Here is a 57,537-nt window from a genome sequence, read left to right as displayed (position 1 = left end):
GACGCGAAGCGCCTCGCACCGAGACGACTTCCCAAAGGGGGCACCCGCACAGGGTGTCCCCTTTCTTCATGACCACTGGCGGTTCCGCATGACCACCGTCGGCCCGCCTCGGCACCTCGTCCTCTGGGGCGTGCTCTTCTTCGAGTCAACGGGCTTCCAGTGAGTCTCTCACCTCGGACTGGCAGGGGACGGTGTAGCTGACTCCACCTTCGAGCGGGGTGATCATGTCACCGCACCAGCTCGTTGACCTGCCTACCGTTTCCGAGCGTGACGAACAGGAACGAATTGCGAACACCCCCCGGATACCAGCGGGACGATCCGCGCAGCCGAGCGGTCAAGGAGTTGTGGTACTTCGTGCCGGCGGCCTACATCGGTGCTTGGCTGGTGGCAACACCGTTGTGGCTGACGGGATTTCGGCGCGAAGCGCCGTCGCAGCACGCGGGACCGTTGGTGGCGGCCTGCCTGTTCACCATGATGGTCGTTCCCGCCGCGGTCTCGATCCTGCTGACCCGATGGCGTCATCCGTGGCGTGACGTGCCGCGAATTCTATCGCTGGGACTGCCCCGCCCGCGGCGGCGTGTAGTAGCCCAATGCCTTTGGGCGAGTATCGTTTTCGTTGCAATCACCCTGGTGGGATTGATACCCGCGGCGCTGTCCGGCGTGTATCGGCCGGCATGGCCGCAGTCGGCGTGGTCGCTGCTGACTCTGCCGTTGTCGGCGATTGTCTCGCTGCCCCTCTATCTCGGCGAAGAGATCGGCTGGCAGGGATACATGATGCCGCGGTTGACACTTCGCTTCGGTACCGTCACGGGCATCTGCGTTGGCGGCGTGCTCTGGGGTCTGTGGCATTTGCCTATGACCGCGCTGGGCGGAAGCTACCCCGGCCACCCGCTCTACGTCGCGATCCCCACTGCCGTCGCGGTAGCTGTCGCCGCGGGCGCAATTATCGCTGTGATCCGGATCCGCACGCACTCGGTCTGGCCCGCAGTCGCAGCCCACCTCGGGTTGAACGAGTTCGCACTGCCGCTGCCGCAGCTCACCGCCGCGTCGGACCACGCGCCTGATCCACTGTTCGTCGGACCGCTGAGCCTCATCACGTGGCCGATCATGATGGTCGCCGGCGGCATGGCGCTGTACACCATCAGCGGCGCCGGTCATCGGCGTGGACTGCGTGGAACCGGTCGAAAATCAAGGGGCGCGTAAGCCGCCGGGCTGGTCCCGGTCGACGGCCTGGACGGGCGGCCATACCCATGTTCGTGCCTCGATCTGCGATCGATGCTGCACCGCAGTGTATTTCGTGTCGCAAACCGCCCTGTATGCGGAATGAGCGTGCAGTCCGCAAGATCGCCTGCCGCCCAACAACTATGGCGTTCATAATGCACTGCTCGCGGCTACGGCGAGCAGTGCACGCTTGGTCCGACTGGCGGGGGCGTTCCGTGGTTGATGGCGGAGTCAATTGATGGCGGCGATGATTCGTCGTCGTCCGTACTGCCAGAGTTGGGAGACGGTGCGGAACCCGGCTTGTCGCAAGAGGGTCAGGTGCAGTTCGTAGGTGGTGTTGCCGTTTTCGGGGTGTTCCCAGGCTCGGCGTTCCCTTTCTGCCACGGCGTCGACGAGTTCGGGTTCGGCTTTGATCGCGGTCCACCATTCGTCCCAATCCTCGTGATCACCAACGCTTTCGCGTTCGGCGTGACGAGCTCGGATGACTTGGTCGAGCAGGTCGATCTCGGTGTCGCGGGTCGCGATGTCGTCACCGTTGAGCAGGATGCCACCGGGCCGTAGCAGGCGCGCGGTTTGCGTGTAGAGCTGGGCGAGCTGGTCGGTTCGCAGCCAATGCAGGGCGGTGGTGCTGACGATCGCGTCGACGGGGTCGGAGATCGGCAGTGCGGCCAGCCATTGCGGGTCGGTGAGGTTGCGATCGAGGAGTTCGAGACCGTGTGCCGACCGCCCCAGCGCGAGGAGCACCGGATCGGTGTCCACTCCGATGACGCGGGCGCGCGGCAGTCGTTCGAGGATGCGGGCGCCGAGTGAACCGGGGCCGCAGGCCAGATCGATCACGACGGGATCCGGTCGTTGGGTGTGCGCGGCGACCGCATCCGCTATCACCGCGAATACCGTCTCCCGGTCGGGTACGTAGGTCTCTTGTTGATGGTCCCAGCGTCGAACCCAGGTGTCGGCCGTGGTGGTCGTGAGCGACATGATCACCCCTTGTTACTGTCATAATCGTCAATGGCAGTAACAACCTTAGAGAGAGCGAGGTAACTGGTCAAGTGCGATTGGACAGTCACACGGTCCGGGTGGTCGACGACGCCGTCGTGCTCGTCAATGCCGTCGTCCCGGGCGAATGTCGAGGCAGGCCGTACCCGCCCGCTGCCGACCCCGTGCAGTTGCACGAGCGGGTAGAGGGCGTGACGGTCGCGGTGTACGGCCGCCCCGTGGACTCAGGCGAGGCTGCGGGACTGGCCGGTGTGGCCCAGCAACTGCGGCGGGTGTTCGACGCCGTCGCGACCGGCGACGCCGATAGCGCCGCGACACAGATCAATGCCATGATCACCGAATACGAGGCGCGGCCCACGCTGGCGCGAGGAGACGACGGCTCGTGGCATCTGCATTCCCACGCTCCGGACGCCCCGTTTGTCGCGGGGGTCGGTGCGGCGGCTGCGGTCGGGTTGGCCTATGTGTTGGGCAGCGAGCACGCCGACCGGATCGGTATCTGCTCGGCCGACGGCTGCGACCGCGTCTACCTGGATACTTCACGCAACGGTACAAAACGCTTCTGCGGCACCGCTTGTCAGAACCGGACCAAGACCTCCACGTTCCGTGCCCGCCAGGCAGCATCCGACGCAGAGTCCACCATCGGCGACCGCGGCGCTGCGCCGAACTGAGGTAGCAACCCCAGCCAACCGCATGAATCAACATGCCGAGCATGTCCGGAACGCCGTGTAATCGGCAAGAGCGTGCGTTCCACAGACACGCCCAGGTCGCTGGACACGCTCGCCGATGACGTCAGACCGGCGTAGCCACGGGCGCCGTGGGCGCCGGCCGATCGTGGTGTCGGGTTCACGGCGGGCATCGCGAATGCCGAACCCGTCGTCATTGTGGCGACTGTCGGCGCACTGCCCGGGTTTCGGTAGTGCGCCGGCGGAGTTCCGGCTGTGCGAGCGCCGGTGGGACATAGGCAACGTCGACCGGTCCGACGTCGGTTCCAGGCGGCACGATCTCGTCGATCTGGTCGAGCAGGTCGTCGTCCAAGAGCGTGCCGGCTCCGGCAAGGAGGTCGTCGAGCTGCTCGGGCGTGCGCGGACCGATGATCGCCGAGGCGACGGCCGGGTGGGCGGCCACGAACGCCAGTGCGAGGTGGGGCAGCGACAGCCCGGCCTGCTCGGCGATCCGGGCAAGTGCTTCGACGGCGTCAAGCTTGCGTTCGTCGGTCAGGTGCTGCCGCGCCCAGTGCAGGCGCCCGGCCGACGCCGTTTCCGCGCTGCCCTTACGCAGGCGACCGGCAAGCAGGCCCATCGCCAGCGGGCTCCACACCAGGACACCCAGCCCGTAACGCCTGCAGACCGGCAGGATCTCGCGTTCGATCCCGCGGTTGAGAATCGAATAGTGCGGTTGCTCGGAGCGGAAGCGTGCCATCCCGCGCCGTTCGGCCACCCACTGGGCTTCCACGATCTCCGACGCGGGCAGGTTCGAGTGGCCGATTGCACGTATCTTGCCCGCGCGCAGGAGGTCGGTCAGCGCGCTGAGGGTTTCCTCGATGTCGGTTCCGGGTTCAGGGTGGTGGGCCTGGTAGAGGTCGATGTGGTCGACACCCAGGCGGCGTAGCGACCCTTCGACGGCGGAAACGATCCACCGGCGGGAGTTGCCGCGCCGGTTGGGGTCGGAACCCATGGGGCCGTTGAACTTCGTGGCCAGCACGACGTCGTCGCGGCGGCCGCGCAGGGCCTTGCCGAGGATCGTCTCGGAGGTACCGTCGCCGCCGTAGACGTCGGCGGTGTCGATGAAGTTGATGCCGCCGTCGAGGGCGCGATGGACGATGCGCACGCAGTCGTCGGCATCGGGGTTGCCGTATGGCCCGAACATCATCGTGCCCAGGGCATATGCGCTGACCTGGATGCCGGTTCGGCCGAGCGGGCGAGTTTGCATGGATTCTCCTGCGACGGTAAAGGAGTGCGGCCGCGACCGGCCGCACTCCTTGTGGAGATGGTCAGGCCTGGGTGTATTCGGCCGCGACGTCGACGATCCAGGTGACGCCGAAGCGGTCGGCGAGCATCCCGAAGGCGGGCGCCCACTGCGCAGGACCGAACTCCTCGATCACGGTCGCGCCCTTGGCGAGACCCTCCCACACGGGGGTGACCTCGTCGATGCTCTCGCCACGGACGGAGAGGAAGAACGGCTCCTCGGTGATCGTGGCGCCGTTCTCACGACGAGTGGTGGGTGCGTCCGGAGCGGTGGGCGTGTGCTCGCCGGGCACGTCGTAGGCCATGACCTGGAAACCGTTGTCGGCCACGACCTGGCCGAACACGACGTGGGCGGCGCCGGGAAGCTCGGCGGGCATCCCGAAGTCGGCATAGGTGGCGACGGTGAGCTGCCCGCCGAACACCGACTGGTAGAACTCCAGGGCTTCACGGGCCTGGCCGTGAAAGTTCAGGTGGGCGACAGCGTTGAGCGACATGGTGTTCCGGTCCTTCGCGAGTAGTTCCCAGTGCCGGAGGTTTCCGGCGGCAGGAACGACAATGCAGGCAGTACCGGTCAGAGAACGTCCGCTACTCGTGGCAGGGTGGAAACTATGCCGATCGCCTCCTCGACGACAACCTCCAGCCGGCTGCTGTCGCTGCTGTCGCTGCTGCAGGCCCGACGGGACTGGCCGGGCGGCCTGCTCGCCGAGCGGCTCGGCGTCAGCGAGCGGACCGTGCGCCGCGACGTCGACCGGCTGCGCGAGCTGGGTTACCCCGTCCAAGCGGTCAAGGGCCCCGACGGCGGCTACCGGCTCGAAGCGGGCAGTCACATGCCGCCACTGCTGTTCGACGAAGAGCAGGCGGTCGCGCTGGCCGTGGCGCTGCGGATCGCCGTCGGGACGGGCGCGGGCATCGAAGAGGCGGCCGTGCGTGCCCTGGCCACCGTGCGGCAGGTGCTGCCGTCGCGGTTGCGGCAGCGTGTCGACGCCCTCGAGATCAGCTGGGCCGGACACGGTACCGATCCGCAGGTCGACACGGTCATCCTGCTCGACCTGAGCGCCGCGGTCCGAGCGGGCGAGGAACTGCGGTTCGACTACCGCTCACCTGGACGACTCGAGCCCGCCGAGCCGCGCGCGCCCCGCCGGGTGCAGCCCCATCACCTGGTGGTGCGGGCCGGACGCTGGTACGTCGTCGGCTGGGACCCCGACCGCGGCGACTGGCGGACCTTCCGCGCCGACCGGATGACATTGCGGGTACCGAACGGCCCGCGGTTTACGCCCCGGGAAGTGCCGGGCGGCAACGTCGCCACGTTCCTATCGGCCCGGTTCAAAGGTTCCCAACGCACAGACGCCTGGCCCTGCCGCGGCGAAGTGATCCTCGACCTGCCCGCAGCCGAGGTGACCCCGTTCGCCGGCGAGGGCGTCGTAGAGGAACTCGGCACCGCCCGGACCAGGCTGACGATGGGGTCCTGGTCCTGGGCCGCCCTCGCGGCGGCGTTGGCCCGCTTCGACACCGAGATCGAAGTGGTCGGACCGCCCGAGCTGCGAGCGGCGTTCGCGGAGCTTTCCCGGCGCGCCGGACGCGCCGCGGGAACCGGGTAGGGGCGGCTGGCCGAGGATGCCGGACCGATGGAATAGCATCAACTCGGGGATCGGAAAGAGCGGCGTCGGATCATGGCAGAGGACCTGACCGTGACTGGGGTGCTGGTGATACCTGCATCCGAGTTACGCGAGCGGTTCTCACGGTCGTCCGGTCCGGGAGGGCAGCACGTCAACACCACCGACAGCCGGGTAGAGCTGTCGTTCGACCTCGCCAACTCGCCCTCCGTGCCGGAGTGGCTGCGCACCCGGATGCTCGACCGCCTGGCCACCCGCCTGGTCAACGGGGTGCTCACGATCGCTGCATCGGAGCAACGTGCGCAGTTGCAGAACCGTGCGAACGCCCGCGAACGCCTGGCCGCGTTACTGTCTGACGCCGCCGCCCCGCCACCCGTTCGCCGCGCCACCAAGCCCTCGCGCGGAGCAAAGGAACGTCGCATCGCCGCGAAGAAGCGGCGCGGCGTCACCAAACGCAACCGCCGCGTCTCCCCCGACGACTAGCCGACGGACAGCGCCACAGGTTCCGACGGTGCGTCCCACGCCGAATGTTCATGGCAGCAGGCCACGAGAGAGGATATGGAATGACAGTCGGGAATGTGCTGAACCTGTCCGCCGACGAGGTCCTGTCTACCACGCGCTCGGTGCGGAAGCGGCTGGACCTCGAGCGTCCGGTGCCGCGTGAAGTGTTGCTGGAATGCCTCGAATTGGCGCTGCAGGCGCCGACGGGTTCGAATTCACAGGGTTGGCAGTGGGTGTTCGTCGAGGACGCCGAGCGGAAGAGGGCGCTGGCCGACATCTACCGGACCAATGCGACCCCGTACCTCGACGCGCCGAAACCCGCGTTCGGTGACGAGCGCGATCTGCGCAGGCCCCACGTGTTCGACTCGGCCAGGTACCTCAACGATCATCTCCACGAGGTGCCGGTCGTGCTGATCCCGTGCCTCGAGGGTCGAGTGGACAACACGCCGGGGGTATCCAGCGCGGGTTTCTGGGGTTCGCTGTTGCCCGCGGTGTGGAGTTTCATGCTGGCGTTGCGCTCGCGCGGACTGGGTTCGGCATGGACGACACTGCATCTCGTCGGCGGCGGCGAAAGACAGGCCGCCGACCTTCTCGGTATCCCGTTCGACCAGTACAGCCAGGGCGGGCTGTTCCCTATCGGCTACACGAAGGGCACCAACTTCCGGCAGGCGAAACGCCTGCCGGCCGACCAACTCACCCACTGGAATACCTGGTAGGCCGCACACCCAGGCTCGGCCTCAACCTGCCGCCACCGCTCTCCACGCCTTCCTGGAACGTGAGCGGGCCTGCGGGGCGGCGTATTCGATTCGCCGACGCGCCTCGGAGGCACTGATCCGCAGCAGATCACTCAATAGCTCCGCTGTGTCACGGTAGCCGGTGTCGGCGGCGAGACCGCGGCGCTCAGCCTCGGCGACGGCCGCGACCATAGCCGCACCCAGTCGACGTCGGTGGCGTTCGGTTTCGACGAGAGTGCGCAGCAAATCGACATCAGCCAGCTCCGGCCATCTCCGCGCCGGAGCATCCGGGGCCAGTGCAGTCGAATGTGTGTTCACCCGAGCCAGCCTACCCCATTCTCGAACACATGTTCGACAATCCGTCGGTTCGGCGCTCCCTCGTGTTTCGTAGTCAGGCGGCGGCGTTTGCCCAGGCCAGGCGGATGGTGTGGATTTGTTCGGGGGTGGGGTCGCCGGGTAGGTCGGCACAATATCGGGCGGCGATTAGCGTGCGCCGCGCGCGAGCGTGATGGCCACTCATCCGGGCGGCGGTGAGCATGCCGCACACCGTCCGCCGGGTCGGGGCGGCGATCATCCCGATCGTCAGCGTGACGAAGGTGGTGAACGTCGGAGTGGTGAAACACGGCCGAAACGCACCCAATAAGACCGGTGAGGATCGTGTCATCCTGCGCCGGTTCATGAAGGTCAACGCCGCGCACCCGACCTATGAGGCGATGACCGAACTCAGGCGGGCGCAGAAGGCGATCTTCTTGTCCCGCTACCTGCGCGGCCGCGAACTCCAACGGGAAATCAACAGCGGCCTGAACGTGGTCGAAGCCTGGAACGGCGGGAACCAGGTCATCTTCTACGGCAAGAACTCCGAGATCGCCTCGAATCGGCGCGACGAACAGGAAATGCCGCCTGGTGTACGTGAACGTGTTGATGATCCAGGGCATCCTCGTTGACCCCGATTGGGACGGCGAGTTGACCGCCGAGGACGAACGCGGCCTGACCCCGCTGTTCTCGTCACACGTAATCCCGTACGGCGGGGCCGAGCTGAACATGAACAACCGTCTCGCCCCGGGTTAGTTGAGCCGCCCAGGCTTGCCTCCCAACTCCTCGCAAAGGCTCACGCGGCGGTGTCCTCAGGACCTGGCAGAGCGCACACCTCAGCGAACAACTTCCACCGAGAGAACACATCCCGTACCTCGCGGGGCGCATGAGTCAACGCGTCGACATCGGGGTCAGCCGCAGTGACATGGGGGATGTGGACGATGGCATCGTAGGCGTCCAATGGGCTCAGGTCCGAGTAGTACGTGCCGTAACGCTGCCGTGTCACGCTGCCGACAATGGCTGCGTCGGACGGGGACAGGCGTCGGAGGTCGGTCGCGAACAGGCCGTCGTGGCTGGCGGCCATGAGAGCGTCGAGGCTGCCCGGTTCGGGTGCTTCCATATCCGTGAAGAGTTGCCCTGCAAAGAAATCCGCTGAGGGATTGAGGGTACGACCGCTCGTCGTGGTCATGCCGACGACCCGATAGTCACTGCCGAGCCGATCGGCCAGCCGCACGCCCATCGTCGTCACCGGGAGCATGCCGGGTAGCGTGCCGGGCCACCGCTGTACGTGAGCGTTGTGGGCGGCCAGCACGATTCGGTCCGTTCTACGCAGAATCCATTCGACGGTGCCGGCTATCGCGGTGTCGCGGAGCATCATCATCCCATGTCGATCGCCACGGGCCAGCGCCCGGAACATCGCGTCGATGGTGACCGTCAGGCTCAGCGAGTGACATGCCCGCTCATACGTTTCCTCGGTGGTCCGCCGGAGGTAGTCGAGGCGCCGGCTCGGTATGCCGGCCGTGAGATCGGCAAGGCTCGCGGTCAGCGAGTCCCGCGCTGCGGGTGCGAGTTTCCCGTAGGAGGCGAAGGCCGCGGGAATGGAGAACGCGGAGGACGCGGAGAAAGCGGCGGCTGTCTCCCGGATGTCCGGGTCGACGCGGAACTCGGGTTCGGCCTGCGCGAGGTAGCCGAGGACGGCATCCAGTCCGGGCAGCAGCGAGGCATTCGATCCGGACAGATCGATGCCATAGAAGCCGATGGCTCGCGTGCTCGCACGATTGTGGCCGGCCATCCACTCCAACTGTGCGCGCATCGGCTTCCACAGTCCCATCAGCGATGTGATGTCGTTCGCCATGACCTGGCCGATCGGGTTGCCGCCGCCTCGAACCCAGTTGTCGACCGACCAGCCCTCGGTGAATCCCGACTCGAATGCGTAGGCATCGAAGCCGTGCCGTTCAACCAGATAGCGCAACAGTCGGTGCCGGAGCTGATAGGACTCGCGGTTGTAGTGTGCGCTCTCTCCGATTGCGATCACCCGCGCATCACCGATCACGTCATCGAGCCATTGGAGGTCGTCCAACGGCGCGTCCGGATCCAGTGTGCGTAACGGCCGCACCGCCGCGTCACTCAGTCGTTCCGGCGTCGTCGAAGCGGTCATCGACCGGCCTGCTGTAGGGGGATCATGGCTTGGGTGGCGTTGGCGAACATGGCGTAGTGGCCGCCGTCGACGAAGTGCGTCGTTACGTGGGGCAGCCGAGAGGTGACCTCTCGCCCGGATCGGGGACTGACGGTGGTGTCTTGTTCGCCGTGCCACCATTCCACCGGGCCGGTGACCTCGCCTAGGTCGAACCCCCACGGGCGGCACAGCGTGGCGAGGTCGTCGGTCGGGCCGGCGGAGCCCTGCCGGTATCCGTCGCCGAGTGCCTCCATCGAGGCCCGGGTCTGGTCGGGGTACTTCCTGGCGAACTCGGCGTCCGGCGAACTTCCGCGTGCGACCAGCGCCATGAGACGGTCGACGGCCTTGGCTGATCGTGGGGCGCTCAGCGCAGAGAGGGCACCGTACAGCCGTGGCGTGTGGACCGCCATCCCGTTGTAGAACCGGGACATACGCGACACCACACCATCGGCCCGGGTCCAGTCCTCGCTGTATGGCGGGCTTCCCGCGCCGACCACCGTGCAGGTCACGCGGTCGGGAAACCGGTATGCGACAGCGAGGGCGTAGGCCCCGCCGGCGGAATGGCCGAGTAGCCCGAAACGCTCCAGTGCCAAGTGGTCCGCCAGTTGTTCGATATCGCCGGCCCAATCGACCAACCGTCGGCCAGGGGCCGGGTCGGAGCGTCCCAGACCCGGCCGGTCCACCGAGATCATCCGGATTCCGCTGGCCATGGCGACCGCGTCCAGCGCGACTCCGGCGTGTCCCGAGGTCGCCGACCCGGGCAGGAACACACACGGCGAACCAGACCGGTCACCATGCTCGTACCAGCTCGCGGTCCGACCGTCAGCGAGGACCATCGACTCCGGCATCCGGCTGTCGTCACGACTCACGAAAGATTCCCGTCTCTAGCTTGCTGAAGAGCTCTTGTTGAAGAGTTGTTGCCATTGCGCGAGTAGCTGCGGCAGACGCTCGGCCAGGACGTCCGGTTTCGTACTGCCGCTGCACCAGCTCGGTGAACTGCCACACATAAGCGGGCACATTCGCCGGGTTCGCCGGCAGGTAATACATACTCGGGTCGGCGATCTCACCCATGGCCACGGCCGTCGGCCGGATGCGGATCGGCGCCGGCTGCTGCTCGAGTCTCATGGCTTCCTTTCAGACGGACGCGGCAAACGATGCCCGCGCCCACTGGTAACGCCCTGTCAGCGACTGCCAGTCCGCTGCCAGGAGTCGTCGAGCAGCGTGTGGAGCCGGTCGGCGGATACCATCGGGCGATGCGGCACCGGCTGCAGCGGGTTCGGATGATCGTGTCCGAGCTCGATCAGGAACTGCCACGCCGTCAATCCGGCCATGGGCGCCCCGGCGGCGTGTACGTGATCAAGGTTTGCAGGCGGCAGATGCGGGCCGACGCCAAGAAAAATCATGACCACCTGCTCACCGTTGCGGGCGCCGTCCTCACCGAGCAGGGCGCCGATGCGTCGCTGCGCGACATCGCACGCAGAGCCGGAGTGGGCCTGGCCACCTTGCTCCGTCACTTCCCGACACGTGAGGCACTGCTCGAAGCGTTGCTCCGCACCGTCTTCGACGAACTGGCCGAGACGGCAGCCGAACTCGAGACCTCGCACACGCCAGAAGGTGCATTGGCGTCCGGACGTTCCGCGCGGACGCCAACGACCCGAGATGACCTCGGGCCGTTGAGCTTCGGACTCAGCCGCGACTTCGAATACGCCGCTACTCGAGCGAGTTGGCCAACCGATCGGCATAAGGGGCAGTGAATTTTCCGACAATGGGAAGCCCCGCGCGGACACCGCCGGTGTTGTTCGCCTGGACCATGGCCATGATCCAGACGACGACCGCGAAGACCGCGACTGCGAGTCCGGCGATGCTGAAGAGGATCCCCAGGACCCCGAGGAGCGAGCCGACGACGCTCAGAACGATATTGACCACCGAGACCGCTCCGAAGAAGACGATCGATTGCGAGGCATGGAATTTCACATCGGGATCGTTCTTTCCGACGAAGAGGAAGATGATTCCGGTGAGCCACCCCAGCGCGTACGACAGGATCGCGCTGGTCTTTTTGTCCAAGCCGGCGGACTGCGGCTGGTTCGCGGGAGGTTGAGAAGATGTCATGGGGTAAGCAGACACCGCGCACGTCTCCTACCGATCCCAACTTTCAGCACGAGCCCACAGGTCGCGGACTCCGAGCGAGGAGCACGGACCGCGCCAGCGGCCGGCAAGCTTACCTGCGATCGCACGCTACGGCGCTGCGAGTTGCGCCTACGTCATGTAATCGGCATGTGCGTGCGGTTGCCCGGCCGAGACGATCACCGCCAGTGGATCTTCCGGCAATCGGCTGCCGTCCGCCCGAACCGCGCGACCAGCGGCATGGGACGTTCCATATGGGGTGTGCCGTTGCGGTACCGTTCCGCGGCAATGTCGGGTCGGCCGCCTCGGTACTGTGACGCCGTATGGTCGACACCGAGATCGAGATCACCGCGGACCTGGTCCGCGCCCTGCTTCGAGAGCAACATCCAGACCTTGCGGGGCTGACCATTCGTGAGGTGGCGGGCGGCTGGGGCAACCACATGTGGCGCCTCGGAGACGAGTTGGCCGTGCGCATGCAGCGCATGGACCCCACCCCACAGCCCCAGCTCAAAGAACGCCGATGGCTACCCGTGCTGGCACCGCGCCTGCCACTCCCAGTACCGACCCCGGTGCGGTTCGGCGAACCGTCCGAGCGCTTCCCCAAGCACTGGACCGTGATGACATGGGTTCCCGGCCAGCCGCTGGACCACGGCACGATCAGCCGCGGCACCCACGCGGCCGACACACTCGCGAGCTTCCTGCGGGCGCTGCATGTGCAGGCACCCGCCGAGGCGCCGCTCGCCACGGACCGCGGAGCTCATCCCAGGAACTGCACAGACGGTTTCGAGAACTTCTTGCAGGCCGTTGCCCCCGACGACATCACTGCCGAGGTCCGGGCCGTCTGGGACGACGCCGTCACGGCCCCCGCGTGGGAGGGCCCGCCGGTGTGGGTGCACGGCGACCTCCACCCCGCGAACGTCGTGGTCTCGGACGGAACACTCTCGGGCATCATCGACTTCGGTGACATGTTCGCCGGCGATCCCGCGTGGGACCTCGCCGCCGCATGGGTGCTGCTACCCGCGGGCACGGCCGCGCGGTTCTTCGACACCTACGCGCACGCAGACGAGGCAGCGATCCGCCGCGCCCGCGGGCTCGCCGCCCTGAAGAGCCTGTTCCTGATACTCATGGGACACAACGGAAATCGAGGCCGGCCCGGCGGCAAGCCGCACTGGGGACCCGTAGGTCGGGCGGCACTTGATCGTGTTCTGAACGGTGTCTGATGCACACGCGCTCATCGGCACGAGGGGATACCTTGTGGACGCAGCATTGTTGGTGACGTCGCAGTGGATTTCGACGCGCTCGATGCCTGGAAGGTTGAGGGTGATCGCGCAGGCAAGCCAAATATCTTCGCTGACAGCCTGATTCCGGTCGTCAGGGTTGGGGTTCGCGGATTGTTCCGTGGCGTGATCGCCGACGGCGATGCCCTGGACATGGAGGTTCACCGCTTCCGGGTCATCTACAACACGATCAGGCCATCGACGACCAGGTACCCAGCTCAGCCTTCACGGCTGCCAGCAGCTGAAAACCGCTCGATACGCGGTGTCGGTTTTAGCGTTGGGCCACACCTCGCCCTCGACGTAGTCGACGATCTTGTCCCACCACGATGGTGCCCCCGAATCCCCGCCATACAGATACAGGTTGGGGATCTCGGGACGTTTCATTCACTCCAAAGCCCCCGGTGGAAACGCGATGTCATCGGGGGCGCCACCGATGACCGAGAGCTGGTTGGCGTTGGTCGAGCCATCCAGCCGGTAGCAGAATCATCCGTATTGAGCTGGGTTCCATACGCGTGTCGGCTTGTTGGTGAAGATGAACCGCAATGCCTTGATCATGATCTCACCTCCTTCCTGGGGCTCGGTCGGGCGCGGACAGGGCTTGTGGGGTACGCCGCAGGGTGAACGGCCTGGGGGTCGCGGCATTGGTCACGATCGGGCGGGTATCACCGCCGCCGATGACGCGCAGAGAGGTGTTCTCGATGAGGGTGGTGGCTGCATCGGTGACCAGATCGTGGGCGACCGCGGCGCCGGCGCAGGTGAAGGGGCCGGAACTGAAGGGCACAAATGGGCCGTGTTCGCTCGGTCGAATCCAGCGGTCGGGTTGGAATGCCCCTGGTCTGGTCCAGTGTTTGTTGTCGTGATGGAGCAGATAGGGGCTGACGGACAGCAGGTCGCCGGTCTGGAAGGCGATCCCCCCGAACTCGGCGGGATAGGGGACGGGACGGCTGACCATCCAGGAGACTGGCCGGTGCCGCAGGGCCTCACGTACCACCCAGTCGACGGGCCAAGGCCATGGTGAGCCGGGAGAGTGGAGACTGCCCAGCAGCACCGACCACGCGAGCGAGTAGCCCAGCGGTCCCACAATGGACCGGAACATCAGCACATAAAGCTGCGCCACCGTTGCATCGGCGACGCCGTCGGGACAGGCACCGATCACGGCGTCGAGCAGATCCCGTGGTTCGGCTTCCGCAGTGCAGCCGGTGGCGCTGCGCCGGTCCCGGATCTGCTCGTTCAGCGCGGTGGACAGCTTGGCGCGCAGCAGCTGCGCTCGCGCCCGCTGCGCCATTCGGGCCGGGCGAAGCGCGCCCACGCGTGCATTGCGCTCCAGTAACTGCCGCAACTCGGGAGAACCATCGGGGTGCAGCAACACGTCCGCGGTGCACCGATACACCAGCTCGACCCCCGCTGCGGGCCAGCGGGTGACGGAGGGCATTTCGATCACCGCCGCCGCCAGGGACTCGCGATACTCGGGCGTATGCGTCCGCAGAATCGCGCGCACCGCGCGGCCGAAATCGACCTGAGCAGACCTCGAAGGCAGCATAGAACCGAAGAACCCGGACTTCCCCGCATTGAAAGCGCGGTCACTCAACACCGTCAGCGCCAGACCTGTATCGCCGACACACCACCCGCCCCACGGCAGCCCGAACACCTCTACCGGGCTGGTCCGGCGCAGATTCTCGAGGAAACCCAACGGATCACGCCGGAACCGGCGCATCTCTGCAAAACCCATCGGACGGTCCTCTCATAGAGAGGGTGAGCGATTCATCAGATGTTTTCGAGCGGATTTATCCACTGGCTGTGCGTACAAACGCAGATCAAGCATAGTATCGACTAATTTTAACTAATTTTACAAGCGAGGCCGTGGAGGTCGACCAGCACTGATATCGGTTCGCGATCACCCGCGACCGTCGGCAACCGGTCATTGAGGTCTAACCGGTGCAAACCCGATCCGCCTCGGCGAGGGTTCCCGTTGCCAGGCGCGCGTACATGAACATGTCGCGGCGTCGATTGCCGACCTTCTGCCACGATCTGAGGAGCCCTTCGCATTCGAAACCGGCTCTCTCCGCAGTGCGGATCGAAGCGCGGTTCCAAGGTTCCACATAGCACTAGGGTTCCGGACAGCCCACACCTTGCGTCTAACGCCATCCGAGATGCCCATGCGCAGGTCCCCGCCGGCTCATCGGTACAGCATCGCCACTATGAGCCCCGCACCCCCTCAGACGAGCGGGAGCACCTCGTTGACCACCCGATCCAGCTGTGCGCGCTGATCCCAGGCCGTAATGCGAAGGATCACATGGGTCGCGCCCTGCTCGATCAGGGTGCGCAGCGCGGTCGCACAGGCCGCGGGTGGACCGGCGGCCGTCCACGCCTCGACCATCGGCGCAGGCACGTCTTCCCCGTTCTCGTGGGCCCGGATGAAGCGTGCGGTCTCCGCCAGCGACTCCTTACGTCCGGCACCGACATTGATGTTGTAGAGCACGGTGACCGGGAACTGCGCGGGATCACGGCCGACCTCGGCGAGTTGCGCGGACAAGCCGTCCCACAGGGTTTCGAACAACCCGGGCCAACTGGCAGCGGTCATCCACCCGTCGGCCAGCGTCGCCACCCGCCGCAAGGCCCGCTCGGCGAACGCCGGATTCCAGGGGTTCGCGGCAATGAACACCGGGCACGGATCCTGTACCGGAACCGGATGCACGGCCAGCCCGCGATAACTGCGGAATCGGCCCTCGAAGTCGATCTCCTTGCCACTCCACAGTTCCCGGCACAACCGGATGTTCTCGGCCAGCCTCGGCCCCCGTTCCCGATCGGGCACACCCCAGTGTTCGCCCTCCGCCGCGCTGACCCCGTCACCCACCAGCCCAGTACAGGCTCCGAGCACCATCCGGCCGCCGGACACCCGGTCCAGGCTTGCCCACTGATACGCGAGCACCGCGGGATCTCGCACCGGGAAGCTGGCCATACAGGCCGTCCCGAGCCGCACGCGGCTAGTCAGAGCGCTCAATGCACCCAGCAGAGTCAGCGAATCGGCCCTGGGCTGCGCGGTGAGGCTGTCCCCCACCCACACCGAACTCAGCAGGGGACTCTGCTCGGCGAGCGGTCCCAGCTCCAGCAGTTCGCCCAGTGTGCCGACGCCGAACTCCGCACCGCGTTGCGGGATGAGCAAACCGAATCGGGTATCGAACATGATCACTCCATAATCCAACAGTGTTGGTTTAGTACTCTCGAAGAGTAACCCCAGAGGAGGCGTTGTGACCAGTGCTCGACGCGGGCGCCCCCGGACCGGCTCGGGACTGACCCGCCCCGCCGTGGTGACTGCGGCCCGCGAGATCGTCCGCGAGGAGGGCGTCGACCGCCTGAGCATGCGCCGAGTCGCCTCCCGCCTCGGTGTGGACGTGTCCTCCCTGTACTGGCATGTCGGCAACAAGGACGAGCTCATCGACCTGCTCGCCGACGACCTGCTCGCCGACGCAGTCTGGCCGGACCCCGCCCTGCCGTGGCGGCACCGCGTCGAACAGGCCCTGACGTCCTACCGCGACCTGCTGCTCACCCACCGCGACGCCGCCACCATCGTGGCCGGCCGCTGGGTCCAGGGCCCGAACACCCTGCGCGCCTTGGAAACCCTGGTCGCCGCCCTCCTGACCGCCGGCCTCACCCCGCCCGCGGCAGCGGAAACCGCCTTCCTGCTCAACAGCTACGTCACCGGCTTCGTCCTTCAGGAACTACGCCCGATGAACGCCGCCGAAGCAGCGGGCTCGACCGCCGCCCAAGTCCTCGACCAGGCCCGCACCAGACTCGAGGAGCTACCCGAAGCAGACTTCCCCGCCCTCCGCCTGGTCGCCGCGCACCTCACCGCCCCCAACATGGACGACCGTTTCCGCCGCGGCATAGCCCTCACCCTCGACGGCCTGCACCTTTGACACCGTTGGATGTGCACATCTCACCCGACGGCCACGAGCGCGGCCGCCTCGCTGACCCGGCACGCCGCCGAACTCATCGACGACCCACAACTGCTGGGTCTGTCCTGGTATCGGGATAGCGCATACCCCAGCCGATATCAGCGCAGACTCCGTTCTCGCTGGAGCAGCAGCCACGTTGGAACACTCGCTCTTCGGCATGAGCGCTCACAGTCGATGACCACCCGGGCTGCTGCGTCGACAGACGTGGATCAAGACTTTTCCATGATCGACTCTGTCTGCTGCTCATGCCACGGGAGTTCGGCGGTCAGGAGGCGGAATGCTGGTGTCTCCGGCGCCGGGCGGGTTCGAGTGCCTCATCGCCGTCGGCCCGTGGCCGCGACGGTCGCGATCGCGACGACGGCGAATCCCGCGCCGGTGAGCAGCACGCCGCGCACCGATGTGGCGTCGACGACAAGGCCGCCGAGTGCCGCTCCCACCGCGACGGCGAGGTTGTAGACCGAGGTGTTCAGGGCGGTGGCCGCCTCGGCATCGTGAGGCGCGGCCTGCAGGATCCAGGTCTGCACGCCCACCGGGATTACACCGAAGGCCGCACCCCAGACCAGTAGCACCGCGATGCCGCCGATCGCGGTGGTGCCGACCGTCGCGAACAGCGCCAGCGCGGCCGCCAGCAGCGCGGCCGCCGCCAGCAGCGCGCGGCGCGGATCGCGCGCGGCCGCCGAGCCGCCGGCGAATGTCCCGAGCACGCCGGCGACACCGAAACCCAGCTGCGCTGGTCCGATGGCCGAGGCGCTCAGGCCCGAAAGGTCCTGCAGGGCGGGGCGGACGAAGGTGTACGCGGCCCAATGACCGCCCACCAGCAGGAATGTCGCGATCACGCCCGCCCGCACGGCGGGAATGCGCAACTGCCGCAACAGTGCTCGCGGGGAGACCGGGGTGAGGGCGGGCAAGCGCGGGAGCAGCACACCCAGGGCGATCGCCACCACCGCACCGAATCCGGCGACGGCCAGGAACGCCACCCGCCAGCTGGACAGGTTGCCGATCAGCGTGGCGGCGGGGACGCCCAGCACGTTCGCCACGGTGGCGCCGCCGAAGGCCAGCGAGGTCGCCCGTGGAATATGTTGCGGCGGAACCAATCTGATCGCGCACGACGCCGCCAGCGCCCAGAAGCCGCCGATGGCGACGCCGACGACCGCCCGCGCGGCCAGCAGAATGGCGAACCCGGAGGCCGCCGCCGAGACCGCGGTGGCGGCCAGCATCAGCGCGATCAACCCCAGCAGGACCAGCCGCCGGTCGAGCCGCCCGATGGCCACCGGCAGGATCGGCGCGGCGAGCGAGGCGACCACCCCGGGCAGGGTGACCGTCAGTGCGACCGCGCCGGCCGACACGTGAAAACTGTGGCCGATCGAGGTGAGCAGCCCCACGGGCATCGCCTCGACGGTGACCATGGCGAAGGTCGCGGTCGCCACCGCGGCGACGGCCAACCAGTTCCGCACCGAGGCCGCGGAATCGTCCCGAATATCCTCCGGCGCCGTTGAGTCGGTGGTCATCGCGTCGAACCTTCTTCTCGCTCAGCGGTTTCGGCGCCCGCTCGGCGGCGGCTCGGGTCGGTGATGCCGTTCATGGCTTCCTTTCAGACGGACGTGACCCACACGATCGCCGTGCCCGCTGAGATGGCCCTGTCAGCGACTGCCAGCCGGATGTGCGAGGTCGTCGAGCATCGTGTGCAGCCGGTCGGCCGGCACGGATCGCCCCTGCGCGAGAGCGGATTCGTAGCGACTGCGCCCGAGCACGGTGCGCGCGACGGTGTGTGCGCGATGTACATCCGGATTGTGGTGGGCGGGAGTGGCTTCGAGACCGGGGCGGCCGAAGGCGCCGAGCAGTCCGGCGGCCCGCTCGGGCTCGCCGGTGGCCAGCAGGACCAGGGCGCGGCCGACCGCGATCGTCGGCAGCAATGGCGGTGCGTGATCGAGCGCGAGACGGTGAGCGTGTCGCAATTGGCGCGTGGCGGCATCGATCCGGTCGATGTCGAGCAGCGCGATCGCGTAGTTCGTGCGCCCACGAACCTCCTCGATGACCAGGTTGGCCACCGGCGTGGCCTGCTCGTCGTCGACATCGTCGAGGGAGCGGCGATACAGCTCGACCGCGGCGTCCGGATCACCTTGCCGCAGCACCAAGTCGGCCTCGGCAACGCGCAGCCACCGCAGCGTGTTCTCCGAGACCCGGGCATCGACCAGCGTGTGTGCGTGCGCCAGATACGCTGCGCCGCCGTCGATATCGCCGTCGTGCAGGTGCAACTGAGCGGCCCGCCACAGCACTCCCACCAGTTCGTCGGCGCCGAGATCGGCGCTCAGCAGCCGGGTCGCGCGTGTGATCAGCGGCTCGACCGCCGCCAGGCCCTCCGCCGGGATCCGGAACGACGCCAGCAACAACAGCGCCCGGCTCAGTCCGCGCGGCTCACCGAGCTGGTCCAGGCATGCCACCGCCGCCTCGAGGTCGGCGACCACGTGCGGACCGGACCGGACGTCACCACGCATCTTCTCGAGCGCCGAGAGGACCAGGGCGTTGCCGCGCAGCCACTCGTCGCCGGCCTCGGCGCACCCGGCCAGCGGTTCGACGTTGCCGCGGTGATATTCGCGCAGCGCCGACAACAGCACGAACACCGGGTGCGGCCGGGAACCCTCCGCAACGGCGGCGGCGACCAGGCGATCGAATTCGCCTGTGCGATCCGGGATCTGGTCGGGCCGCAGCAGCTCGTGATAGCCGGGCAGAACGTGCGCGTAGGTCAGGGCCAGATACTCGCCCGTGCTCCCCGGCGGTATCCGGCCCTCCAGCAGCGCCCGAACGCGAGGCTGCCAGGCCGACGCCTCCGCGCGCAGCCCGCACAGCAGCCAGTGCCAGACCAGGTTGCCGTACAGCCGCAGGGCACGGGCACCGTCCCCGGCATGGACCGCCCACCGCAGTGCGGCCATGCAATTGGCGTGTTCGCCCGCCAGCTGCGGCACCGCCTGGTCATGCCGCGCGCTCAGCAACCGATGTGCGGCGGCACGGGCGAATTCGATGAAATGGTCCGCGTGCGCGGCGGCCAGCCCATCGGCCTCCCCCGCATCGGTCAATTCCGTTGCGGCATAGGCACGGATCGTCTCGGGCATCCGGTATCGGACGCCGTCGAAATCCACCATGGACTTGGCGACCAGCGCCGCCAGTGTGTCCGTGGTATCGATTCCACCCCCGCACACCCCGAGCACGGCGTCGAGGGTGGCGCCGCCGGCGAATACGGCTAACCTGCGCGCCAATTCGACCTCCGCGCGCCCGAGTAGATCCCAGCTCCACGACACCGCTGCGGACAAATTGCGATGCCGGTGCGACTCCTGGCGACCGGCCGAGTGCAACATCCAGAATCGATCGTCGAGCCGGGACGCCACCTGGCCGACGGGCAGGGTGTGCAGGCGCGCCGCGGCGAGTTCGAGCGCCAGTGGCAGCCCGTCGAGTCGTCGCACGATGCGGGTGACATCGGCGCGATTGGCCTGGGTCAGCACGAAATCGGCCTGGACCGCGCGAGCGCGATCCAGGAACAGGCGTACCGCCGGAGCGCACGCGGTGCGGGCGAGCGAGGCGTCCTCGTCGGGGACCTCGAGACTGCGGACCGGGTACAACGTTTCGCCCTCGATACCGAGTGGTTCGCGGCTGGTGGCCAGCACGGTGAGGTCCGGGAACCGCTCCAGTAGCCGTGCGGTCAGCTCGGCGACCGCGGTGATCACATGCTCGCAATTGTCGAGGACCAGCAGCATGCGCCGTTGTGCGACAACTCGATCCAGGGCGGCCTCCCGGTGACCGTCGTCGCCCGGCTCGATCGCGCCGAGCGCCGACACCACTGCCGCCGCGACCGCCGCCGACCGTGTGGTACCGCCGGTGTGCTCCGGTGCCACGCCCGCGAGCTCGACGAACAGGCATCCGTCCGGCCACGGTGCCCGGCAGGCGATTTCGGTCGCGAGCCGGGTCTTGCCGACGCCGCCGGCACCGGTCAGCGTGAGCAACGGCGAGCCTTCGAGCCGCTGCATCACCCGCGTTATGTCCGTCTCACGATCGATGAAGCTGGTCCGATGTCTCGGTGGCCGCCGGCCCACCACGCAAGGGGCGTGATCGTCCGGCGGCCGCGCCTGTGCCCGGGCCTGCGGGGGCGGTGCGGGGGCGTCGGTGGTCGTCAGCGCCTCGGACAGCGTCCGCGAGGGAGCGGTGCCGAGCTCGGCCCGCAGCAGGTCCTGCGTGCACCGGTAGACCCGGTGCGCCTCGGCCTGGTGCCCGGTGGCGCGCAGCACGGCGATCCGCCGGGCGGTCAGTGATTCCCGGAACGGGTGCGCGGCGCACTCTGCGGCCAGTTCGGCGAGGACCTCGCCCCCGCGTCCGAGGGTCAGATACAGATCCGCCCTGCGTTCGACGGCGGTCAGTCGTTGCTCGGTCGATCTCGTTGCCAGAGTCCGCATTTCGGCCGAGTCTGTCACACCGGCAAACGCGTTCTCGCGCCACAGCGCCAGCGCCCGATCGAGACTGCGTGCGGCTCGATCCGCATCCCCGGCCCGCTCCCACTCCCGGCTCTCGTCCAGAAGCCGGCCGAAGCGCCGGATGTCCACCGCGTCGGGCTCGATCTGCAGCAGGTAGCCCTGCTCCCGGCGCAGCAACCGCTGCGGGCCGACTACCGCGCGCAGCCGGCTCACCAGCGAGTGCAGCGCATTCTCGGCCTTGGCCGGCGGCCGACCGTCCCAGATGCCCTCGAACAGCCGGGGTGGCGCCACCACCTCACCGGCCCGAATCGCCAGCAGCACCAACAGGGTTCGCAACCGAGGTCCCTCGATCGCGAACTCCTGCCCCGCCGTGGTGACGACCGACACCGGGCCCAACACTCGCACCTGCACGGATCCTCCTCGACACGATCATGATTACCGGACGTGCCCGTCCGGTGTCGACCGTGCCGCGCGGTGCCGGCAAGCAGGGGACGTCTCGCGACGACTCAGATGACCGGATGCGTCCCGACGGTCACCTCGGGCACCCGCTCCCGCACCTGCCAGTGTTCGACGATCAGCCCGTAGTCGATGCGGAAGACATCGGCGACCGCGACCCCGCGGTCGCCGGGCCCCGTGGTGAACAGCGAGTGCGCGAACACCAGGTCGCCGTCGGCGGCGATGCGGCGCAGCTCGAACCGGGCGTCCGGAAATCGTTGCCGCACCCCGTGAATCAGATCCACCAGGGCACGGCGGCCGTCGGGCAGGCTCGGGCAGTGCTCGACGAGACCGCACGCCACGAAGCGCGCGGCCAGATCGGTGCGACCCCGGTTCCACATCAATTCGAGGTAATCGGCGATAAGCGCCGTCAGCTCGGCCCGGTTCGCCTCGTGCCGAACGCTGAGCCGGTGCGCTCCGACCGGCGGCCGGGTCTCGTTCCACAACACCGGGGTTCGCTCCGTCTCAGGCTCGGGTTTCGAGCATCACGGTCTTGAGTTCGGTGTACGCCTCGATGGCCGTGCGACCGCCCTCCCGGCCGAGCCCGGAGGTCTTGTAGCCGCCGATGGGGGAGTTGGGCATGAAGGTGTAGCCGTTGATGCCGACCGCACCCGCCCGGATCCGACGGGCCAGCCGGAAGGCGCGGCCGAGGTCGCTGGTGTAGATACCCGCGGCAAGCCCGTATTCGGTGTCGTTGGCGATGCGGATGGCCTCGTCCTCGTCGGTGAAGGGGATGACGGCCAGCACGGGCCCGAAGATCTCCTCCTGTGCGATGCGGATGCGGTTGTCGACCTGAGTGAAGATGGCGGGATTGACGTAATTGCCCGCGCTCAGCTCACCGCCCGGACGATCGCCGCCGAGCAGCAGATGGGCGCCGTCGGCGGTGCCGCTCTCGATGTAGTCCAGTACCTTCACGAGCTGGCGCTTATTGATCAGCGGCGTGGCGTTGGTGGCCGGATCGAAGGGGTTACCGTATCGCACCGAGGCGGCTACCTCCTTGGCCCCGTCCAGGAATTCCTCGTAGCAGTCAGCGTGCACCAGGGCGCGGGTCTGCGCGGTGCACTGCTGGCCCGACATACCCAGCGCGACCATACCCATCACCGTCTTGGCGGCCTTGCGGACGTCCGCGTCGGGGAATACCAGGGCCGGGCTCTTGCCGCCGAGTTCGAGGGTGGCGCGCTTGATGTTGTCCCCGCTCGCCTCGAGGATGCGCCCGCCCACGCCCCGGCTGCCGGTGAAGCTGATCTTGTCCACGCCGGGATGGGTGATCAGCGCCTCACCCGACTGTGCGCCGACGCCGGTGATCAGGTTGAAAACCCCGGGCGGCAAATCCAATTGGTCGATCAGTTCGGCGATGGCGAGGCTGGTGAGACTGGCGTACTCGGAGGGTTTGAGCACGACCGTGCAGCCGGCGGCCAGGGCCGGTGCGACCTTGTTCGCCATCTGGAGGACCGGCGCGTTCCACGGCACGATCGCCGCGACGACGCCGACCGGCTCGCGGAAACTCAGGTACTGCAGGTCACTGCGGTCGGTGTACTGCGGGAACGTCTCGCCCGAGAGTTTGTCGATCCACCCGGCGTGATAGTCGAAGACGTCCGCGGCGACTTCGGCCGAGAGCCGGTACTGGGTGGTGAACCCGATCGGCATGCCGTTCTCCAGTGTCTGGAGCCTGCTCAGCCGCGGTGAGGCCTCGCGCAGCAGTTGTACCAGCGGCTCGATCAGCCGCTTGCGCTCGTGGGCCCGCAGGTGCGGCCACGGCCCCTCGTCGAAGGCCCTGCGCGCGGCCGTGACCGCGCGGTCCACGTCGACGGCGGAGGCGTCGGCGATCGTGGTCACTTCCTCGTTCGTGGCCGGGCTCAGATGATGCCACCGGGCATCGGAGACCGAGTCGACCCATTGCCCGTCGATGTACAGGCGACCGGGTGTGATGCCCAGTTCGTCACGGTAAGGGAGTACGGACATGGTGGTCGTGCCGTGGGAATTCGTCATGGGCGCCACCGTGCACGGCCGCGCGGATACGGGTCTGGCAGCGGTTGCCAGACCCGTGTCAGGCGGTGCCGCCAGGCTTCCCGTCGCGGCGAACCGGTTGGTGGCCGCGCACGCCCGACCGGCGCCACCGTATTGTGAAACGGGACTGTCCCACCGCAGCGTGAGGAGACGGGGACACAGCTCATGCAAGTCAGGCTTCTCGGGCCGGTCACGGTGAGCATCGGCGACAGCGGTGCCATCGCGATCGGCGGACCACGGGTGCGAACCCTGTTGGCGCTGTTGGCGCTTCGCGGCGGCGAGATCGTCTCCACCGAACGTCTGATCGACGGCGTGTGGGGCGAGCGGCCACCCGCGGATGCGGAGAACGCTCTGCACACGCTGGTCAAACGGCTGCGGGCCGCCTTCGGCGCACAGTGGGTGATCCGGCGCGCGCCCGGCTACGGGCTCGCCATCGATCCGGATGCCCTAGACGTGCACAGGTTCGCGTGTCTGCACGCCGAGGGCACCCGGCTGCTGGCTGCCGGGAATTCGGCCGCGGCCGCGGATGCCCTCGATCGGGCGCTGGCGTGCTGGCAGGGGCGGATCCCGCTCGAAGACCTGGGCGAGTCTGTCGAAATATCGACGACCGCAACCGTTTTGGCGGACAAGCGGTTGACCGCGATAGAAGCGCAGGCCGACGCGTACCTGGCGCTGGGCCGGGGTAGTGAAGTGCTGCGCACCCTCGCCGCGGAGGCCGACGCACTACCGCTGCGAGAGACCTTGGCCGCGCGCCTGATCACGGTACTGGAGGCCGCGGGCCGCGAATCCGAAGCGCGGCAGGTCTTCCGGCGTATCGAGGCCGGGCTGCGCGGCGAACTCGGCGTCGAGCCGTCCGCCGTGCTGCGGCAGGCCGTCGCAAGTCTGGATGCCGTGCCCGCGCGACCCGACGCCACGACGGCTGGATCACCCACACTCCCCCGACGCCTCACCAGCTTCGTGGGCCGTACCGCCGACGTCGACGAGGTGGCCGCGATGCTGCGCCGAGGTCGGCTGGTGACGCTCGTCGGCACGGGCGGCGTCGGAAAGACCCGGCTGGCAACCGAATTCGTCCGATCGCACGGCCGCGACTGGCCGGACGGATACCTGTTCATCGAGGCCGCGGCGGTGAGTCCCGAACGCGGGAAGACCTCGGGTACGGCACTGGGCGCCGCGATGCTCGCCGCGGCCGGGCTGGTCGACCGGGATACCCCCACCGAGGACTGGATGCAGACGCTGGTGCGTACGCTGTGGGCACGCCGAACCCTGTTGATCCTCGACAATTGCGAGCACGTGCAGCGGTCAGCGGCGGAAGCGACGACACAACTGCTGCGGCAACTTCCGCAGCTGAGCATCCTCGCCACGAGCCGGGCCCCCCTGTCGGTGGCCGGTGAAGAGCGGTATGCCGTGCTCCCCTTGGCGCTCCCCGCGCCCACGGGCACCGCCGAGCACACCATCGACAGTCCCGCGATGCGATTGTTCATCGACCGCGCCACCGCGGTGCGACCGGATTTCGCTGTGACCGAAGCGAATTGGCCCCACGTCCGCGCGATCGTGCGCGGCCTGGACGGCCTGCCGCTGGCCATCGAGCTGGCCGCCGCACGATTGCAGGGGTTCCCGCTCGCGGAGGTAGCGGCGCGACTCGACGATCGGTTCCGGTTGCTAACGAACGGAACCCGGCTCGCGACGCCCCGCCACCGAAGTCTGCAGGCCGCTGTCGCATGGAGCTGGGATCTGCTCGGCGACGTGGAGGCCGCATTGGCCCGCAGGATGGCGGTTTTCGCCGGTGGCACGACGCCGGAGCACCTGATGCGGGTGTGCGGGGACGGATTCTCGGTGCCGCGCTCCGAGATCGCCGAGACGGCACGGTCACTGGCTGCCAAGTCGCTTATCGAATTCGACGGCGAGCGCTACCGGATGGTGGAAACGATCCGCGCCTACGCCGCCGAGGAAGCACAGCGGGCCGGCGAGTCCGAACAAGCGGCGCGCGCACATGCCGACTGCTACATCGAATTCGCCGAAGCGGGCACTACCGGATTACGCGACACCGCCCACCGAGAATGGTTACGTCGGTTCGCGGCCGAGCACGGCAACTGCCGAACCTCTCTGCAATGGGCGGTGGAAAGCGCGGACTACACGCGTTCGGTGCGATTGTTCGGCAACCTGTTCTGGTACTGGCAGTCCAGCGGACAATGGGGCGAGATCCACACTTGGCAGCCGCTGGTGTTGGAGGTCGTCGGCGATCGGGTCCCCCGGGGCTGCGCCGGAGCATATCTGACCTGCCGGTACGGCCACTACGTCCCTGAGTACGCGGCCACCTTCTCGGCGAGCAATATTCCTCGGGACATAGGCGAATTCGAGCCTGCCGTACGTTCCGCGATGGCCGAGGCTGACGCAGGCCACCCCATCTTCCTGTTGATCTTTGCACTGCAGGAGCATCAACGTGGCAGTCCACAGTTGCTGGACGACTGCACCGCAGCCGCAGACGGCTGGCTACGCGGCCATGCCTTGTACCACAGAGCGTTCGAGAAACTCTCCCTCGATACCTTCCCCCAGGCACTGACGGATCTGGAGGCCGCAGTCACATGCCTGAGGGAATCCGCCGATCCGGGTGCGCAAGCCCGATCGCTGGTTCTGCTCGCCTACGTCCACAATCGACTACACGGCATCGGCTCCGCCGGCCCCCTGCTCGCACGAGCGGCGGACCTGTTCGACCCGGACGTCAGTACGAGCGATCGAGTACGGATGCTGTGCTGGGTCGCGATTCAGCATCTCCTCGGCGGAGATATCGCCGGCGCCGCAAGCTATCTCACACGTGCCGACGAACATGATCCACAGCGGGTGATACAGCTGTGCGGCGTCGCACAGGGTTACCTGGCTGCCCGACAGGGCCGCCTCGAGGACGCGATCAACGCATTCAGTTCTACAATCGGCGGTCCCGACGATCCACCGCCGACCGCGCCGAGCCCCAACGAGCGCGGGCTGTTTCGATGGGCCGATGTGGTCAATGTCCGCACCGTCTACGGCGTCGTCCTGATCGACGCCGGCCGCCTGGAATCCGGACAACGGCAGCTGATCTATGCCCGCGATGTCGCAGCGACCGAAGCCCCGCCAATGCTGCCCGACGTCGCCGTCGGTTTCGCAGTCGCCTCCCTGGCCACCGGCCATCTCGAGCACGCCGCGCGAATCTTCGGCGCCGTCCTGCACGCATTCGGTCGCATGGGCCGCGAGGTACTCGGCCCCGATGCCGAGCGAGTTGCCACGCACCTTCGCGCGGTCCTGCCCGAAGCCCGCCTCACCGCACTCACTGCGGAAGGCGCGGCACTCGACCTCGCCAGCCTGCTCACCGACCCCGCCCTCCGGTTGAGCGCCTGATCGCCCCAGCAGACCGATTTCCTCATCGTGGATCGCGAATCCGCACTGTGTTCACCGGCCGCGCGGCGTGTTGGCCCCTTGCGTGCCGAACGGCGATCAGGAGAAGACGGCCGCCATCCGGTTGATCCGATGCGCCCGGGCGAGCTTGGGCAGATCGCTTCCGTCGGCGACATTCTCGCCCGCGGCGCCGAGCCGGCCGATAATCTCCGCCGCCCAGGCGATCTCGTCGGGCTGCGGGCTCAGCGCGCGATTGACCACCGCGGTGTCGCGGGCGTGCATGCAGAGCTTGCCGCTCATTCCCATCGACTTCGTCACCACGAGTTCCCCCGGCAGCTCCGCCGGGCCCGTGACACACGGTCCATCGATCGGCCCCGCGATGTCGGCGGCGCGACTGGCGACGACCAGGCGGCTGCGCGGGTACGCCAGGGCGTCCGCGCCGGCGTTGGTGTCCCGGCGGTAGTCCCCGGTGCCGAAGGCCAGCCGGACCGTGGCAGCGGCCGAGGCGATGTCGAAGGCGAATTCGATCCCCCGGGCCGATTCGACCAGGGCCAGGATCGGGACGCCCGGGAGCGCGGCGGCTGTGCGATCGACCTGCTCGCCGGACTCGGTCTTGGCGAGCATCACGCCGTGGAGGCCTGTGACGCCGCTCAACGCCTCGAGATCGGCGGCCCAGTCCGCGGTGGTGATGTTGTTGATACGCACCCAGCCGACGCCGCCGGCCGCGAAGAATTCGGTGACCTGTTCGCGGGCTTCGCTTTTCGCGGACGGGATCACGCCGTCCTCGAGATCGAAGATCACGGCGTCGGCCGCCGAATTCATGGCGTCCTCGAACCGATCGGGGCGCGAACCGGGGACCAACAGCCAGGAGCGGGCGTGGATCGCCGGGACCGTGACGGTTTCCGGCGCGGACGTACGGGTCATACGGTGTTCGTTCCTCTCGATTCGGTACGCCAACCGCGTTGAACAGTACACCACATCCAATATATTGGCTGTGGACGACGTCACTCGATCCCAGATATATCTTGCCGGTAAAGCGGACGTACAGTATCCAATATGTTGGGTGACCGCGTGGAGCGACGGCGCATGAGCGATGTGGCGTTCGATCGGATCTGCGACGCGATCGTCACCGGTGAACTCGCCCCCGGATCCAAGGTTCGCGACGCCGATCTGGCCGATCAGCTGGGCCTGAGCCGAACCCCGGTGCGCGAGGCCCTGGCCAGGCTGATCGACACCGGGCTGGTCGAGGCGAAGCCGGCCGCCTTCACCCGCATCACGCCCCTGCACCGCGCCGATGTCGAATCGACGCTGGCCGTGCTGGAGGTACTGGACCAGCTGGCCGTGAAGACGGGCGTGCCCAATCTCACTCCCGACAACATCGCTCTCATGCGCAGCGCCAATGACGATCTCGCACAGGCGATCAAGGCCGACAACATCGGCGCGGCCCTGGCCGCCGACGACGTCCTGCACGGCGTCATCGTGGACGCCGCCGACAACCCGCTGCTCAAAAGGCTTATCCAGCAGGTTCATCCGCAGATCCACCGGATCTACTACCGCAAGTTCTCCAGCCTGCGCGGCTGGCAGGACGCCCTCGAGCACCACGACAACCTGATCCGGTTGTGCGCGGCGGGCGACGGCGATGCCGCCGCCGAAATCTCCTCGCAGCACCGACGTTTCCTCGGCGGGCTGATCGGCGAACTCTTCGACATCGACGAGCACAGCAGCTCGGCCGCGCCGGGCCGGTAAGAGGTCACGGTGTGCCGGGCCGGACCGAGCCCGCGCCCGACGAACGTTCCTGCGCGGTAACCGATTCCACCGGGTCGATGCGGTGCGCCATGGTCGGGTAGTCGATCACGAGCCCGTCGCCGTCGAACAGCAGCTCACTGGTGAACGTCCCCGACGCGTACCGAACTCGCGTACCGCCCGGTTCCGGTCCGAGATGGGTGTAGGCCTGCACCGAGGGGACCACCCGCAGGCTCGGCACCTCCACGAACGCCATCGTGAACCGCTCCGTTCCGGGCTCGCGGTGCAGCCGGTGCCGCAGCACCGGCATCGTATTGGTCAGCGGAGAGCACGCCAGATCGCAATCCAGCGCCGCCGCCAGATCCGGCCGCGCGTGTCCGTTCACGGTCCACCCGTGCTCGTCGCGCCGCAGGTCCAGCCGGGTCTCCCCGCTCCCGGTGGTGCAGGCGACCGCGAGCCGCGCGGTGGCCGCCCGCTCGTCGGTGCGCAGTTCGTACGACAGCCGGTACGGCTCGGGCAGCTGCCCCGCCACGGTGCCGTCGGCACGCAGCTCGAGCCCGTCGATCCGCACCCATGCCGCCTCGAACCCCGCGGTCTCCACCACCTGCCACAGCACGAAGCGATCGATGCCCACGCGAGGTCCTCTCGTCGCCGCCGGATCCCTTGTCCAGCACCGCATCCGGCAGAAAGGTCAGCGGCGCCGTCCTGCCGCCGGATCAAGTATGTCCCGGATACCCCATCCGCAGTGCGGGATTCGGGCCCTCGACCGGTACCCGAGGCTAGGCATTCGCGCCGCTCGGGGCGCCCCGGCGGCGACGCCGCAGCACGACGCCCATACCGACCGCGATCGCCACGACCACCAGCCCGGCGATGATGTAGCTGGGTCCCTGCAGCGTCTTCTCGAGATGCTGCCAGTTGGCGCCGACGCCGTACCCCGCTAGGGCCAGGGCCGCGGTCCACGGCAGGCAGCCCGCCAGGGTGTAGAGGCCGAAACGGCCTGCGGGCATGCCCGCGATGCCCGCGGGCAGCGAAATGAAGGTGCGAATGCCGGGCAGCAGCCGGGCCCAGAACACCGAGGCGCTACCCCGGCGGACGAACCAGTCCTGGGCGCGGTCGATCTCGTGTTCGCGCAGGAAGATGTAGCGGCCCCAGCGGTGCAGCGCGGGACGGCCGCCGTAACGGCCCGCCAGCCAGGCCACGTAGCTGCCGATCACATTGCCCGCGGTGCCCGCGGCGATGACGGCGATCAGGCTGGGGTGCGGCCCGCTCACCGCACCGGCCGCCAATGCGCCGCCGAGCAGCATGGTGAGTTCGGACGGGATCGGTATGCATGCGGATTCAGCAGCCATGAGCAGCAGAATCGCGGTGAGGCCGTAGGTGAGGATCAGATGCTGCATCGCGGCGCCTCGGCGATTGCGCGGGAATTCGAATTCACCACGCCACAGTGGCAAGGCGGCGCTGAGAGCACGCTGAGACCGTCGCCAGGCCCGCTCCACGCCGGCCTCGGACGGCCCCGCTACCAGGTGCGATCAACCCGGCCTGGCAAAGTTCGGGGCATGCCGACGAATCCGACCGCCGTCCTTTCACCGCTGGCCGCGCTCGCCCCCGACCTGCGCACCGCGCTGGTCCGGACGCGCTACGACGCCGACACCCTGCTCGAGGTGCTGGGCCGGGACGCGCACGCGGCGCTGGGACGGTCCGAGCCCGTGCCGGTGCGCCGGGCGGTGCGGGACGCGGGCGAGCTCGGCACGCTGGTGCGGCTGCTGCTGCTCGGCGATCCGGAGCCCGAGCGCGGGGTGGCCGCCGCGCTCGCGCCGCTGGACCTGGATCGCGCGGTCGCCGCCGGGCTGCTTGCGCGCGACGGCGACCGGATCCGGGCCGCGCTCGATCTGCGGCCCCTGGACCTGGGCGCCGGAAACCGCTGGGTCCTTTCCGATCTCGACGACTCGGTGCAGCGCCGCAGCCTCACCCACGATCATGTGCTCGGCGTCGGCCATGCCTCGCTGTCGCTGCTGCGTGCCACCCCGACCGCCCCGGCGGGTTCGGTCCTGGACATGGGCACCGGCTGTGGAGTACAGGCCGTGCACGCCTGCGGCTACGCGAACGCGGTGACGGGCACCGACATCAGCGCGCGGGCGCTGTGGCTCGCGCAGGCCACCGCCGCGCTCAACGACCTGGACATCGAGCTGCTCGAAGGATCCTGGTTCGAGCCCGCGGCCGGGCGCCGCTTCGATCGAGTGGTTGCCAATCCGCCGTTCGTGGTCGGTCCCGCACGCATCGAGCACACCTACCGCGACTCGGGCCTGGCCCTGGACGGGGCGAGCGAGCTGGTGATCTCCCAGGCCCCGGCGCTGCTGGCGCCCGGCGGCACCGCGACGATGCTGGCCTCCTGGGTGCATCGCGAGGGACAGGACTGGCGGGCCCGGGTGTCCTCGTGGCTGCCCGATCGCGGCGTGGACGCCTGGATCGTGCAGCGCGATATCGCGGATCCGGCCCTGTACGTGGGCACCTGGCTGCGCGATGCCGGGCTGGATCCGCGCGATCGCGAGGCGCAGCAGCGCGCCGAGGCCTGGCTGGCGGCGTTCGACGCCGCGCAGGTCGAGGGCATCGGATTCGGATTCGTCTATCTGCGCGCCATCGACGGGCCCACCGAACTGCTGGCCGAGGACCTCACGCACGGCTTCGACGATCCGCTCGGCCCCGAGGCGATCGCCTACTTCGAGCGCTCGGCCTGGTTGCGCGCGGTGGCCGCGGACCCCGACGCGACCTGGGAGTCCCGCTATCGCGTGGATGCCGCGACCGCGCTGGAGCGGGTGTACCTGACCGGCGAGGAAGGCTGGGAGCAGCGGGTCGCGCGGCTGCACCGCGGCGACGGGCCGCGCTGGCAGCACGAGGTGGACGATTCGACCGCGGCGCTGCTCGCGGGAATGCGCGCGGACGGCCTGCCGTTGCAGGAACTGGTCGACCTGCTCGCGGTCGGCCACACAGGCGCGGAGGCCACACCCGAGTTCCGCGCCGCCGCACTGACGATCGTCACCGGATTGGTGCGTCACGGCCTGATTCACCCGGTGTGAGGCGCGCCGGATAACGGGCCGGTTCGGCTCCGGTCACCGTCGGGAGACGGTGGGCGCTCCGAGACGAAACTGGCGCACCGTACCGTTCCCAATCCGCGCCCTTCTTAGGAACTTCTCAGATGGGTGTGCCGAAAGCCGCAGCTCAGCACGGTTTATCGGGGCGGTTGCGGGGAACTTTTCCGATGTCGGGTCCGTTGTTCGGAGTGAGACACCACCGACAGGAGGCAAGTCATGACAAGCCCCGCCACCACTGGAGTGCGCGCCAGCGATCAGGACCTCGACGCCCAGAGCCCCGCAGCCGACCTGGTACGCGTGTACCTGAATGGAATCGGCAAGACCGCGCTGCTCACGGCCGCCGACGAGGTCGAGCTGGCCAAGCGCATCGAGGCGGGTCTCTACGCCCAACATCTGTTGGAGACCGGTAAGCGATTGGCCGCAACCCGCAAGCGCGATCTAGCCATTCTGGTCCGCGATGGCCAGTCCGCCCGCCAGCACCTGCTCGAGGCCAACCTGCGTCTGGTCGTCTCGCTCGCCAAGCGGTACACCGGCCGCGGCATGCCGCTGCTGGATCTGATCCAGGAGGGCAACCTGGGCCTGATCCGCGCGATGGAGAAGTTCGACTACGCCAAGGGCTTCAAGTTCTCCACGTACGCCACCTGGTGGATCCGTCAGGCCATCACCCGCGGCATGGCCGATCAGAGCCGCACCATCCGGCTGCCCGTGCACCTGGTCGAACAGGTCAACAAGCTGGCCCGGATCAAGCGCGAGCTGCACCAGCAGCTCGGCCGCGAGGCCACCGACGAGGAACTGGCCAACGAGTCGGGCATTCCGGTCGACAAGATCTCCGACCTGCTCGACCACAGCCGCGACCCGGTAAGCCTGGACATGCCGGTCGGCAGCGACGAGGAGGCTCCCCTCGGCGATTTCATCGAGGATTCCGAGGCCACCTCCGCCGAGAGCGCGGTCATCGCGGGCATCATGCACAACGACGTCCGTAGCGTGCTGGCCACGCTGGACGAGCGCGAGCAGCAGGTCATCCGGCTGCGCTTCGGCCTGGACGACGGCCAGCCCCGCACACTGGACCAGATCGGCAAACTGTTCGGTCTCTCACGTGAGCGAGTGCGCCAGATCGAGCGCGAAGTCATGGCCAAGCTGCGCAAGGGCGAGCGCGCCGACCGGCTGCGCGCCTACGCTAGCTGAGAGAGCCGGCCCGTCGGCGCCACACCGCCGCGGGCCCCGCAGACGCTGGGCCGTCCGGAATCCGGCCCAGCACCACCGCGGTGATCACTGGGATAACGATCACCTCGAGCGCCGGTCGGCGTCCGCGCGTCCCGTCCCCTCCGGGCACAGCGCGAACCGACCGGCGCTGCAGTAACTTCGATGGGCTTTCACGACCATCGCGCGCCGGCACCACCCGAACCCGCTGCGCCCCCACGCTTTCGCCACTTGTCCATGGCCTGCTCGAAGGCCTCGGTCACGAGCAGGAGAAGTTCGGCGGAGGATTCGAAGCGCGCGCCCGCAGGCGTTGCGGGCCCGAGGATTTCGGCCGCGCGCCGCTGTTCGGCCACCAGGGCATTGTTCGCCTGCACGGTGGCCAGCAGACTCCGGAGCCAGATCTCGTCGTCGATAACGTAGCGCTCTCGGCGTTCACCCGAATCTCGTTCCCGCCGAAGCATTCCCTGCTGTTCGAGAAACGCGACGGCGTGTGACACCGACGCGGGGCTGACACCCAGCCGCCGCACCAGGTCGGCGGCGGTGAGAGTGCCCGAGTCGGTGACGTACAGGCAGGCCAGCACCCGCGCCTCCATCCGCGGCATCGCCTGCTGCACAAGAACTTCGGTGAACGATTCGGTGATATCCCGGACCACTCGCGGGTCGCGCCCGCCGACGCCCTCCGGGACCGGCGGCGGCGCGCTACGGGTCTGCTTCTGGCGACGCGCCCGCTCCCGGGTGGCCTGCTGCGCGCGGTCTGCGCCGTAGTCGTCGAGCCCGCCGTTGCGGGTGACCTCCCGCATGATGGTCGAGGCGGGCCGCTCCAGACGCCGGCCGATCTCCGCGTATCCGAGCCCCTCGGCCAGCCCCTCGGCGATCTGCCGACGGTCCGCATCGGTGAGTCTGCCTCCGGGCATCGGTGCTGGTCTCCCGTCCGTGGATGGTCGCGGCCGCCCCGCGTTTGTAGCCCAGTATGCGGCCGGCCCGAGCTCATTGCAAAGAAGGCTCTAGATCAATCTTTGCATTCACTGTCATTCTCATTGCAATGCAGATCTGAATTCGCTGCTCCAACCGACTATTCACACCAAACAGAAGTGTTGACCAATTTATAAACGCAATGTACCGTCGTGGATGTTCAGAGATTTTCAAAAGATTTCGGCCCACGGCTCGAACATCGCACGCAAGGAGATTCACGATGAGGAAATCAACCGCTTCGAACTCGGCCACGTCGACCTGGACCGGCATGGTGCCGGTCGAGGACACCGAGCTGTACGTGACCGACACCGGCGGCACGGGCCGCGCCGTCGTCTACCTGAACGGCACCTACGCCGACCAGAAGCACTTCCGTCGCGTTATCGCCGAACTCGGCCCCGAATACCGGCACATCGCCTTCGACGAACGCGCCCGCGGCAAGTCGAAGCAGTCGGCGGACTACTCCTTCGAGGCGTGCGTCCGCGACGTCGACGCCGTCCTCGCGGCCCGCACCGTGGAGCGGCCGATCTTCGTGGGCTGGTCTTACGGCGCGCTGGTCGCGGTGCACTGGGCCGATCGCAATCCGGCCCGCGCCGGCGGCATCGTCGCCCTCGACGGCGCGGTCCCCTACGGCCTGACCGGCGAGGAGGGCGCCGAGCGGATCCGCAAACTGTTCCGTCCGATGCGCCCGATGCTGCCGATCCTGCGCCCGCTGGGCCTGGCCGCACGCATGACCGTCGACCAGCACATCGAGGTCAACATCGAGCAGAACGCACTCAACGCCGCCATCGAACCCATCCTCGAACGCGCGAGCTACCAGGTGCGTTATCTCCAGGCCACCGGCGCCAGTCTCGGCGGCGGCGCGGAGGAGATGGAGGCGATGCGCGCCTCGCTGGAGCCGGTGCTGGCCCGCAACCCGAACCTGAAGGTCAGCGCGAAGGTCGCGAGCAACCACGCCAAGATCCTGAGCAAGGACTTCAAGGCCGTCGCCGACGTGGTCCGCGAGCTGGCCGCCGAAGATCCGGAGATCGGCTGAACGGCCGTCGCGGGACACCGCGATCTCCTACGATCACGGCATGAAAATGAAACGGGTGTCAGTTCTGGCGCTGGCCTTCGCGGCCACACTGGCCGGGGCGGGCGCCGCGGCCGCGGTGCCGATGATTCCCAGCGACCCCCGCGAGGCCATCGCCATGGCCTATCTCGACGCGCTGCTCACACACGACGCGAGCAATGTTCCCTTCGCACCCGACTGCACGCGGGTCGAGGCCGGAATCCAGACCGGCTACTCCGGCCCGCAACTCACCCACGATCTGGACACCGGCCCGCAATACCAACTCGTCCAACGCATCTACGACGTCCGGTTGAGCGACACCGGGTCCGTCGTGACCGCGCGATACCACCTGGATTCGGGGATCGCCGGACAACGCCTGGTCACCGTCGCGATCACCGAGACCTTCGACATCCCGGACGGCTCGATCCATCGCATCGTGGCCGACATCGTGCCGATCTCGCTGTCCTGATCCCGAGGCCGCGGTCGTCGCCGTCGATGTGGAGTGGGCCGACGGCCATTCAAATCCCATCGACCTGTCGGTCGTGGCTGGCTGCGCTATCCGGAGTTGCGCAGCGCCGTCGCCAAGCCGTTCATGGTCAGCAGGATTCCGCGCTCGACGAGTTCGGAGTCGTCGCCCGCGCGGCGGCGGCGCAGCAGTTCCACCTGCATCTGGTTGATCGGCTCGAGGTAGGGGAAGCGGTTGCGAATGGATTCGGCCAGCGCCGGATTATCGGCCAGCAGATGGTCGCTGCCCGTGACGGCGGCGTGCATGCGCACGGTGCGATCGAACTCCTCGCGGATCATGCCGAAGATGGTGTCCCGCAACGTCTCGTCCGGCACCAGCTCGGCATAGCGGGCGGCGATGTCCAGGTCCGCCTTGGCCATCACCTGCGCCAGGTTCGACATCACCGTGCGGAAGAACGGCCAGCGCCGGTACAGCTCGGACAGCGTCGCCAGCCGCGCCGGATCGTCCCCCACCCACTGCTCGAGCGCAGCACCAGTGCCGTACCAACCAGGCAGCATCACCCGCGACTGGCTCCACGCCATCACCCACGGGATCGCGCGCAGATCGCTCACCGAATTGGTCGGCTTGCGCGAGGCCGGGCGGCTGCCCAAATTCAGGTCGCCGACCTCGGCGACCGGGGTCGAGGCGCGGAAATACTCGACGAAGCCGGGTGTTTCGTGCACCAGCCGGGCGTAGGCCCGCCGCGCGAGTTCGGCCAGCTCGTCGAACAGCTCGTAGGCCGGTTCGGCGTCGGCGCCCAGGCCCTCCACGTCCAGTAGCGTCGACTCCAGCGTGCCCGCGACCAGCGACTCCAGATTGCGGTGCGCGGTGCCGGGCTCGGCATACTTGGTGGAGATGACCTCGCCCTGTTCGGTCAAGCGCAGCGCGCCCCGGACCGCACCGGCCGGTTGGGCAAGGATGGCGTCGTAACTACGACCGCCGCCACGACCAACGGTGCCGCCACGACCGTGGAAGAGCCGCAACCGGATTCCGGTCTTGCGCGCGGCCTCGACCAGATCGAGTTCGGCGCGATACAGGGCCCAGTTGGCCGCCAGATACCCGCCGTCCTTATTGGAGTCGGAGTAGCCGAGCATCACCTCCTGCCGCATGCCGCGCGCAGCGATCAGACGGTGATAGGCGGGCACCTCCAGGGCCGCGACCAGTGTCTGCGCACCGGCACGCAAATCCTCGATGGTCTCGAACAGCGGCACCACCCCGGCCGGGCTGCTCGGCGCGGTCTGCGCGTCGCCCGGGTCCAGGATGCCGGACTCCTTCAGTAGCAGGGCGGCCTCGAGCAGATCGCTGACCGAGGTGCACATGCTGATGATGTAGTTGGGCACCGTGTCCGGGCCCAGATCGTCGAGGGCGGCCTTGGCCGCGCGCAGCACGCCCAACTCCTTGGCCGCCAGTTCGCTCAGCCGCGCGTCCGGTCCCAGCAGCGGGCGCCGGGTGCCGAGTTCGGCGGCGAGCAGCTCGATCCGCTGCGGCTCGGGCAGGCTCGCGTAGTCCCCGTGCACCCCGGCCCAGGCCAGCAGTTCGGCCACGACCTGCTCGTGCACCTCGGAGTTCTGGCGCATATCCAGGCCCTGGAGGTGGAATCCGAAAGTGTCGACCGCGCCGCGGAGCGCGGCCAGCCGGTCGTCGGCGAGCAGGCCGTCGCCCGAGGCGCGCAACGACGCGTCGACGACGTCCAGGTCGTCGAGCAGTTCCCGCGGGTCGCGGTACGGGACCACCCGCGCGGACTCGGGATCTCCTGTGCCGGAACGTCTCTCGCGATCCGATTCGACGTGCCCCAGCTCGCCGGGAGCGATGCCGTCGAGCGGGACCTCGCCCAGCGCGCGGTCGGCCGTCACGGTCAGGCGGGCCCGGATACCGCGCAGGGCCTGGCGATACGGCTCGTCGGAGCGTTGGGGGTCGAATCCGGCCGCGGCCAGGCGCGCGAGATCGTCGGTGACCGCGGCCAGGCGCACCGACAGCGACAGCGTCTTCTCCAGCTCGAGCAGCTCGGTCAGGTAGTGCCCGAAGGCGACCGCGCCCGCCCGACGGGTTGCACGGTGCACCACCTCTCCGGTGACATTCGGGTTGCCGTCACGGTCCCCGCCGATCCACGAGCCCGGCCGCAGCATGGGGCGCTGCAGCAGGGCATGGTCCGGCCAGCGCGCCCGCAGTGCGGCGCGCACGTCGGCGTTGATCCGCGGAATCACCTCGAGCAGCGTCAGGTCGTAATACCGCAGGCCGACCTCGATCTCGTCCTGAATCCGCAGGCGGGCCAGGCGGATCAGGGCCGTGCGCCACAGCGTCAGAATCTGGCGGCGCAGCTCCACCTCGATCTCGGCGTACTGCGGATCGGGGGCAGCGTAGTGCTGCCGCCGGCGCATCAGATCGGTGATGCGGGACTGCACGTCGAACACCGTGCGGCGGCGGGTCTCGGTCGGATGGGCGGTGATGACCGGCGAGGTCAGCGCGTCGTCGAGCAGATCGGCGACCAGTGCCCCGTCCGGGCGTGCGGCATCGAGCTTGCGGTAGGTGGCGGCCAGGCTCGATTCCTGCGGCGGCTCCCCCGCCGCGATGTGCACCGCACGCCGGCGGTCGCGTTGCAGATCCTCGGTCAGATTCGCCAGCAGCAGAAAGTGGCTGAACGCCCGGATCAGCGGGAGCGCGACGCGAATATCGGTGTCGCGCACCATATCCGCGACCGCGCTGCGTTCGACCTCGGAGCGGCGCACCCGGAATGCCTCCACGCGGACCCGCTCGATGAGGTCGAACACCTCCGGCCCCTCGTGATCGCGGATCGTGTCCCCCAGGATCGCTCCCAGGAAACGGATATCGTCCCGCAGTGGCGCGGTGGCAGCCTCTATCTGATCTTCGCGCATGAGCCCAGCGTATCGGCCCGGGGCGAGCGGCCGGGGTCCGGCGCGGCCGAGGCGGGAACAGATCGCGCGATCAGCTTCGGGCACAGGGCCATCGGGTTCGCCGCCGACCTCGTGGAGGTGCCCGGCGGCGGCCACTTCCTCGCCGATGAGGGCTTCACCAAGCTGCCCGGGGTACTGGACGCCGTCGAGCGGATCGCGGGCGGCGTCTGAACCTCGACGCCCGCGGGACCAGTTGCACCGGCCGCTTCGGTTCAGGCCAGACGACGTGGGCCGATGTCGAAGCGGCTGGGCTCCGGGCCGATGCGGACGCGGGCATAGAGGACCGCGGCGCCCTCGGGTGAGGCGAGCACCGGCTCGATGGACAGCTCGCGCACCTCCGGCAGGTCGTCGCACATCGCCGAGATGCGTTGCGCCAGTTCGGAGAGGGCCGATTTGTCCACCGGCTCACCGATGGTCTTGCCCGGTACGCCGGTGCGGCCCTCCAGCAGTGGCGCGGCCCGCGGCGCGTCGATCAGTTCGACCGATTCGGCCTCGGTCAGCGGCAACGCGCGATAGACACGATCACCCAGCAGATCGATGATCATGCCCGACAGCCCGAAGCTGATCACCGAGCCGAACGAGGGGTCGTCCTGCACGCGCAGCACGCAGCCGACCCCCTTGGTCGCCATCTTCTGGATGTGCACCACCTCGTTGCCGGAGATCTCCGACAGATCGTGGTAGGCGCGTTGCACAGCCGAGGGCCGCCACAGATCCAGCCGCACCCCGGTGAGATCGGAGCGGTTGCGCCACATCTCCCCCGTGGCCTTGGCCGCCACCGGATAACCGAGCTCCTCCGCCGCCGCCTCGGCCGCGGCCGCATCGCGAACCTCACGGAATTCGACCACCCGGATGCCGTAACAGTCCAGCAGCTCCACCGCCTCCAGATCGCCGAGCCAGCTCCCCTCGGGCGAGCGAATCATCCACCGCTCCATCAGATTCCGCGCCCGGTCCACATCCAGATCCGCCGGGCGCCGCACCGCCGAGGCCGGGGTGGTGCGCCAGTCCGCGTAGCGGTGCACCCGCGCCAGCGCCCGCGCGGCACGTTCGGGATCGGGGTAGGACGGGATCGAACCGTTCTCCACCGCACCCCCGATGCCCCTGGTAGCCAGCAGATTCGGCATGCCGTGATCGGCGACGAACGTGGTCAGCACCGGCTTGGCGGAGCCATCGGCCGGGGCACGACCGCCACCGTCCGCGTACACCCCCTGCCCGGCCCCGGAACGAATGGCCTCGGCGTAGGCGGCCGTGGCGGTGGGCACCGGCGGCGCGAAGATCACGATGACCGCATCCACGACGTTGGACGCCACCGCCGCCGCGGTCGCCGTCAGGTAGTCCTCGGGTCCGGCCTGCGGCCCCAGATCCACCGGCTCGCCCACCTCCAGGCCCTCGCCGCGCGCCGCGTCCACCGCCAGCCATCCCAGCGCGGCGCTGTTGCCGATCACCGCCAGCCGCGGCCCCGCCGGCAGCGGCTGATAAGCCAGCAGCATCGCACAGTCGAACAGCTCGGAGATCGTGTCGACCTGCACGATCCCGGCCTGAGCGAACAGATCGCGCTCCACCGACCGCTCCAGCGAGCTCGGCGAGGCGCTCCGCATGGAATTGCGCCCACTGCTCACGGCCACAATGGGTTTGGTGCGCGCCACCCGCCGCGCAATCCGGGAGAACTTGCGCGGATTGCCGAACGTCTCCAGGTACAGCAGCACCACGTCCGTATCGGGATCGGTGTCCCAGTACTGCAGCAGGTCGTTACCGGACACGTCGGCGCGGTTGCCCGCCGACACGAAGGCCGACAGCCCCAGCCTGCGCGCGGCCGCCTCCCCGAGGATCGCGGCCCCCAACGGCCCGGACTGACAGAAGAATCCGACCCGCCCCCGGCCGGGCAGCACCGATGCCAGGGTCGCGTTGAGCGACACCGCGGGATCGGTGTTCGCGATGCCCAGGGCGCTGGGCCCCACCACCCGCATGCCGTGACCGCGGGCCGCGGCGACCAGCTCCCGTTCGGCCTCGAATCCCGCCGGACCGGTCTCGGAGAATCCGGCGGTCAGCACCACGAGACCCTTGACCCGCTTGGCCATACAGTCGTCGAGCACCGAGGCGATCTGCGCGGCCGGCACCGCGACCACCGCCAGATCCACCTCGTCGGGGATGTCGCGGACGGTGGCATACGCCCGCACCCCGCGCACCGAGCTGCGATTCGGATTCACCGGGTACACCGGGCCCTGGAACACCCCCGACAGCAGGTTGGCCAGCACCGTCCCGCCGACCCGGCCCACCGACGGAGTCGCCCCGATGACCGCGACCGACCGCGGGTGCAGCAGATTGCCCACGCTGCGCGCCTCCGAGGCACGCTCGCGTGAATCACGTACCGACAGCAGCGCTTCAGTGGGGTCGATGGCGAATTCCAGATGCAGCACCGACCCGTCGCGGCTGCGCTGCACCTGATATCCGGCGTCGCGGAAGACCGTCACCATCGCGCTGTTCTCCGCCAGCACCTCCGCCACGAAGGTCTCGATGTCGTTCTCAGCGGCGGCGCCCGCCAGGTGCTCGAGCAGAATCGAGCCCAGGCCCCGCCCCTGATGGGCATCGGCGACGACGAACGCCACCTCGGCCGCGCGCGGCCCCTCGCGATCGGTGAGCAGCTCGTAGCGCCCCACGGCGATGATCTCCGCACCCAGCTCGACGACGAGACCAACCCGATCGTGATAGTCCACATGCGTGGTCCGGTACAGGTCCTTGGGCGTCATGCGCGGATACGGTCCGAAATACCGCAGATAGCGGGTGCGGTCGGACAGCCGGGCGTGAAATTGCTCCATACCCTCGGCGTCGTCCGGGACGATCGGGCGCAGCCTGACCACCCCGCCATCGGAGGCGAGCACATCGGCGAACCAGTGTTGCGGCGGTGGTGGCGGCGTCTCGGGGGTGTCGGGGCTGAACGTCTCCATCCAGCTGGGGCGGGAGTGCTCGGAATCAGTCACGGGGGTCCTCCGGATCAAGGCCGAGCAGCGGGTACACCGCCCGGCGCGTGGCCAGCAGCGCGGTGTCGACCGCACGTTGCGCCCGGTCGGCCCGTGCGTCGCCGGTATCCGGCGCACCGCCGGGACCGTCCCAGCGCACATAGTCGGCCGCCGTTCCGTCGCCCATGGTGCGCGGCGGTTCGACCGCGGGCGCGTAGGCGCGGACCTGTTCCACCCAGGCGGCCGGAATCTGCGTAGCAGGGTCGATATCCCGGTCCAGGGCCGCGGCCAGCAGATGCGTCCATGCCCGCGGCACGACCCGGACCAGCCCGTATCCGCCGCCGCCCACCGCGAGCCACCGGCCCTCGGCGTACCGGTCGGCCCAATCGCGCATGGCCAGGAACGCCGCGCGCTGCCCGTCCACGGTCAATTCCAGATCGGCGAGGGGATCTTCCCGGTGGGTGTCGACACCACATTGGCTGATCAGCAGCTGCGGCCGGAACGCGGCCAGGGCGCCGGGCACGAGCGCATGAAATCCGCGCAGCCACTGGGCATCCCGGGTTCCGGGCAGCAGGCCGAGATTGACCGCCGTACCCTCGGCCGCACCCGCCCCGGTCTCCTCGGGCCATCCGGTGTTGGGCCACAGCGTGGCCGGATGCTGATGCACCGAGATGGTCAGCACCCGGGGGTCGCCGTAGAACGCGCGCTGCACGCCGTCGCCGTGGTGCACGTCGACATCGACGTACGCGATGCGGTCGAATCCGTGGTCCAGCAGCCACGAAATGGCCACCGCCACATCGTTGTAGATGCAGAAGCCCGAGGCCGAGTCGGCCATCGCGTGGTGCATGCCGCCGCCGATGCTGACCGCCCTCCGGGTGCGGCCCGCCGCGATCTCGCCCGCCGCCGCCAGGGTGCCGCCGACGATCACCGAGGCCGCCTCGTGCATGTGCGGGAAGACCGGATTGTCCTGCGTCCCCAGCCCGTACGGCGCGGTGACCGGGGCGGCGGCGCCGGGCGGGGCGGGCTCGGCGTGACGCACCGCGTCGAGATATGCGGGCGTGTGGATGCGCAGCAGTTCGGCATCTCCGGCCGGCCCGGGCGCCAGCGGCTCCACGCCGTCGAGCAGGCCCAGACCACGGGCCAGCGCCATCGTGAACCGCAGCCGTGCCGGTTTCATCGGATGCTCCGGCGTCCAGGTGTAGTCCAGGAAACGGTCGGTCCACACCACGGTGGCAGGGCTGTGCGCTGCGCTCGCCATACGTGTCACGCTAGCCGACCAGCCGGACCACGGGCGCGGACCTGCCACCGCCGAGGGCCGGGCACTCGTAGAGTCGGTCCGGTGGCGCGACGACCGATCCCACCCTGGACCGGACTCCGGGCACGCTTCGCGGCATCGGACCCCGGTCTGCTGCGGCTGACGGCCGGGCTGCGCACTGCCACCGCCGTCGGGCTCACGATCGCGGTCCTCGGCATACTCGGCGTCGAGGTGATCCATCTGATCGTGGGAGCCATGGCGGCGATGGCCAGCGCCTTCGCAGTCACCGACAAAACCGTTCGCGCCCAGGCGATCACGCTCGCGCTCGGCGTGCCGGTCGCCCTCGCGACGATCTCGCTGGGCGCCCTGCTGCAGGGCCGGGTGCTCGCGCGGGACCTGATCTTCCTCGGGCTCATCTTCGGCGCGGTGTACCTGCGCAGATTCGGTGATCGCAGTACCGCATTCGGCGTGATCGGCTTCCAGATCTACTTCACCGCGATGTTCGCCCGGGTCACGGTGCCGCAGCTGCCGCCGGTGTTCGCCACGGTGGCACTCGCATTCGGATGCAGCGCCATCGCCCGATTCGTGCTCGTTCCCGAACGGCCCGAACGGGTGCTGCGAAGGCTGCGGCAGGCATTCCGGGCACGCCTGGCCCAGTTGCTGGCAGCACAGATCCGGCTGCTGTACGCGCGGCCCGGCGATCGCGACAACGTGCTGGAGGAGCTGCGGCGCAGCGCCGCACGACTGCACGAGGCCGCGCTGATGATCCAGGGGCGGCTCGAGGCGGGGACCCGGGACGAGGCCACCGCGGCGCTGGTCCAGCGACGCGTGGTGACCGCCGAGGTGGCCGCGGAGCGATTGGGCCTGCTGCTCGTGGGCGCCCGCAGCACGCAGCGCCCCGATCCGGTGGCGCTGCGGCTGCCGGGCGCGGCGACGCCCGCCCTGACCGCCGGGCCGCAGGACACCGATCCGGTGACCGCGGCGCTGGACCGGGACCTCGTCACGCTGCGGCTGATGGTCCTGCGGCCACCGGGCTCGCACCCCGCGGCCGCCGCCCTCCCCGCGCGCGACCGGCTGCTGGGCTACCGCGACGCGACCGGTATTCCACCCGCCGCCACACCGGCCCAGCGGGACGTCTTCCGAGCGATCGGCGATCTGGTCCAGGGGGTACTCGGGCTGTGGCTCGCGCTGGACCCGGCGCCCCGGGAAACGGACGACTCGCCCACGGCAATCCGTTCGCGGGCCGAGATCGCGGCGGAGAACGAATCCATCTCCGGTGCGGAACAGCAGGCCGGCGCACGCGCGCCGGCGCCCGCCCGGCTGCAGCGCCAGACCACCCGCGCGGCCTTTCAGGTGACGGCCGGTTCGGCGCTCGCGATCGCCGGCGGCGAACTGCTGTCGCCGCAGCACTGGTATTGGGCGGTGATGGCTTGCTGGGTGATCTTCGCCAACACCACCTCCACCGGGGAGATTGTGGTCAAGGGCTACCGTCGGTTGCTCGGCACGGTGCTGGGCGTCGTGGCCGGCGTGCTGCTCGCGACCGCGGTGGGCCAGCACACCTGGGTCGCGCTCGCACTCGTGCTGGTCTGCGTGTTCGCGATGTTCTTCACCGCCCCGCTGTCGTACACGCTGATGGCCTTCTTCGTCACCATGGGTCTCGGGCTCCTGTACACCCTCCTGCACACATACAGCGTCGCGGTGCTGGTACTGCGCATCGAGGAGACCCTGCTCGGCGCCGCCTGCGGCATCGTCACGGCCATGCTCGTGCTGCCCGTGCGCACCGATCGGCGCACGGACGAACAACTCGCCACCGTGCTGCGCCGCCTCGGAGATGTCGTGGCGGCCTCGGTGGAACGATTCAGCGGCAGCCCCGTCCCGGATCTGCTGGACACCACCCGTGACTTGGATACGAAACTGGCCCAACTCAATTCGTCCGCCCGGCCGCTGACGCATCCGATCACGCCGCTGCGCGAGCGCCGCGAGACCGCCCGATACGTGGTGGCCCTGCTCGAGACCTCCGCCTACCACGCCCGCTACCTGGCAACGACCGCCGAGCTCACGGCCGAATGCGGTCATCCGGGCGCCGATCCCCGGCTCGCCGGCGTGGCCGGACGGATCGCCCGCAACATCGACGTGCTGGTGGCGCAACTGAGCCGGGCGCACGATCGGCCGCCGATCGAGGCCGGCCCCGGCATCGCCGCGCTGCTCGAGACCGACAGCCTCGGGGTGCCCGCCCCCCGCACCGTGACCTTCCGGGCGCTGCGCCACCTGCAGCGCATCGACGAGGACGTCATCGCCCTCGCGCGTCCCCTGGGTGTCGACGTGCCGGCACCGAGCTGACCCTACGTCGCGTGCGGGCCGTGCCCGGCCGCCCTGACACGGAATGCGACGTGCCGTTTTTGTCGTTGGTATGCAGTACAAATGCTTAGCAGTGCGGCGCGCCGGATTCCGGCGCCGCCGGGGCGCACCCGTGCGGCTCGGCATTTCCGCAGTACATACGAAATACGCTGGCGCGCGGGACCGCGACCGCGCGTGGGTAGAATTCGTGCGACGAAGGGGTATCAGGTGAAGGATCTGGTCGACACCACGGAGATGTATCTCCGTACCATCTACGACCTCGAGGAGGAGGGCGTCACACCGCTGCGCGCCCGCATCGCGGAGCGCCTCGAGCAGAGTGGCCCGACGGTGAGCCAGACGGTAGCCCGGATGGAGCGGGACGGCCTGCTGCTGGTGGCGGGCGATCGCCACCTCGAGCTGACCGAGAAGGGCCGTTCCATGGCGGTCGCGGTGATGCGCAAGCACCGGCTGGCCGAGCGGCTCCTGGTCGACGTGATCGGGCTCGACTGGCAGAACGTGCACGCCGAGGCCTGCCGCTGGGAGCACGTGATGAGCGAGGATGTCGAGCGCCGCTTGGTCGAGGTGCTCAACAACCCCACCACCTCCCCCTACGGCAACCCCATTCCCGGCCTCGACGAACTGGGCGTGACGGCTTCCGGCTCGGCCGAGGAGAAGCTGATCCGGCTGTCCGACCTGCCGGCCGGCCAGGTCGTCGCGGTGGTGGTGCGCCGGCTGTCGGAGCACATCCAGACCGATCCGGAGATCATCGGTCAACTGCGGGAGGCGGGCGTGGTGCCCGATGCCCGTGTCACCGTCGAGACGAAGCCCGGGGTCGTTGTCATCTCGGTGCCCGGCCACGGCGGATTCGAATTGTCGGACGAGATGGCGCATGCCGTCCAGGTGAAGTTGGTCTGAGGAATCCACAGCATGAAACTTCTGGTCACCGGTGGTGCGGGGTACGTCGGCGGCGTCTGCGCCCAGGTTCTGATCGAGGACGGCCACGAGGTCGTCGTGGTCGACGATCTGTCCACCGGCAATGCCGAGGGAGTGCCCAGCGCGGCCAAATTCGTCGACGGCGACATCGCGACCGTCGGCGCGGAGCTGATCGAGTCCGAATCCTTCGACGGCGTCCTGCACTTCGCCGCGCAGTCGCTGGTAGGCGAGTCGGTGCAGCGGCCCGAGAAATACTGGCAGGGCAATGTCGTCAAGACCCTGGCGCTGCTCGAGGCCATGCGCCGCGCCGGCACCCCCCGGCTGGTGTTCTCCTCGACGGCGGCGGTCTACGGCGAGCCCGAGCGGGTGCCGATCACCGAGGACGCCCCCGCGCGGCCGACCAATCCGTACGGCGCCTCTAAGCTGGCGATCGACCACGCCATCACCTCCTACGCGGTGGCCCATGGGCTGGGCGCGACCAGCCTGCGCTATTTCAATGTCGCCGGGGCCTACGGCGGGCTCGGCGAGAACCGGGTGGTGGAAACCCATCTCATTCCGCTGGTTCTGCAGACGGCTCTGGGGCATCGGGAATCGATCTCGGTGTTCGGTACGGACTATCCGACCGCCGACGGGACCGCGGTCCGCGATTACATCCACATCCGGGATCTCGCGCAGGCGCATCTGCTCGCGCTGGCCCAGTCCCGCGCGGGCGAGCATCGCATCTTCAATCTCGGCAGCGGCACCGGCTTTTCGGTACGCGAGGTGATCTCGGCCTGCGAGCGGGTGACGGGCCGCCCGATCACGGCGGTCGACGCATCCCGGCGCGCCGGCGATCCCGCGGTGCTGATCGCCTCCAGCAAGCGCGCGATCGCCGAACTCGGATGGCGTCCGGAGCACAACGATCTCGACGAGATCGTCACCGACGCTTGGGCTTTCCTGCAGTCGCTGGGCGCCCGCGCGCACAGCGCCCGGTAGCGCCGCGCCGGGCGGCCTCCGGCACCCGGCCGCGCGACGCCGGTGGCGGGCACGCATCGATCGTCCGGCCGCAGACCTCACGGCTGCGGCCATTCCGGGTGCGGATCGAGCTCGACGCCGAGTTCGGCGGCCTTGGCCCGGCCGCTGCAGGCAAGTTTGCGGATTTCCTGGGGCCGCATCCCGACGCCGAGCGCCGTGTCGAGCAGCCGGGCGAGGGTGTGGTCCGAATTCGATTCCAGTGCGGCCTGCAGTGCGGTTCCCGCGAGCGACCGGTCGCCGCGGGTGAACGCGCAGTAGCCCAGCAGAGTCGCCGCCTCCGCGCGGTCCCGTCCGGTCAGTGCCCGGCACAGGTGCGCCCACACCTGCTCGGCGGCGGCCGCACGAGCGCCGCCGGCCAACGCGAACATCGCGTCGCGCACGGTGGGATCGCGCAGGGCGACGGCAATGCGGGCCATGGCACGCGCACCGAGCTCGCCGCCGGCGGCGACACCGTCGACGCGGTCGAGTACCTCCTTCAGACTTGCGCGCTGATAGCGGCTCACCTCGTCGCGGAACACCGCGGCGCGGAATCGGTGCCCCGCCTCGATCGTCGCCATCTCGAGCTCCCCACGCACGTCGTACGAGAGCTGCGCATCGAGCTCCAGCGGAACGCTCGGCTCGGTGTGTGAGGAGCAGGTTCCGCGCTCGCCGGACGCCTCGGCCAGCGCGACGGGCGAGGCGGCAGGATCGGTCTGCACGCCTGCGGTCCCGGGTGCCAGCACATCCCACCACGGTGCGCCCGGGGCGATCGCGCACATACCCCAGGCCTCGTCGAGCTGGATGCCCTCGGCGGCCAGTGCGCTCTCGAGCGCCCCGACGAGTTCGCGGTGCCGGCCACGTCGGCGCGCCGCGCGATCCCCGCCGGGCTGTGCCGCGCGGTCATCGATGATCAGCACCAACACCGCGACGACGCGCTGACGCGCGCACAGTCCCGCCAACTGCTCGGAGAGCCGCGCCCATGCGGCGGGGCCGGACAGGACCAGCTCGTGGTGGGTGACGGCGCCGAGGATCACCGCACCGGACCGCGGCGGCGCCTCGTTCAACAGCAGGGCGACGATCGATCGGCGTGGCACGTACCCGAGCAACGCGGGGACCGCGGCGATGCATTCGGAGGGAGTGTCGACCCGTAGCGACAGTCGGTCGGCCGCCGGTTCGTCCGGCGCGCAGGCACCATCCCGGGCCGACCCCGCGGGTCGGCCGGTGACGGTCGGGGGTGTGGTCCGGGCGGCCTCGGGCCGGATCGATGCGGTGCCGGCACAGCAGCGACCGGAGGCGTTGTCGGCGGGAGTGGGTTCGGTAGCGGTTGTCATGCATCCACCCTGGCCGCAGCGCGTATCGGCGGTCAGGCGGCGACCTGGGCTTTCGGTTGGCCTGGGGATAACCTTCGGCGCTGTGCATCACTCCCCCGATCAGGGTCCGCGAGGCGGGTTCATGTCGGGGGCGGCTGCTATCGTCCGGACAGGGAGACTCGCGGGCAGGCGCGCGATCCGTCCCGACGGTTCAGCCCTTGCGGACGTCCACGACCGCCGCCGTGAACACCTGATCCAGGCCCTCCATGTCGGGTGTGCCGTCCCCGAAGCTCAGATAGGTGGCGGTGATCCGCACGTCACCGAGCTGCGCGGCCAGCGTCCGCATGGACCTGTCCAGGCCCGGCCCCCGCTGCTGCCCGCTCACCGTCCGGCTCCAAGCGAGCGAGTCGTCGGCATTCACCGGCGGCGGTGGATCGAGTTGCGTCACAACGGTATTGGTGATCGGTCCGTGCTGGGCCCGCACCGTGCCGCAACGCCGCAGTTGCGCGTGCAGCCGCGCAAGCGGCTCGGCGGCCCGCGTCAGTTCGACGGTGATCGTGGCCCGGGTGTCGTCGTCGGTGCCGACCACGATCGCGACGGCGTTCGGATCCGACGGCGACGCCGTCGCACACCCGGCCGGGGTGACGGTCGTCACCCCGTCGGGAATGCCGGTCAGGTCCGCCGCGGCCCGAGTGGCCTCCTCGTACGACAGCACCGCCGTCTGATAGGAGGAGGGAAACTGCGCCTGGGTCGGCAGCATCGAGGCCAGATCCGCCGCGGCTTGCCGCGCCGCGGCGCTGCTGCGCACCTCGGCGGGATGTCCGGGCACCGTCGATCCGCAGGCGGTGAGCAGGCACCCCAGTGCCGCGTAGCCGGCGACCAGGGCCCGACCGCCGCGGGGCGGCCTCGGACCCCGAGGCCGCCCCGGATACGGTCCGCCCGGCACGTTCACCCTGCTCACTATGCCGAACTCGCGCGGAGGGCCTACGCTGCCACGCCGAGGGCACGACCTGGGAATGCGGACCGGCCGGTCGCGCGTTGTGCTGCGGGAGCGCGTCGATCATCCAGCCCGACGACACCGTGCCGGAAACACATGAGGGACAATAGAAGGTGGTCTCACGGACCAGAACGGTAGGCGGTGCCCGGATTCGCCCCGCCGCCGGCCTGGTCGTGGCGGACCACGCAGGAAGGAGCATGCGATGGAGGACTACGAGTCGCGAATGTACGAGTTGGAATTCCCGGCGCCGCAGCTGTCGTCCGCCGACGGGGCCGGTCCGGTGCTGGTGCACGGGCTGGAGGGTTTCACCGATGCCGGCCACGCCGTCCGCCTGGCCACCACCCACTTGCGCGAGAGCCTCGAGGCGGAGCTGGTCGCCTCCTTCGACGTGGACGAACTGCTCGACTACCGCTCACGTCGCCCGCTGATGACGTTCAAGACCGATCACTTCTCCGACTACGCCGAGCCCGAGCTGTCGCTGTGGGCGGTCAAGGACACCACGGGTACGCCGTTCCTGCTGCTGTCCGGCCTGGAGCCGGATCTGCGCTGGGAGAAGTTCGTGACCGCGGTGCGGCTGCTGGCCGAGCAGCTCGGCGTGCGCCGCACGATCGGCCTGAGCGCGATTCCGATGGCGATTCCGCACACCCGTCCCCTGGGTGTCACCGCGCACTCCAGCGATCGTGACCTGATCGGCGAGCATCAGCGCTGGCCCGGTGAGCTGCAGGTGCCGGGCAGCGCCTCCTCGCTGCTGGAGTACCGGATGGCGCAGCACGGCCACGAATCGATCGGCTTCTCGGTGCACGTGCCGCACTACCTGGCGCAGACCGCCTATCCGGAGGCGGCCCAGACCCTGCTCGAGAACGTCGCCGACAACGCCGGGCTGGATCTGCCGCTCGCGGCCCTGGGCGAGGCGGCGGCGCGGGTGCGGGAACAGGTCAACGAGCACATCGCCGGCAACTCCGAGGTCGAAACGGTGGTGCAGGCCCTCGAGCGCCAGTACGACAGCTTCGTCACCGCACAGGAGCGCCAGTCCAGCCTGCTGGCCAGCGATGCCGACCTGCCGACCGGCGAGGAATTGGGCGCCGAGTTCGAGCGTTTTCTGGCCGAGCAGACCGGCTTCGGCGACACCGATCTCCCCGACGGCACCGATCAGCTCTGACGCCGATGTCCGGGGCATCACACCCGGCCACTAGACTCGTCGCACGTGCAGCTGTCCGAACTGATCCCCGACCGTGTCGTGCCCGACGTGGATCCCGACTGGCTGTACGAGACCTTCGCCGAGTGGACCGTCGAGCAGGGCCTCGCGCTGTATCCGGCGCAAGAGGAGGCGCTGCTCGAGCTGATGACCGGCGCCAACGTGATCCTGTCGACGCCGACGGGGTCCGGTAAGTCGATGGTGGCGGTGGGCGCGCATTTCGCGGCACTGAACCGCGGGCAGCGCAGCTACTACACCGCCCCCATCAAGGCCCTGGTCAGCGAGAAGTTCTTCGCGCTGTGCGAGGTGTTCGGCGCGGACAAGGTCGGCATGGTGACCGGGGACGCCGCGGTGAACCCGAACGCGCCGATCATCTGTGCGACCGCCGAGATCCTGGCGAATCTGGCGCTGCGCGAGGGCGAGGGCGCCGATGTCGGCCAGGTCGTCATGGACGAGTTCCACTACTACGCCGATCCGGATCGGGGCTGGGCGTGGCAGGTGCCGCTGCTCGAGCTGCCGAGAGTGCAATTCCTGCTGATGTCGGCCACCCTGGGCGAGGTCGACTTCTTCGCCGCGGATCTGCGCCGCCGCACCGGACGCGAGACGGCGATCGTCAGCGGCGCGGAACGGCCTGTGCCGCTGATGTTCTCGTACGTCCGCACGCCGATCACCGAGACGCTCGAGGATCTGGTCACCACCAGTCAGGCGCCGGTCTACGTCGTGCATTTCACGCAGGCCGCCGCCCTGGAGCGCGCGCAGGCGCTCACGAGCGTCAACTTCTCCTCGAAGGCCGAGAAGGAGGCGATCGCCGAGGCGCTGGGCGGATTCCGCTTCGCCACCGGCTTCGGCAAGACACTCTCGCGGCTGATCCGCCACGGCATCGGAGTGCACCACGCGGGCATGCTGCCCAAGTACCGCCGCCTGGTGGAACGCCTCGCCCAGGAGGGACTGCTGAAGGTGGTGTGCGGCACCGACACTCTCGGCGTCGGCATCAATGTGCCGATCCGCACGGTGCTGCTGACGGGCCTGACCAAGTTCGACGGCGTGCGCACCCGCCGGCTCAAGTCGCGCGAGTTCCATCAAATCGCCGGACGCGCGGGCCGTGCCGGTTACGACACGATGGGCACGGTCGTGGTACAGGCGCCCGAGCACGAGGTGGAGAACGCCCGCCTGCGCGCGAAGGCGGGCGACGACCCGAAGAAGCAGAAGCGGGTGCAGCTGCGCAAGCCGCCGGAGGGCTTCGTGTCCTGGTCGGAGGAGACCTTCGACCGGCTGGTGGCCGCGCAGCCCGAACCGATGGTGTCGCGGTTCCAGGTGACCAACGCGATGCTGCTCAACGTGATCGCCCGGCCCGGCAACTGCTTCACCGCGATGCGGCATCTGCTCGAGGACAATCACGAATCTCGCTCAGCGCAGCGCAAACATATCGTCAAGGCCATTCGCCTGTACCGCGCGCTGCGCGATGCTGGTGTGGTGCAGCAGCTGGACGAACCCGACGCCCTGGGCCGTCGCGCGCGCCTGACCGTCGATCTGCAGCGCGATTTCGCCCTCGATCAACCGCTCTCGCCGTTCGCCCTGGCCGCGCTGGAACTGCTCGACAACTCGACCCCGACCTATACGCTGGACGTCGTGTCGATCATCGAGTCCACGCTCGAGGACCCGCGCCAGCTCCTGCTCGCCCAGCAGCACAAGGCGCGCGGTGCGGCCATCGCCGAGATGAAGGCCGACGGTATCGAATACGACGAGCGCATGGAGCTGCTCGAAGAGGTCACCTGGCCCAAGCCACTGGCCGAGCTGATCGAGCCCGCCTTCGAAACCTATCGCGGCGGTCATCCCTGGGTGTCGGAGTTCAGCCCCTCGCCCAAGTCGGTGGTGCGCGAAATGATCGAGCGCTCACTGACTTTCGCCGAACTGGTCAGCAACTACGAGCTGGCCCGCTCGGAGGGCGTGGTGCTGCGCTACCTGGCCGACGCCTATCGCGCGCTGCGCCGCACGGTGCCCGAATCCGCGCGCACCGAGGAGCTCGAGGATCTCACCGAGTGGCTGGGTGAGCTTGTGCGCCAGGTGGATTCGAGCCTGCTCGACGAGTGGGAACAGCTCACCAATCCGGGTTCGGAGAACGATTCGCAGCAGCTGGCGTTCGGCGCGGAGACCGTCCGCCCGATCTCGGCCAATGAGCGGGCCTTCCGGGTACTGGTGCGCAATGCGATGTTCCGGCGTGTCGAGCTGGCGGCGCTGCGGCGCTGGGCAGCCCTGGACGAGCTCGACGACGGCCCGGACTGGGAGTCCGAACTGGCCGGGTATTTCGACGAATACGCCGAGATCGGCACCGGCCCGGCCGCACGCGGCCCGCGGCTGTTCCAGATCGAGCAGCGCCCCGGCCTGTGGCGGGTGCGCCAGGTGCTCGACGATCCGTCCGGCGATCACGGCTGGTCCATCGATGCCGTGGTCGATCTGCCGGAGTCGGACGCCGCCGGCGAGGTGGTGTTCGACGAGGTCACGGTGAGTGCGGGATGAACGCCGCGCGCGTGACGCGGGCACAGACCCGCCGTACCCACATCCGTGGTCGCCACGACTCCGGCAGGGGCCACCGCGCCCCGGCATCCGGTGCGATCCTGGGCCGAAAACCCGGTGTCGTGCGCACACATCCGGCGGTCCGGTAAAAGCACTCGTCGTTCCGCGCGCGGCCCGGCCGCGACACCGTGCGCAGACGTGATCAAGACGACGTCGATCCAGTTCGTTCCGCATGCCCTCCCGCTGATACGCTCTCGCTCGCTGTCTGCGGCGGGCGGCTGCCCGGAAGAAAGAGAGTTCCCTTAGATTGTTCGGTCTACACGCGCCCGAGTCGCCCTATCTCGTCATCGACCTCGCCCGGGTGCGCGACAACTTCCGCGCACTGCGCTCAGCGCTGCCGACAGCCCGAATTCGGTTCGCGGTCAAGGCTTCTCCGATGCCGGAGATCATCCGGCTGCTGGCCGCCGAGGGGGCGGAATTCGACGTCGCCAGCATCGGCGAGATCGAGCAGTGCCTCGGCCTGGGCGTAGACCCGGCCACCCTCTGCTACGGCAATCCGATCAAGAAGGCGGCGCACATCGCCGCCGCCTACGCCGCGGGCGTGCGCCGCTACGCCTTCGACACCGAGGACGATCTGGACCGCATCGCCGAGCACGCGCCCGGTTCGCGGGTCGAGTGCCGTTTCCTGGCGTCGGCGCCGCAGTCGCAGACGCCGTTCGGCACCAAATTCGGCTGTGCGCCCGGCGAGGCGGTACGCCTGCTGGTGCGCGCCCGCGATGTCGGACTCGTTCCGGTGGGACCGTATTTCCATGTCGGCTCACAGCAATTGGACCCGGCGGCCTGGCGGATCGGCATCGAACAGGCCGCGGCGATCACCGAAGCCCTTGCGGTCAAGGACATTTCGGTGGAAGCGGTGAATATCGGTGGCGGACTGCCGATTTCGTATGCGGAGGCGGCGCCGGAGCTGTCCGAGCTGGGCGCGGTGATCGCCGCGGCGGTCGCGCGCCATCTCCCGGAGCACACCGATCTGGTGGTGGAGCCCGGCCGCGCCCTGGTGGGCAACGCCGGTGTGATCCACGGCGAGGTCGTGAATGTGCGCATCGCGCCGGACGGGCGGCGCTGGATATACCTCGATATCGGCCGCTACAACGGCATGGCCGAAACCGAGAACGAGTACATCGCCTACCGGATCGAGACCTCACGAGACGGTGACGTGCGGGACGAGGCGGTGATTGCCGGTCCGACCTGCGACGGGGACGATGTACTCTATCAACGCACGCGTGTCCTCCTACCGACCACGTTGCGAGCCGGTGATCCCATTCGGATCCTCGATACCGGCGCCTATACGGCGAGCTATTCGTCGGTGTCCTTCAACGGTTTTCCGCCTTTGACAGTCCATGTCATCGGCGCTGAGCGAGAGTGAGTTTGCCCATGACGGCAGAATTCACCGGCTGGCACGTGCTGGCCGAGTTCGGTGGTGTCGACGCGAACCTCTGCGACGATCTCGAACGACTCGAAGCAGCGCTTCGAAAATCGTTGGTCGCCGCGGGGGTGACCATTTGCGAAGTGGTGCACAAGAAGTTCGATCCGCAGGGTGTCACGGTGCTGGCACTGCTGTCGGAGTCACACGCCTCGATCCATACCTATCCGGAGTCCGGCGACGTCTTCGTCGACGTATTCACCTGCGGCAGCATCGGTGCGGGTGCGACGAAGGCCGTGGAGCTGCTGCAGCAGGAGCTCGCACCGGCCTCGGTGCACATGGAGGTGGTCCAGCGCGGGCATGCCGCGCGCCGGATCCACGAGCCGGTGGGCAAGGGCCTCACGCGCGTGTGGGATCTGCACGAGATCATCGTCGATACCCGAACTCCGTTCCAGCACATGGTGATCGCGCGCACCGATCAGGGCGTGAGCCTGTTCTCGGACGACGATCGCCAGTCCACCGAGTTCTCCCAGCTGACCTATCACGAGGCCATGCTGGTGCCCGGCTACGCGCTGGCGGAGAAGCTCGATCGGGTGCTCATCGTCGGCTCGGGCGAGGGCGTCGCCTCGCAGATGTCGGTGGCCGCGGGCGCCTCGCACGTCGACCATGTGGACATCGACCAGCTGGAGGTGGAGCTGTGCGCGAAGCATCTCCCCTACGGCTATTCCGAGTCGGACCTGGCCGAGGCGGTCGCGCAGTCCGGACCCATCAAGATGCACTACGCCGACGGCTGGGACTTCCTGGCCCAGGCGCAGGCCCGGGGCGAGCGCTACGACCTGATCTGTATCGACCTGCCCGACGAGCGGGTGGAGGACGCCCAGCACAACCGCCTGTACGAGGACGAGTTCCTGGAGCGCTGCAAGGCGCTGCTGGCCGAGGGCGGCGTGCTCGCGGCGCAGGCGGGCTGTCAGACCATGTGGCGCAACGAAACCCTGGAGCGCTCCTGGACCCGGTTCCACAAGCTGTTCGACACCGTCGTCCCGTACGTCAGTGACGAGCACGAGTGGACATTCATCTTCGGGACCCCGAAGGCGATCGGGGATCCGGTGGCGAAGATGACCGCGACCCTGCCGCGGCTGCCCTACCGGGCCGCGACGGTCGACGAGCGGGCCCTGGTCCGCGGCGCCATCGAGCCGCACGCGCTGCGGACGACGGTCGGCGTGGGCTGATGCGGTAGGTCGGTCGCGCGCAGCCGGAATCACCGCGCGCGACCGACCCGCCGCGATGGCGCATACGCGAAAGTCGCGAGCGGGATCCATCGCCCCGCCATACCCTGGAGTATGCGCACTTTCGTCCATCTGCTGCTGTTCGCCTGTGCTGTCGCGGTGGCGGTGGGAGCCTTCGGGCCGCTCATCGGTACGGTCGGGGCCCGTCACGTGCAGCTCACCGAGCTGCGCGACGGGTTTCCCGCGGGCCGTTCGCTGGATCAGATCCAATCCCAGTCCGTAACCCTGCAGACGTCGCTTGCCCTTGTGGTGCTGTGTGTCGCTGCCGTCATCCTGCTGGCGGCCCTGTTCGGCTCGCGCATCCTGGGCTGGCTCGGCGTCCTGGTCGGTCTGGTCACGGTCGGCGTCCTGGCCTGGCGCCTGGACGGTTCCTTCGACCACCAGCTCCGCACCGACTACCACCACCTGCTCACCGGTGCCTGGGGGCTGTACGCCCTCGGCGGCGGGCTGGTCATCGCGCTGCTGTGTCTGTTGGTGCCGCGGGAGCGCCGGGCGTTCTGAGAAAAGAGCTCATCGGCACGCAGCGGTCCCGCTCCCGCCGGTCGTCATCCGGTCGGAATGGCCGGTGGGAGCAGAGCAGTCTGGATCATCTCCTCGCCGGCGCGGGTCACCAGCACTCCGCGGCCCGGGGGAAGGGGGGTCGGCCTGGTCGTGCCGAGCAATACCCCTCCTCACGGTTACCGCTCATGACGAGACCCGCCGATCCGAGGTCCTTCATCCGCGCGATGACCAGGTCGTACAAGGCTCGAGCCGCGCCGCTCGCGCGCCGCGCGAGTATCAGATGGAAGCCCAGATCCCGAGCAAGCGGCAGATGTTCCAGTAGAGGACTCAGCGGGCTCTCGCCGCCAGTGGCGAGCAACTCGTAATCGTCCACGAGCACATACAATTCCGGGCCACTCCACCATGACCGCTCACGCAGCTGCTGGGGTGTCACATCCGGCGGCGGCATCCGCTTCTCGAGGAACGCGACGAGGTCGGCGATGACGGTGGTGGGGCTCGACGCGCTCGTCGCATACGCGGCTTCGCAGCCCGACGGTATGTCCCCCAGCAGGGTGCGCTTGGGATCGGCCGCCACGATCTGCACGGAGGCGGGATGTGCTCCCCGTCCGGAGTCAGCCCGCGACCTGGACGTCCCAGGGGGACCGACGAGGCCATCTTGCGGCCTGGCTCGGAATCGGTAGGGTCCCCGAGCCGCAGCTCGACCCGGGTCCCCCGCCGATCCTTCAGCGCCGGACGGATCACGGCCCAGCGCCCCGCCGACAGCACGATGTGCACCCCGAACGCGAGGCCGCGCGACGCGATATCGGCGACGATCGACTCGAGGGCCTCGAAGTTCCCACGCACGATGTCGTACCCGTCGATCACCAGAAACACGTCGCCGAAGGGATCGCTTCCCACCGGGTCGCCCGCGATCCGGTCCGCGCCGGCATCCGCCAATTCCGCCTTGCGGCACCGGTATTCCCGCATCGAGTCGATCCCGGCGCGCCGGAAGATCTCCCCGCGCCGCTGCACCAGCGCGGTCAACTCGGCGAGGGTGCGGCGCGCCAATTCCAGATCGCGGCGACCCGCCACCGCGCCCACATGCGCGAGTCCGGCGAGCGCCGACATGGCCCCGCCACTGAAGCCGAGGCAATAGAACTGCACCTGCGCGGGGGTGTGCGCCGCGGCG

At 68.8% G+C, this 57,537-nt stretch carries 51 protein-coding genes (1 of these 51 cut by a window edge); 25 read left to right on the top strand and 26 right to left on the bottom strand.

What is annotated here, in order from left to right; genetic code table 11:
- The first annotated feature begins 267 nt into the window (after positions 1 to 267).
- Complete coding sequence (locus KO481_RS44105) at positions 268 to 1,203, top strand: type II CAAX endopeptidase family protein (protein WP_215921954.1); 936 nt, start codon at positions 268 to 270, stop codon at positions 1,201 to 1,203.
- A gap of 249 nt (positions 1,204 to 1,452) precedes the next feature.
- On the opposite strand, the gene KO481_RS30695 is transcribed toward KO481_RS44105, so the two are convergent.
- Positions 1,453 to 2,199: a class I SAM-dependent methyltransferase gene (locus KO481_RS30695; RefSeq protein ID WP_215921953.1), complete on the bottom strand. Its 747-nt coding sequence runs from the start codon at positions 2,197 to 2,199 to the stop codon at positions 1,453 to 1,455.
- A gap of 98 nt (positions 2,200 to 2,297) precedes the next feature.
- On the opposite strand from KO481_RS30695, the gene KO481_RS30690 reads away from it, so the two are divergent.
- On the top strand, positions 2,298 to 2,885 hold the full coding sequence (locus KO481_RS30690) for a CGNR zinc finger domain-containing protein (protein ID WP_215921952.1): 588 nt from the start codon (positions 2,298 to 2,300) through the stop codon (positions 2,883 to 2,885).
- Positions 2,886 to 3,093: 208 nt separating this feature from the next.
- Here KO481_RS30690 and KO481_RS30685 read toward each other — a convergent pair whose 3' ends face one another.
- Positions 3,094 to 4,146, bottom strand: coding sequence for an aldo/keto reductase (locus tag KO481_RS30685; protein ID WP_215921951.1), 1,053 nt, complete (start codon positions 4,144 to 4,146; stop codon positions 3,094 to 3,096).
- 61 nt (positions 4,147 to 4,207) lie between these two features.
- Positions 4,208 to 4,675, bottom strand: a complete 468-nt coding sequence (locus KO481_RS30680) for a VOC family protein (protein WP_215921950.1) — start codon at positions 4,673 to 4,675, stop codon at positions 4,208 to 4,210.
- Between the two features lie 114 nt (positions 4,676 to 4,789).
- Between KO481_RS30680 and KO481_RS30675 the strand changes: the two genes are divergently transcribed.
- The 3 genes from KO481_RS30675 (at position 4,790) to KO481_RS30665 (ending at position 7,011) form a co-directional block, all read left to right on the top strand.
- Entirely contained in the window at positions 4,790 to 5,779 is a 990-nt protein-coding gene (locus KO481_RS30675) for a helix-turn-helix transcriptional regulator (protein WP_215921948.1), read from the top strand.
- Positions 5,780 to 5,851: 72 nt separating this feature from the next.
- Positions 5,852 to 6,277, top strand: coding sequence for an alternative ribosome rescue aminoacyl-tRNA hydrolase ArfB (gene arfB, locus KO481_RS30670; RefSeq protein ID WP_215921946.1), 426 nt, complete (start codon positions 5,852 to 5,854; stop codon positions 6,275 to 6,277).
- An 80-nt stretch (positions 6,278 to 6,357) separates the two neighbouring features.
- Positions 6,358 to 7,011 carry a nitroreductase family protein gene (locus tag KO481_RS30665; protein ID WP_215921944.1) on the top strand — a complete coding sequence of 218 codons (654 nt, stop codon included), beginning with the start codon at positions 6,358 to 6,360 and terminating at the stop codon, positions 7,009 to 7,011.
- Positions 7,012 to 7,032: 21 nt separating this feature from the next.
- On the opposite strand, the gene KO481_RS30660 is transcribed toward KO481_RS30665, so the two are convergent.
- A complete protein-coding gene (locus KO481_RS30660) occupies positions 7,033 to 7,347 on the bottom strand; it encodes a DUF222 domain-containing protein (RefSeq protein WP_308166821.1) in 315 nt (104 codons plus the stop codon).
- Positions 7,348 to 7,565: 218 nt separating this feature from the next.
- Between KO481_RS30660 and KO481_RS30650 the strand changes: the two genes are divergently transcribed.
- Together KO481_RS30650 and KO481_RS30645 are read left to right on the top strand one after the other, a co-directional pair.
- A complete protein-coding gene (locus KO481_RS30650; protein WP_245401702.1) occupies positions 7,566 to 7,973 on the top strand; it encodes a Tn3 family transposase in 408 nt (135 codons plus the stop codon).
- Positions 7,939 to 8,097: a hypothetical protein gene (locus KO481_RS30645; protein WP_215921940.1), complete on the top strand. Its 159-nt coding sequence runs from the start codon at positions 7,939 to 7,941 to the stop codon at positions 8,095 to 8,097. The genes KO481_RS30650 and KO481_RS30645 overlap by 35 nt, the downstream gene beginning before the upstream one ends.
- A 40-nt stretch (positions 8,098 to 8,137) precedes the next feature.
- Here KO481_RS30645 and KO481_RS30640 read toward each other — a convergent pair whose 3' ends face one another.
- The 3 genes from KO481_RS30640 to KO481_RS30630 are packed head-to-tail and all read right to left on the bottom strand — an operon-like array spanning position 8,138 to position 10,642.
- Entirely contained in the window at positions 8,138 to 9,499 is a 1,362-nt protein-coding gene (locus KO481_RS30640; RefSeq protein WP_215921939.1) for an erythromycin esterase family protein, read from the bottom strand.
- Complete coding sequence (locus tag KO481_RS30635; protein ID WP_215921938.1) at positions 9,496 to 10,386, bottom strand: alpha/beta fold hydrolase; 891 nt, start codon at positions 10,384 to 10,386, stop codon at positions 9,496 to 9,498. Before KO481_RS30635 ends, KO481_RS30640 begins: the two co-directional genes overlap by 4 nt.
- Entirely contained in the window at positions 10,376 to 10,642 is a 267-nt protein-coding gene (locus KO481_RS30630) for a hypothetical protein (RefSeq protein ID WP_215921937.1), read from the bottom strand. The genes KO481_RS30635 and KO481_RS30630 overlap by 11 nt, the downstream gene beginning before the upstream one ends.
- A 29-nt stretch (positions 10,643 to 10,671) precedes the next feature.
- Between KO481_RS30630 and KO481_RS44495 the strand changes: the two genes are divergently transcribed.
- On the top strand, positions 10,672 to 11,271 hold the full coding sequence (locus KO481_RS44495; RefSeq protein ID WP_308166820.1) for a TetR/AcrR family transcriptional regulator: 600 nt from the start codon (positions 10,672 to 10,674) through the stop codon (positions 11,269 to 11,271).
- Here KO481_RS44495 and KO481_RS30620 read toward each other — a convergent pair.
- Positions 11,228 to 11,626 (bottom strand): DUF4870 domain-containing protein, encoded by a 399-nt coding sequence (locus KO481_RS30620; RefSeq protein ID WP_215921936.1) that lies wholly within the window; start codon positions 11,624 to 11,626, stop codon positions 11,228 to 11,230. The genes KO481_RS44495 and KO481_RS30620 overlap by 44 nt on opposite strands.
- Positions 11,627 to 11,964: 338 nt before the next feature.
- Here KO481_RS30620 and KO481_RS30615 point away from each other — a divergent pair, with 338 nt between their 5' ends.
- Positions 11,965 to 12,861: an aminoglycoside phosphotransferase family protein gene (locus KO481_RS30615; protein WP_215921935.1), complete on the top strand. Its 897-nt coding sequence runs from the start codon at positions 11,965 to 11,967 to the stop codon at positions 12,859 to 12,861.
- Between the two features lie 282 nt (positions 12,862 to 13,143).
- Here KO481_RS30615 and KO481_RS30610 read toward each other — a convergent pair whose 3' ends face one another.
- The 3 genes from KO481_RS30610 to KO481_RS30600 all read right to left on the bottom strand — a co-directional run bounded on the left by KO481_RS30610 (position 13,144) and on the right by KO481_RS30600 (position 16,102).
- Entirely contained in the window at positions 13,144 to 13,302 is a 159-nt protein-coding gene (locus KO481_RS30610; RefSeq protein WP_215921933.1) for a hypothetical protein, read from the bottom strand.
- A gap of 175 nt (positions 13,303 to 13,477) precedes the next feature.
- Positions 13,478 to 14,647 (bottom strand): cytochrome P450, encoded by a 1,170-nt coding sequence (locus tag KO481_RS30605; protein WP_215921932.1) that lies wholly within the window; start codon positions 14,645 to 14,647, stop codon positions 13,478 to 13,480.
- A gap of 486 nt (positions 14,648 to 15,133) precedes the next feature.
- Positions 15,134 to 16,102, bottom strand: a complete 969-nt coding sequence (locus KO481_RS30600) for an LLM class flavin-dependent oxidoreductase (protein WP_215921931.1) — start codon at positions 16,100 to 16,102, stop codon at positions 15,134 to 15,136.
- Positions 16,103 to 16,166: 64 nt separating this feature from the next.
- Here KO481_RS30600 and KO481_RS30595 point away from each other — a divergent pair, with 64 nt between their 5' ends.
- Positions 16,167 to 16,835, top strand: a complete 669-nt coding sequence (locus tag KO481_RS30595; RefSeq protein ID WP_215921930.1) for a TetR/AcrR family transcriptional regulator C-terminal domain-containing protein — start codon at positions 16,167 to 16,169, stop codon at positions 16,833 to 16,835.
- Positions 16,836 to 17,188: 353 nt separating this feature from the next.
- Here KO481_RS30595 and KO481_RS30590 read toward each other — a convergent pair whose 3' ends face one another.
- The 4 genes from KO481_RS30590 to KO481_RS30575 form a co-directional block, all read right to left on the bottom strand.
- The gene (locus tag KO481_RS30590; RefSeq protein ID WP_215921929.1) at positions 17,189 to 18,382 is read right to left on the bottom strand and encodes an MFS transporter; all 1,194 of its coding nucleotides are present in this window, start codon (positions 18,380 to 18,382) and stop codon (positions 17,189 to 17,191) included.
- Positions 18,383 to 18,514: 132 nt separating this feature from the next.
- Positions 18,515 to 21,745, bottom strand: a complete 3,231-nt coding sequence (locus tag KO481_RS30585; protein ID WP_215921928.1) for an ATP-binding protein — start codon at positions 21,743 to 21,745, stop codon at positions 18,515 to 18,517.
- A 95-nt stretch (positions 21,746 to 21,840) separates the two neighbouring features.
- Positions 21,841 to 22,278, bottom strand: coding sequence for a nuclear transport factor 2 family protein (locus KO481_RS30580; RefSeq protein ID WP_215921927.1), 438 nt, complete (start codon positions 22,276 to 22,278; stop codon positions 21,841 to 21,843).
- A gap of 16 nt (positions 22,279 to 22,294) precedes the next feature.
- Complete coding sequence (locus KO481_RS30575) at positions 22,295 to 23,818, bottom strand: aldehyde dehydrogenase family protein (RefSeq protein WP_215921925.1); 1,524 nt, start codon at positions 23,816 to 23,818, stop codon at positions 22,295 to 22,297.
- Between the two features lie 183 nt (positions 23,819 to 24,001).
- On the opposite strand from KO481_RS30575, the gene KO481_RS30570 reads away from it, so the two are divergent.
- Entirely contained in the window at positions 24,002 to 27,208 is a 3,207-nt protein-coding gene (locus tag KO481_RS30570) for an AfsR/SARP family transcriptional regulator (protein WP_215921923.1), read from the top strand.
- A 96-nt stretch (positions 27,209 to 27,304) separates the two neighbouring features.
- Here the strand turns inward: KO481_RS30570 and KO481_RS30565 are convergent, their stop codons facing one another.
- Positions 27,305 to 28,129, bottom strand: a complete 825-nt coding sequence (locus tag KO481_RS30565; RefSeq protein WP_215921921.1) for an HpcH/HpaI aldolase/citrate lyase family protein — start codon at positions 28,127 to 28,129, stop codon at positions 27,305 to 27,307.
- Between the two features lie 162 nt (positions 28,130 to 28,291).
- Here KO481_RS30565 and KO481_RS30560 point away from each other — a divergent pair, with 162 nt between their 5' ends.
- Positions 28,292 to 28,951, top strand: coding sequence for a GntR family transcriptional regulator (locus KO481_RS30560; protein WP_215922083.1), 660 nt, complete (start codon positions 28,292 to 28,294; stop codon positions 28,949 to 28,951).
- Between the two features lie 4 nt (positions 28,952 to 28,955).
- Here the strand turns inward: KO481_RS30560 and KO481_RS30555 are convergent, their stop codons facing one another.
- Both KO481_RS30555 and KO481_RS30550 read right to left on the bottom strand, forming a co-directional pair.
- Positions 28,956 to 29,582 (bottom strand): putative glycolipid-binding domain-containing protein, encoded by a 627-nt coding sequence (locus KO481_RS30555; RefSeq protein WP_215921919.1) that lies wholly within the window; start codon positions 29,580 to 29,582, stop codon positions 28,956 to 28,958.
- 145 nt (positions 29,583 to 29,727) lie between these two features.
- Positions 29,728 to 30,345, bottom strand: a complete 618-nt coding sequence (locus KO481_RS30550) for a DedA family protein (RefSeq protein ID WP_215921917.1) — start codon at positions 30,343 to 30,345, stop codon at positions 29,728 to 29,730.
- Positions 30,346 to 30,504: 159 nt separating this feature from the next.
- Between KO481_RS30550 and KO481_RS30545 the strand changes: the two genes are divergently transcribed.
- Entirely contained in the window at positions 30,505 to 32,022 is a 1,518-nt protein-coding gene (locus tag KO481_RS30545; RefSeq protein ID WP_215921915.1) for a DUF7782 domain-containing protein, read from the top strand.
- Between the two features lie 231 nt (positions 32,023 to 32,253).
- Positions 32,254 to 33,222 (top strand): sigma-70 family RNA polymerase sigma factor, encoded by a 969-nt coding sequence (locus KO481_RS30540; RefSeq protein ID WP_215921913.1) that lies wholly within the window; start codon positions 32,254 to 32,256, stop codon positions 33,220 to 33,222.
- A 188-nt stretch (positions 33,223 to 33,410) separates the two neighbouring features.
- On the opposite strand, the gene KO481_RS30535 is transcribed toward KO481_RS30540, so the two are convergent.
- Positions 33,411 to 34,151 (bottom strand): GbsR/MarR family transcriptional regulator, encoded by a 741-nt coding sequence (locus KO481_RS30535; protein ID WP_215921911.1) that lies wholly within the window; start codon positions 34,149 to 34,151, stop codon positions 33,411 to 33,413.
- A gap of 278 nt (positions 34,152 to 34,429) precedes the next feature.
- Here KO481_RS30535 and KO481_RS30530 point away from each other — a divergent pair, with 278 nt between their 5' ends.
- Positions 34,430 to 35,242 carry an alpha/beta fold hydrolase gene (locus KO481_RS30530; RefSeq protein ID WP_245401699.1) on the top strand — a complete coding sequence of 271 codons (813 nt, stop codon included), beginning with the start codon at positions 34,430 to 34,432 and terminating at the stop codon, positions 35,240 to 35,242.
- Positions 35,243 to 35,282: 40 nt separating this feature from the next.
- A complete protein-coding gene (locus KO481_RS30525) occupies positions 35,283 to 35,726 on the top strand; it encodes a DUF8021 domain-containing protein (RefSeq protein ID WP_215921909.1) in 444 nt (147 codons plus the stop codon).
- Positions 35,727 to 35,812: 86 nt separating this feature from the next.
- On the opposite strand, the gene ppc is transcribed toward KO481_RS30525, so the two are convergent.
- Complete coding sequence (gene ppc / locus KO481_RS30520) at positions 35,813 to 38,635, bottom strand: phosphoenolpyruvate carboxylase (protein WP_215921907.1); 2,823 nt, start codon at positions 38,633 to 38,635, stop codon at positions 35,813 to 35,815.
- On the opposite strand from ppc, the gene KO481_RS30515 reads away from it, so the two are divergent.
- Positions 38,543 to 38,845 carry a hypothetical protein gene (locus KO481_RS30515; RefSeq protein ID WP_215922107.1) on the top strand — a complete coding sequence of 101 codons (303 nt, stop codon included), beginning with the start codon at positions 38,543 to 38,545 and terminating at the stop codon, positions 38,843 to 38,845. The two genes, ppc and KO481_RS30515, sit on opposite strands and share 93 nt — an antisense overlap.
- Positions 38,846 to 38,886: 41 nt before the next feature.
- On the opposite strand, the gene KO481_RS30510 is transcribed toward KO481_RS30515, so the two are convergent.
- Complete coding sequence (locus KO481_RS30510; RefSeq protein WP_215922081.1) at positions 38,887 to 41,616, bottom strand: bifunctional acetate--CoA ligase family protein/GNAT family N-acetyltransferase; 2,730 nt, start codon at positions 41,614 to 41,616, stop codon at positions 38,887 to 38,889.
- Positions 41,617 to 41,641: 25 nt separating this feature from the next.
- Positions 41,642 to 42,886: an acetoin utilization protein AcuC gene (locus KO481_RS30505; protein WP_215921893.1), complete on the bottom strand. Its 1,245-nt coding sequence runs from the start codon at positions 42,884 to 42,886 to the stop codon at positions 41,642 to 41,644.
- An 81-nt stretch (positions 42,887 to 42,967) separates the two neighbouring features.
- Between KO481_RS30505 and KO481_RS44490 the strand changes: the two genes are divergently transcribed.
- From KO481_RS44490 to galE, 3 genes are all read left to right on the top strand, one after another.
- Positions 42,968 to 45,223, top strand: coding sequence for an FUSC family protein (locus KO481_RS44490; RefSeq protein ID WP_215921891.1), 2,256 nt, complete (start codon positions 42,968 to 42,970; stop codon positions 45,221 to 45,223).
- A gap of 225 nt (positions 45,224 to 45,448) precedes the next feature.
- Complete coding sequence (locus tag KO481_RS30495; RefSeq protein ID WP_215921889.1) at positions 45,449 to 46,135, top strand: iron-dependent transcriptional repressor DtxR; 687 nt, start codon at positions 45,449 to 45,451, stop codon at positions 46,133 to 46,135.
- A gap of 12 nt (positions 46,136 to 46,147) precedes the next feature.
- Complete coding sequence (gene galE, locus KO481_RS30490; RefSeq protein WP_215921887.1) at positions 46,148 to 47,128, top strand: UDP-glucose 4-epimerase GalE; 981 nt, start codon at positions 46,148 to 46,150, stop codon at positions 47,126 to 47,128.
- 77 nt (positions 47,129 to 47,205) lie between these two features.
- Here the strand turns inward: galE and KO481_RS30485 are convergent, their stop codons facing one another.
- Positions 47,206 to 48,477: a DUF4192 domain-containing protein gene (locus KO481_RS30485; RefSeq protein ID WP_215921885.1), complete on the bottom strand. Its 1,272-nt coding sequence runs from the start codon at positions 48,475 to 48,477 to the stop codon at positions 47,206 to 47,208.
- 190 nt (positions 48,478 to 48,667) lie between these two features.
- Positions 48,668 to 49,285: a sensor domain-containing protein gene (locus KO481_RS30480; protein WP_308166819.1), complete on the bottom strand. Its 618-nt coding sequence runs from the start codon at positions 49,283 to 49,285 to the stop codon at positions 48,668 to 48,670.
- Positions 49,286 to 49,655: 370 nt separating this feature from the next.
- On the opposite strand from KO481_RS30480, the gene KO481_RS30475 reads away from it, so the two are divergent.
- The 5 genes from KO481_RS30475 (at position 49,656) to KO481_RS30455 (ending at position 56,369) form a co-directional block, all read left to right on the top strand.
- On the top strand, positions 49,656 to 50,612 hold the full coding sequence (locus KO481_RS30475) for a proteasome assembly chaperone family protein (RefSeq protein ID WP_215921883.1): 957 nt from the start codon (positions 49,656 to 49,658) through the stop codon (positions 50,610 to 50,612).
- A 45-nt stretch (positions 50,613 to 50,657) separates the two neighbouring features.
- Positions 50,658 to 53,165 carry a DEAD/DEAH box helicase gene (locus tag KO481_RS30470; protein ID WP_215921881.1) on the top strand — a complete coding sequence of 836 codons (2,508 nt, stop codon included), beginning with the start codon at positions 50,658 to 50,660 and terminating at the stop codon, positions 53,163 to 53,165.
- A gap of 304 nt (positions 53,166 to 53,469) precedes the next feature.
- Complete coding sequence (locus KO481_RS30465) at positions 53,470 to 54,585, top strand: type III PLP-dependent enzyme (protein WP_245401698.1); 1,116 nt, start codon at positions 53,470 to 53,472, stop codon at positions 54,583 to 54,585.
- An 8-nt stretch (positions 54,586 to 54,593) separates the two neighbouring features.
- Entirely contained in the window at positions 54,594 to 55,811 is a 1,218-nt protein-coding gene (gene speD, locus KO481_RS30460) for an adenosylmethionine decarboxylase (RefSeq protein ID WP_215921879.1), read from the top strand.
- 111 nt (positions 55,812 to 55,922) lie between these two features.
- Positions 55,923 to 56,369, top strand: coding sequence for a hypothetical protein (locus KO481_RS30455; RefSeq protein ID WP_215921877.1), 447 nt, complete (start codon positions 55,923 to 55,925; stop codon positions 56,367 to 56,369).
- Between the two features lie 106 nt (positions 56,370 to 56,475).
- Here KO481_RS30455 and KO481_RS30450 read toward each other — a convergent pair whose 3' ends face one another.
- Both KO481_RS30450 and KO481_RS30445 read right to left on the bottom strand, forming a co-directional pair.
- Entirely contained in the window at positions 56,476 to 56,742 is a 267-nt protein-coding gene (locus tag KO481_RS30450) for a hypothetical protein (RefSeq protein ID WP_215921875.1), read from the bottom strand.
- A 56-nt stretch (positions 56,743 to 56,798) separates the two neighbouring features.
- Positions 56,799 to 57,537, bottom strand: the 3' portion of a protein-coding gene (locus tag KO481_RS30445) for an FtsK/SpoIIIE domain-containing protein (RefSeq protein WP_245401697.1). It continues 701 nt past the right edge of the window; the window shows 739 of its 1,440 coding nt (coding positions 702–1,440); the start codon falls outside the window, past its right edge — the gene reads right to left on this strand; its stop codon occupies positions 56,799 to 56,801.

The organism is Nocardia albiluteola (assembly GCF_018860155.1).
GTDB classification, from domain to species: Bacteria; Actinomycetota; Actinomycetes; order Mycobacteriales; family Mycobacteriaceae; genus Nocardia; species Nocardia albiluteola.
The sequence above is the reverse complement of the archived record's forward strand: the minus strand, read 5'-3'. Positions and strand labels throughout refer to the sequence as shown.

Bases quoted from the DNA above. Each gene is read 5' to 3' on its own strand.
- KO481_RS30695 (WP_215921953.1), bottom strand. From the start codon at position 2,199: ATGTCGCTCACGACCACCACGGCCGACACCTGGGTTCGACGCTGGGAC.
- KO481_RS30685 (WP_215921951.1), bottom strand. From the start codon at position 4,146: ATGCAAACTCGCCCGCTCGGCCGAACCGGCATCCAGGTCAGCGCATAT.
- KO481_RS30680 (WP_215921950.1), bottom strand. From the start codon at position 4,675: ATGTCGCTCAACGCTGTCGCCCACCTGAACTTTCACGGCCAGGCCCGT.
- KO481_RS30675 (WP_215921948.1), top strand. From the start codon at position 4,790: ATGCCGATCGCCTCCTCGACGACAACCTCCAGCCGGCTGCTGTCGCTG.
- arfB (WP_215921946.1), top strand. From the start codon at position 5,852: ATGGCAGAGGACCTGACCGTGACTGGGGTGCTGGTGATACCTGCATCC.
- KO481_RS30665 (WP_215921944.1), top strand. From the start codon at position 6,358: ATGACAGTCGGGAATGTGCTGAACCTGTCCGCCGACGAGGTCCTGTCT.
- KO481_RS30650 (WP_245401702.1), top strand. From the start codon at position 7,566: ATGCCGCACACCGTCCGCCGGGTCGGGGCGGCGATCATCCCGATCGTC.
- KO481_RS30640 (WP_215921939.1), bottom strand. From the start codon at position 9,499: ATGACCGCTTCGACGACGCCGGAACGACTGAGTGACGCGGCGGTGCGG.
- KO481_RS30630 (WP_215921937.1), bottom strand. From the start codon at position 10,642: ATGAGACTCGAGCAGCAGCCGGCGCCGATCCGCATCCGGCCGACGGCC.
- KO481_RS44495 (WP_308166820.1), top strand. From the start codon at position 10,672: ATGCCCGCGCCCACTGGTAACGCCCTGTCAGCGACTGCCAGTCCGCTG.
- KO481_RS30620 (WP_215921936.1), bottom strand. From the start codon at position 11,626: ATGACATCTTCTCAACCTCCCGCGAACCAGCCGCAGTCCGCCGGCTTG.
- KO481_RS30615 (WP_215921935.1), top strand. From the start codon at position 11,965: ATGGTCGACACCGAGATCGAGATCACCGCGGACCTGGTCCGCGCCCTG.
- KO481_RS30610 (WP_215921933.1), bottom strand. From the start codon at position 13,302: ATGAAACGTCCCGAGATCCCCAACCTGTATCTGTATGGCGGGGATTCG.
- KO481_RS30605 (WP_215921932.1), bottom strand. From the start codon at position 14,647: ATGGGTTTTGCAGAGATGCGCCGGTTCCGGCGTGATCCGTTGGGTTTC.
- KO481_RS30600 (WP_215921931.1), bottom strand. From the start codon at position 16,102: ATGTTCGATACCCGATTCGGTTTGCTCATCCCGCAACGCGGTGCGGAG.
- KO481_RS30590 (WP_215921929.1), bottom strand. From the start codon at position 18,382: ATGACCACCGACTCAACGGCGCCGGAGGATATTCGGGACGATTCCGCG.
- KO481_RS30575 (WP_215921925.1), bottom strand. From the start codon at position 23,818: ATGACGAATTCCCACGGCACGACCACCATGTCCGTACTCCCTTACCGT.
- KO481_RS30570 (WP_215921923.1), top strand. From the start codon at position 24,002: ATGCAAGTCAGGCTTCTCGGGCCGGTCACGGTGAGCATCGGCGACAGC.
- KO481_RS30565 (WP_215921921.1), bottom strand. From the start codon at position 28,129: ATGACCCGTACGTCCGCGCCGGAAACCGTCACGGTCCCGGCGATCCAC.
- KO481_RS30560 (WP_215922083.1), top strand. From the start codon at position 28,292: ATGAGCGATGTGGCGTTCGATCGGATCTGCGACGCGATCGTCACCGGT.
- KO481_RS30550 (WP_215921917.1), bottom strand. From the start codon at position 30,345: ATGCAGCATCTGATCCTCACCTACGGCCTCACCGCGATTCTGCTGCTC.
- KO481_RS30545 (WP_215921915.1), top strand. From the start codon at position 30,505: ATGCCGACGAATCCGACCGCCGTCCTTTCACCGCTGGCCGCGCTCGCC.
- KO481_RS30540 (WP_215921913.1), top strand. From the start codon at position 32,254: ATGACAAGCCCCGCCACCACTGGAGTGCGCGCCAGCGATCAGGACCTC.
- KO481_RS30535 (WP_215921911.1), bottom strand. From the start codon at position 34,151: ATGCCCGGAGGCAGACTCACCGATGCGGACCGTCGGCAGATCGCCGAG.
- KO481_RS30530 (WP_245401699.1), top strand. From the start codon at position 34,430: ATGAGGAAATCAACCGCTTCGAACTCGGCCACGTCGACCTGGACCGGC.
- KO481_RS30525 (WP_215921909.1), top strand. From the start codon at position 35,283: ATGAAAATGAAACGGGTGTCAGTTCTGGCGCTGGCCTTCGCGGCCACA.
- ppc (WP_215921907.1), bottom strand. From the start codon at position 38,635: ATGCGCGAAGATCAGATAGAGGCTGCCACCGCGCCACTGCGGGACGAT.
- KO481_RS30510 (WP_215922081.1), bottom strand. From the start codon at position 41,616: ATGGAGACGTTCAGCCCCGACACCCCCGAGACGCCGCCACCACCGCCG.
- KO481_RS30505 (WP_215921893.1), bottom strand. From the start codon at position 42,886: ATGGCGAGCGCAGCGCACAGCCCTGCCACCGTGGTGTGGACCGACCGT.
- galE (WP_215921887.1), top strand. From the start codon at position 46,148: ATGAAACTTCTGGTCACCGGTGGTGCGGGGTACGTCGGCGGCGTCTGC.
- KO481_RS30485 (WP_215921885.1), bottom strand. From the start codon at position 48,477: ATGACAACCGCTACCGAACCCACTCCCGCCGACAACGCCTCCGGTCGC.
- KO481_RS30475 (WP_215921883.1), top strand. From the start codon at position 49,656: ATGGAGGACTACGAGTCGCGAATGTACGAGTTGGAATTCCCGGCGCCG.
- speD (WP_215921879.1), top strand. From the start codon at position 54,594: ATGACGGCAGAATTCACCGGCTGGCACGTGCTGGCCGAGTTCGGTGGT.
- KO481_RS30455 (WP_215921877.1), top strand. From the start codon at position 55,923: ATGCGCACTTTCGTCCATCTGCTGCTGTTCGCCTGTGCTGTCGCGGTG.